A 57,233-nucleotide genomic window follows, 5' to 3' on the forward strand; every position below is an offset into this window, starting at 1 on the left:
CACCCGTCCGCCGCTAGGATCAGTACCGAAGCACATCACCCCGCTCGACTTGCATGTGTTAAGCCTGCCGCCAGCGTTCAATCTGAGCCATGATCAAACTCTTCAGTTAAAATCATTTTGCACCTTATTAAAGACAAGGTGCCAATTCTGGCTCATCAATTACTGACTTATATATTCGCTCAAATAAACTTCGAGAAATTTAAACCAATTAATCAATGAAATATTTTCGATCGATCAACCAGTAAAAATCCACACAAGTTGTTCTTCTATTCTCTTAATGATCTTCTCGATGATTCGTCATCATCAAGCTAGGTCGGCTATGTTACCCTAAATCTCTTTAAAGTCAACCATCAATTTTAACTTTAATTTTAAACCACTTTAAACACTTGATTTAAAACAACTTTCAATCAACAGCACCGCCGATGGAGTCGCATTATAGATCATTCTAAATACCTTGCAACCCCTTTCTTTAAATTATTGCAACAACTGCCTACTTCTTGCACAAAAAGGGCTGAAAATGTGGAATTTGATCCATTATTTGTTCAGTTTTACTTTTTTCCTGCCAATGCAAGGGACGACAGTCCACATATTCACAATAGCCAGAACCCTCATATTTTTCATTTTTCCAGAGCAATTGGTAGTTGAAGCTTCCCACATAACCCGCAGCCAAGCCAAATTTATAGTCCCCTCGGCTTTGTGCCTGTAGATGAAAAATAACTTCATCATTTTCCTGATACTGCCAAATAAATTCTCTGGGCAAATACATTTCCCGACCATTCGGTGTCTGAATTTTAGGATAGACTCGCATTACATCAAAAATGACCTGTTTCTCATAAAGTCGTGTTTGCTGTCCCGCAGACTGAATCTCAATTCTTGAAAAAACGATGTTGTTCCATTGATTCCTTAACTCTGAGAGTACGATTTGTAAGTCTGGAGTCACCTGAATAATTTGATAAGTAAAAAAATGAAAGGCTATGAAAGGTAAATAAATTGCCCTGGCATGTTTTAAGATACCCTGCGCCTCAATTTGGTATTTCTGCTGTTTGTAGGTGATTTCACCCTCACATTGGCATCTTGCATACCAATAGTCCGCCACACCCCATTGCAAGGCTGAATGATTTTCTATTTCCGCATGGGTATTTACTTTAAGCTGACAACTTAATTCGTCATCAATACGCTTAAAGTAATAATTGGGGAATTCTGCCTGAATATGGTCAACATCTAAAAATTGATAACGGTCCATTTCAAACTGACACTGTTCTTTGGCACTATAGCTTTTAAGGTGCCCTACAGTGGCAACACTACTACTGACCAGAACGGTTGCGGTATCAATAGCCGTAGTCGTAATTGCGCTGGCATTATAACAGACAGGAATTCGTGGTTGCCCAATCAGGCTGATAAAGTTGAGGTAATGAAATGGTTCAGGCAAGTTTGGCAAAATCAAGGCCTGATAGACAATCTTGAACAAGCCTTTTGGGGGATAAAAAGTTAAAGCATCTGTCTTATTCAGGTTCAGCAGCTTTAATTGATTGTTATTCATCAATATTGGCATACTGAACCTCCATTTTTTAGGTTGTTATTTTTGAATCATTCTTTTTAGCAAGTAAAGTGGTGATGAAACCCGAAAGGATATAGAGAATAGATACAATCAGGATTCCTACTGGAATGTTGTACGTGATTGCGGCAAAAATCAAGACCACTGGCAACATCACAACAAAAGGTACACGTTTTCGATCCATTTGTTTAAATGAGTAGTATTTGATATTTGAAATCATCAACAAGCCAATACTGACCATGACAATACAGTTAACAACCTGAACCACGATATCTTTTAAGTCGAATACAAATGGAAAATCCCGTCCAACCCAGACCATTGAGATCACCGTCACCGCTGCAAGCGGGCTGGCAATTCCAATAAAGTAACGCTTGTCCACCACGCCAATCTGCACATTAAAACGTGCTAAACGGAATGCGGCACAGGCCGTATAGATAAAGCAACATGCCAAACCAATACGGCCAAGGTCATGTAAACTCCAGCTATACATCAGAATTGCTGGCGCAACACCAAATGCCAATAGGTCAGACAGTGAATCGTATTGTTCACCAAATGCACTTTGCGCACCAATTGCCCGTGCAACACGACCATCCAGACCATCCAGCAATGCCGCCAGAAAAATGGCATAAATCGCCTGGTTAAAGTTTCCATTCATGCTTGCGATGATGGAATAGAAACCCGAAAGAAGTGCAGCAGTGGTAATCAGGTTAGGCCACAGATAGATGCCACGGCGTTTTACTTTCTGCCCCTCATGCGTCTGCTCTTCTTCTTCCACTTCAAATGTGATGCCATCGAAAGAATGGTCTCTATTATTTAAATCAGAATCTGGTTTAGGAGAATTTGTCATTATTTTCAATTCCTCGAGAATATCTTGACGGTGATGGGCTTATTCACCCACCAACCAACGCACCGCAGCGTGACCACCATTTTCACTCATGCGCAAATGTGGGAACAGCCATTGTAGGGCCTGGTCCGCATCTTCTGAGAATTTCCAGGGTGGGTTGATCACCAACAAACCACAGCCATTTAACCCGACTGGTGTGTCATCTGGCCATACACAGATTTCACACACCAACTGACGGCGAATCCCTGTCTTGAACATTTTCTTTTCAAAACGTTCGATCATGGCACGGTCTTTAATTGGATACCAAACCGCAAATACACCTGTAGGCCATTTTTTATAGGCAGTCTGCAACAGCTCAACCAGTTGTGGGAAATCTTTACGCTCAATCTCATAGGGTGGGTCAATCATGACCAAACCACGTTTTTCTTTAGGTGGAATAACACCCAACAAGCCCTCATAAGCATCACGCTCATGCAAGCCCATACGTTTATCACGGATGTTGTGGCGTAATTGCTGGAATACATCACGCTGCATTTCAAACACAGTCGCTTTATCAATTTCACGCATCGCCTGCAAGGCAAACCACGGCGAACCAGGATAGCTGCCTTTGCCCTCTTCAGTACGCAGGCTTTCCACCAGTTTCAGGTATTCCTGAATGGCTTCAGGTGCCTGGCGTTTTTCCATTTCACCCAACTGTACCAGACGATGAATCCCTGTTAAGAATTCGCCAGATTTTTGCGCTGGCGCAAGTGATAGATCATACTTGCCCGCCCCGCCATGAGTATCAATATATCGATAAGGTTTATCTTTGGCATTTAAACGAGTGAGCAGTTGAAGCAAAAGTACATGCTTCATAACATCGGCAAAGTTACCCGCATGGAAATGGTGACGGTAATTCATGTTGACAATTATTCCTCAATTCAAAGGATAGTTTAACATGAAAATAGAGGCTATTCTTTAGCATTGATGTGATCACCACAAATTGCCCTATAAACGATTAAGCGTGAACTGGAACTATATGCAATCTTCCTCTCTCCCAAGCTACTGGAATCTGGACAAGATTCTGGATGATTTAAATGCGTCTGGATTTGCCCTGATCGATGAGGTATATCCAAATGAATATGTACAAGCACTGGTACATGAATGTAGTTCACATTTGGAACAGTTCAGGGCGGCAAGTGTACAGAATGGTGTGGTGAGTCACATTCGTAGCGATCATATTTTATGGATTGATGGTCAACTTCCGATTGCGCAGCAACATATCCAGACCTTGGAACATTTATCCCAAGTTTTGAATCAGGCTTTTTATCTGGGTATTAAAGAGGTTGAGGCACATTTTGCCTGTTATCACGCAGGTGAGTTTTATGCCTTACATCGGGACAATCCACAACAGAAAAATGACCGTATGATTTCAACCGTGTTCTATCTGCATGAAAACTGGCAGGAGGATTGGGGTGGTCAATTACGTTTGCAGGATAAGAATGATCAGTGGCATATCATCCAGCCCCTACCCAATCGCCTTGCGATCTTTCAAAGTGATTTATTACATGAAGTGCTGTTATCGAAACAACAGCGTTTATCCATCACCGCATGGCTACGAAGTGGAAACTCTATATGGAATGGTTAAATCCTTTAAATTACGAAAAACAGCCCGATATAACTCGGTATAGCTGACGATTCTGGATCAATAAATGTCAAATGAAACCAAACAGGTGATTGCACGGATTGGTGAAACCGACCAACTTTATTTAAATGGCAATACCCCTGAACTGGCTTTGGAGCGGGCTGAATTGCGTTTGCAACTGGTCTTGCTGAGCCATGTTCGTCAGGAACAGTTGCATTTTTTGCAGGAAGCCATCGTTCTGCTTGAACAGGCACGGATTGAATATGAAGAAATGCCGCTTAGTCTCTATCTAAACCTATCCCTACAACTTGCCAAAGCCTACATGATCTACTTTGAACTGACCAAAGAACAGCGTTTTGCTTTGATCACCCAGCAGATTTTAAAGCCCTTGGCACACCACAACCATCTGGATATTTACTTCTTTCTGGCCTATGCCTCAGCAGCGAAAAAGGAACAGGCATTAACCCAACATTGGCTGAAAAAGTATGTGTCCTGTTTAGACCATGATCTGGAACTGTTACAGGTTCACCCTGCATTTAGCCTTGCCCGTAAGGAAGAATGGTTTAAAACCCTGATTCGAACTAAAGCTCACTGATGTGAGCTTTATTTTTATATGTGCTTATCGAGTGCTATCTAAATGCAGTTGCTGGTTAAGCTCATCAATCACAATGGCCCAATCGTCATCTTTATCCCAATGGCTTTTTAGGAAGTCACGTTGGCCAGCACTCCAGAACTCAGCCTCATGTAGTTTTTGATCAGCCCCAAGCTGGTGTGTTTTTACAAAACTTTCAATTGAGGCATCATCCGCCTCAAGTCCCAGCTGTTCAAATAAAAGCTCAAGTGTTGGTTGTTGTTCAAACATTGTTATTCTCCACATCATTATCCCGATCGAAATAATCTAACAGCAAATACTGATTGCATGGATATGTATGTCTATATTTTCTTGTAGTTTTTTGTTTTTTATCGCAACAAAAAAAGCACTCTCCAAGAGAGTGCTTTCAATTTATCAAAAAGATAAATTATTTTAGCATGTCAGCAATTGCCGCACGTTCTTCTTCAAGTTCCTGAAGTGTCTTGTCCATACGCTCACGGCTGAACTCGTCAATTTCAAGGCCTTCAACACGGGTATACTCGCCATTTTCACAAGTCACTGGCACACCGTACATTACGCCTTCAGGGATACCGTAAGAACCGTCAGATGGAATACCCATAGTTACCCATTTGCCGTTTGTACCCAACGCCCAGTCACGCATGTGGTCGATTGCAGCATTGGCAGCTGAAGCAGCTGAAGACAAACCACGCGCTTCGATAATCGCAGCACCACGTTTACCAACAGTTGGAAGGAATACATCTTTATTCCATTCCGCATCGTTGATCTTGTCTTTCAAGCTTTCGCCATTTGCAGTTGCAAAACGGTAGTCAGCATACATTGTTGGAGAGTGGTTACCCCAAACTGTCAATTTCTCGATGTCAGCAACCGCAACACCTGCTTTCTGAGCAATCTGGGTCAACGCACGGTTGTGGTCAAGACGCAACATTGCGGTGAAGTTTTTCGCTGGAAGGTCTGGAGCAGATTTCATTGCGATATAAGCGTTGGTGTTTGCAGGGTTACCTACAACCAATACCTTAACGTCACGGCTGGCAACTTCGTTTAAAGCCTGGCCTTGACCGATGAAGATTTCGCCATTCACTTTCAACAGGTCAGCACGTTCCATACCAGGACCACGTGGACGAGAACCCACCAACAACGCATAGTCTGCATCTTTAAATGCAACCTTTGGATCATCAGTCCCGATCATGCCCGCCAATAATGGGAAAGCACAGTCATCAAGTTCCATCATTACGCCTTTAAGCGCTTGTTGAGCTTTTTCAACAGGAACTTCCAGCAATTGTAGAATGACTGGTTGATCTTTACCTAACATTTCACCGCTTGCAATACGGAATAGTAAGCTATAACCAATTTGACCAGCAGCGCCTGTAACGGCAACACGAACGGGTTGCTTCATGTGATATTCTCCAGTGAGATGCGTTAGCACGATTGAATTTTCTTGTTATTCAACCGAATTATCATAAACGGCAAAGATTGTACTCTAAAGCGAACGTAGATGCATGTAAAAGAGAATGGATTTCAACAAAAGTCTGATAGAAAATACAAATTAAGCCAGAAAAAATGCCTAATAGCTGCCCTTGATGGTAAATTCATTTGGACAGCCCGTGACAATATGGCTTGCACATTGTTTGTATTGCCCATTTTTCTGGTAACACACGCGAATTTCAGTCAGGATGGAATCGAATCTGGAAGCCTGACAGCTAAAACGAATTCCATTTGGTGGCAGGGATGGATTGAGCTTGGTAAATTGCTGACGCAGATTTTCCTTTTGTACCTCAATGGTATTTGGACTGGTCAGGTCAGCAGGAATTTTCAGGCGCTCAGCAAAGTTGATGACCGTCCTGAAATACTGACTGGCATTCATGGGGACACAGCCGCCAACATTTTGCCAAAGTTGAACCCGTGCGTTTTCATCAGGCATAACCCGTGCGACCACCTTTGCCTGCAATGGGCTTAATTTTGCTGAGGTCTTGGTTTCACAGTTTTTATTGACAGGCACTTCTGGCAGCAGACTTGAGATGGTTAGTGAATAACCCTCAAGGCATTTGCGCTGTTTCTGCTTCGATGTATCCAATGCACAAGCCGCAGGCGTCATTTGTATATGCATGACATAACCAACCAGATCGTTACTATCTGCTGCATATAATGGCGCACTGAATGATAGAACCAAGTAACAGAACAAGCTCTGCAAGGTTCCCAACATTGATCGCTTGAATATTTTTTTCAATTTCATCAAATACAAAAACTTCATTGTTTCAAATTAAACATCTCGTGTTCTAGGGTTCATTGCGCACAGGAATGATACTCATGCGTTTCTCCAGGGATTGCGCACCCTGCCCTAGTACCACGCCATAATGTGTTGCATTGGTCATGACATGCTTGACGTAATCACGTGTTTCCAATAATGGAATGGTTTCTGTGTACTGGTCTGCCGCCATGGTCTGGAAATCTGGTTGCCAACGCCTTGCCCGATTTGGACCAGCGTTATAACCCGCTGTTGCCAGTACCGCATTGCCACTGAGCTGGCTCTGAATCATGGACAAGTAATAGGTGCCATAGCGAATATTGGTATTCATTTCGCTCAGTGCGGCTGGGTTATAGGTTTCCCCCATTTGGCGGGCAACCAACTTGGCCGTGTTTGGCATGATCTGCATCAGGCCACCCGCTCCAACATTGGAACGTGCTGTTGTTACAAATCGGCTTTCCTGACGCATTAAACCATACGCCCATGCAGGATCAATACCAGCATTGTAACTATGGCTGGTGACATTGCTACGGTGCGGTGTTGCATAGCGGTAAGTGTCGTTATGCTTGTTCATGGTACGGTCAGCGGCGTAAATCGCGCGATCATACCAGCCCATGTCATGTGCACGTTTTGCCGCGGCCAGCAACATTCCATCATCCTGCTGCAAGTAGGCCTGACGAACCGCCCAGTTCCATTCCCTGTTGGTGTAGTTTGCTGGCGCATTCACATCGCGAAGTGCAAATGCACGTCTAAAATGGATGTTTTGATTTAAACGCTGTATATCCTGTGAACTCGGCTGCTCATCATAGGGTTGATGGTTATAACGCTCGCCCAAACGGTCCTTGGCAAGCAAGTTGTGATAGTCATCACCACTTTGCGCCAGTCTGCGATAAATCTGCTGTGCCGCCTGTTTGGAAGCAGCATCTGCACGTTGCTCAGAGGCACGCGCCAGCCAATATTGCCAACGGTCTTCCTGTTTCTGGGTGACTGACATCGCATCAATGGCACGAATCAAGCTTTCCCATGCACTGAAACGAATGGCCTGACGCGCGTAAATTTCGGCTTCCTCTGGACTCAGCGGATAGCCATAACTTTGGTCGTAGGCATTGAGCACTTCACGATTAAAACCATTTTTCATCACTGTGGTGCCACCGACATACCCAATGGTACGGTACAAATATTTTTGTACAGGCGGTGGTGTATCCTGAGCCGCGCGCTGGATATTTGCCAGGGCATTGGTTAAATCACTGTCAGCCACACGCCCCAGAGCAAAAATCAGATAGGCATAATCCGCATCATTGGTTTTTGGCGCACTCCATAAATACCCCAATGGGTTTTCCTGAATCTGATTCAACTGGGCGAGCGAAAGATTCAGCCCCATGGTTTGTGCAGTTGCAATAGCCTGTCCCGACTGTCCTGCGCGCAACTGTCCCCACAACCGCTGCTGACGGTCCTGGGCAGTCATAAGTGGGCTGGAAAGCATCATTCGCCCCAACCCCGTACATGAGTCAGGCTGGGCATTGGTGGCTAACCAGACATCTTTATATTCCGCATAAACCAGACTATCACCTGTCTGTGCCCTGACCTGCGCAACAGCGCAACTTTCGGCCTGGTCTGGATTGGTCACATAGCTTAAAACGGGTTTTGCTTCGCTAAAATTCGCTTGTTTGACTTTTTCTTCTACATAATCCGCCGCCAGCTTCTCAGCCATTGCAGATTGTGGGTAGCGCTGGGCAAAGCTGATAATTGAGGATGCAGGCTGAAAACCGAGGTTGGTGTTAAGTTTCCAATATTCAGGATAATAGCCCAACACATCATTCTGCATGGCATCTTGATATTGGTCGAGCAAGGCGGTGTTGCTGGCATTGGCCGCACGCAGGGCATCGTTAAACTGTTCATCCAGCGCATAGACAGAAGAGCACGCAATCATTCCACCAACCACCACAATACGGCGGAAGTTTTTCTTGTTATTCAGTTTATTGGTCACGGTTGTTATAAAATCATGTTGCTTATTCATCTTCATCAATACATTTGCCCAGTTTTGCCCTGCCATTATAGTGTAATAAGTCTGGCTCCCCACTATTGTTGTGTTATGTAACTTGCTGATTCATATTCATTAAAATTCACGTAATTTCATCCACAATGTGTCCATTTTTGTCAGTTTTTTATTCTCTGCGCACATCGAAAAATGCTGCTATAATCCGCGGTTTGTTTAAATCCACCTTGTTTAGGAGCCTGCATGACGGTTCAAACATTCATTCCCAGTGCTGTAAAAGCTGCCTCAGAAAACACTGTTACCCAGCCAATGCACACCGCTGATGTTTCAATAAAGAAGCTGTATATTGAAACTCAAGGGTGTCAGATGAATGAGTATGACAGTCATCGTATGGCAGACTTGCTGGGTGATTCACATGGATATGTGCTCACCGACAATCCAAATGAAGCAGACATTCTGCTCATGAACACCTGCTCGATTCGTGAAAAAGCACAGGAGAAAGTATTTAGTGGCCTAGGCCGCTGGCGTAAGCTGAAAGAACAGAATCCTGATCTGGTGATTGGCGTGGGTGGTTGTGTTGCCTCTCAGGAAGGCGACAACATCCAGAAACGTGCGCCATATGTGGATATGGTCTTTGGTCCGCAAACCCTGCACCGTTTGCCACAGATGCTTGATCAGCATCAGGCACAGGTGGAAAAGCCAAAGAAAGAGAAAATCAAGCTGGTTGATATTTCTTTCCCTGACATTGAAAAGTTCGACTTCCTGCCTGAACCACGTGTTGAAGGATTTAAAGCCTTTGTCTCGATTATGGAAGGTTGTTCAAAATATTGCTCATTCTGCGTGGTTCCTTATACCCGTGGTGAAGAGGTTTCTCGCCCACTGGATGATGTGTTGGCAGAAATTGCAGGGCTGGCTGAAAAAGGCGTACGCGAGATCAGCCTACTTGGACAAAATGTGAATGGTTATCGTGGTGAAACCTTTGATGGTGAAATCTGTACTTTCCCCGAATTACTGCGTTTAGTGGCTGAAATTCCAGGCATTGGGCGCTTGCGTTATACCACCTCCCACCCGCTTGAATTTTCAGATGACCTAATTCAATGCTACCGTGACCTGCCACAGATGGTGTCGCATTTGCATCTGCCTGTACAAAGTGGTTCCAACGATGTGTTACAGGCAATGAAACGTAACCACACCATTGATGTCTATATCGATAAGATCGCGAAATTGCGTAAAGTCCGCCCAGATATGCATTTATCCAGCGACTTTATTATTGGTTTCCCAGGTGAAACCGATGCACACTTTGCTGAAACCCTACAGTTCATTAAGGATCTGGATTTCGACCATTCCTATAGCTTTGTCTACTCAAAACGTCCTGGTACGCCCGCGTCAGACCTGCCAGACGATACCCCTGAACAGGTGAAAAAAGACCGTTTAGCTCAGGTTCAGCAAGTGATTAAGCAATCAAGTATTGATAAGACCGATGCCATGCTGGGTAAAATTGAACGTGTCCTGATTGAAAAGGTATCTGACAAGGACCCGAATGTTTTAATTGGCACAGCGGACAATACCCGTCTCGTGACCTTTATCGGTGACGCCGCGTGGATTGGGCGTTTCGCGGAGATTGAGATCACTGAAATTAAAACTTTAAATTTAGTTTATGGTGAACTCTTGAATCTTGAACCTGACGTGGCGTAATGTAAGGGTATTCCTACACGTGAGCTAAAAGGGTTTCTCTTGACTTCAGCGATTAAACGTACTGTAACGTTCCCTGAAATTTCCATGGAACATTTAAAACGAATGCTCGGTGCATACAACGGGCATTTAAAGCAAATCGAACAACGTTTAGATGTCAAAATTACTCACCGAGGCGATGCCTTTTATCTAGACGGTGATATAGAAACAGTCGAAAGGGCCGAGGCACTGTTGCAACGGCTCTATCAAGAATCAGAAATTTCCTCCCAAATCAGTGCCGATGTCCTGCATTTGATGATTCAGGGTTCACAGACTGACCGTGAACTGATGGATGATTCAGATCAGGAACATACAAGACTGGATAGCGTTTGGTTGCAGACCCGCAAAGGGCGAATCAACCCACGTGGTGCCAATCAGAAACGCTATGTACAGCGCATTTTACAAAGTGACATTTCATTCGGAATTGGCCCTGCGGGTACAGGTAAAACCTATCTCGCGGTTGCTGCCGCAGTGGACATGCTGGAACGCAATGAAATCCAGCGCATCCTGCTGGTTCGTCCTGCGGTTGAAGCGGGTGAAAAGCTGGGTTTCCTGCCAGGTGACCTCACCCAGAAAATTGACCCTTATTTACGCCCACTTTACGATGCCCTCTATGAAATGCTGGGCTTTGAAAAAGTGGCCAAACTGATTGAACGTCAGGTGATTGAGGTGGCTCCCCTTGCCTATATGCGTGGACGAACCCTCAATCACTCTTTTGTCATTTTAGATGAAGCACAGAACACCACACCTGAACAGATGAAGATGTTCCTTACCCGTTTAGGTTTTGGTTCGCGTGCCGTGATTACAGGTGACGTGACTCAGGTGGACTTACCTCGTGGACAGCAATCTGGTTTGGCTCATGCCTTACGGGTGCTTGAAAATGTCCATGAAATTCATATCACCCGTTTCCATTCCCGTGATGTGGTGCGTCATCAACTGGTACAAAAAATTGTTGAGGCTTACGAAGGCTGGGACAGCGAACAACAACGCCTGTCTGCTGAAGCCCGTGCCGAACGCAAAGCTCGACAAGAGGCATTGATTGCAGAAAATGATTCTGCGGCAGATGCGCAACACTCTTAGAAAAATCTCCAATCCCCCTTTTGTTGCGATGCTTTAGTCGCATCTCAGGGGGACGATTTTAAGGATCTATTTTGAAAATCAATTTAAGTCTGCAACAAGACTTTCAAGCTGCCGAACTACCACTTAAACGTGGTCAAATCAAAAAAAATATCGAAACCACCCTGCGTCATGTTGGTTTCAATACGGACTTTGAAATTGGTATTGCCTGTGTTGATCTGGCAGAAAGCCACGAGCTAAATTTGCAATACCGTGAAAAAGATAAACCCACCAATGTACTGTCTTTTCCAAGTGACATTCCAGAAGAAGTGCTTAGCTTACTGGATGCAGAACCTTTGGGTGACTTGGTGATTTGTATTCCCGTAGTTTTAGAAGAAGCGGCAGAACAGCAAAAAACACCAACTGATCATTTCACGCATTTATTGGTTCACGGCATCCTGCATTTGCTTGGCTATGACCATGAAACCAGTGAATCTGATGCCGAAGAAATGGAAGCATTGGAAATTGAGATTCTTAAAAAGCTTGGTGTTGCAAATCCATATCAGGCAGATGAAATCTAGAACAGCATCCCATGTATATCGTTATTTTTAAAGCCACTGTCAAAGAACTAGATTCAACCTACTCAGAAATGGCACAAAAGCTGAGGAATAAGGCATTGAGTCAATATCACTGCATAAAGTTTGAGGCTTGCAATGAGAATGGTTTTGAAATTGCCTTGTCTTATTGGAATAGTCTTGAAGATATTAAACGTTGGCAGCAAGATGTAGAGCATCTGGTTGCCCAGCATTTAGGTAAAGAAAAATGGTATCAAGATTTTAGCGTTGAAATTTGCAAAGTAGAACGCGCCTATTCAAGTCAAAATGGATTGTGAATAACCTCGGACTTATCCACAACCCCAATAAAAAACGGCTTAATCAAGCCGTTTTTTATTGTTCGCTGCAATTAGAATTGATAGCGTAAAGTTAAAGTTGCGTTACGTGGTGTTCCCCATGTGGTTTGACCATATGCAGGGAAGATTCCATAATATTCCTTATCAAATAGATTATTAATATTCAATTGTGCAGAAAAATCTTTGGTTAATTGATAACGAGCCATTAGATTCACCAATGCATAAGCATCTTGCTCAACTTTTTCTGACACTCCTAAAGGATTGCCTGCCATGACATAAGTACTACTTTGCCAGTTAACACCACCACCAACAGTAAGTGCATTTAATTTGCCTGGTAACTGGTATGTTGTAAAGGTCTGTACTAATTTACGTGGTAACTCAGAATTTACATCATCACCATTTACATCAGTCGCCTTAAACTGGCTATAGCCTGCGGTCACTTTCCAGCTAGGTAAAATCTCACCAGTTAACTCAACTTCAAAACCTTTACTTTCAGTCCCTTTCGCAGCACGATAATAAACTTCCTTATTCTCATGAATACCAGCCTGTTGGGCTAAATTATCCTGCTGAATTTGGAATAACGCCAAGGTTCCATTTAACTTGCCATCAAACCAACCAGATTTTATACCTATCTCTGTACTATTCCCCTCAATTGGATCAAGCACCGTACCATTCACATCTTTTTCAGCTTGCGGTTGAAAAATATTTGTATAACTTGCATAAGCTGAAATAGACTTGTTAATGTCATATACAACACCAACATAAGGTGTAAATTCATTGTTATATTTAAGCTGATATGAGCCAGGTGTATAAACGACTGCACCAGTTTTTTCAAAATCAGTGAGGCGACCACCTAAAATGAATTTTAATGGGTCAATAATAGTCCAGCGTGTTGCCACATAAGCCGCATTCTGCTTGCTATTACTTGTTTCATAGAAGCTTGTTGCACTCCATGTTGGGGTTGGATAATTCCCATTCCAACGATTGAAATTGTCCACACTAGGCACACATCCACATCCAAAATCAGCAGTACGGCTATCCGCATTGAAATCCTGTTTAGAATAGAGATATCCCAATGTTAATTCATGCTGCTGTCCCCAAAGACCAAACTTACCATTGACTTGTAAACTCACGTCATCCTGAGTAGTGTTGACTTTATATGAGCCTGCAAACGCACCCGATCCCAATCCAGTATTTGAGTCTGGATAACCGCTCAAAAACAATAATTTTGAATCACCATTACGGTCACCACGACTATAAGATAATTTAGCATTCCAGTTATCATTAAAACTGTGGGTTACATCTGCAAATAAATTGGTGTAATCACTATCCCATTGTGCCCAATTCGCACTCGTTGTTTTGCTACGATCCCATTTTGTACGAGTACCATCACTATACCAAACAGGTAAACCACCCCACATTGGACTATCAGTTTTATTTTCCTGATAGCTTACACCTGCCGACAATACGGTATTTTCTGCAATATCAGCCTCTCCTGTCACCAAAGTAGTCAAAGCCTGTTTCTTCAACAAGTCAATATAGCTATCACCCTGCTCGTACTGAGCAACTGCACGTCCACGCAATGCCCCTGATTCATTCAGACTATTGGCAATATCACCCATGACACGATAATTATTCCAGCTACCGCCACTGACTTCTAAATTAGCTGTCGGTACTTTACTTGTTGCACGCTTGCGAATCATATTAATGGCTGCTGATGGATTTCCAGGTCCAGTCATAAGCCCTGTTGCTCCACGCACCACATCAACTCGATCAAATAAAGCTGTACTTGTTACAGTTTCACCAGAACTCCATGGCTGGTCATAACGTGTTGGAACACCATCAATTTGGTAATTATCAATCTGGAAACCACGTGCATGTAAACTGCTACGGTTAGTTTCATAACGTTGAACATTGATACCCGTTACATTATCGGCAACATCAATAAGGCTTGTAAGCCCTTGGTCTTTCATTCTTTGTTCAGTAACCACCGAAACTGACTGAGGTGTTTCCTTAACAGATAAGCCCAAGGGTACGGCAGTTGTCGTTTTTTTAACGGTATAAGCTTTCTTCTCTTGGTTTTCATCTGCCGCCTTGACTGTAATTGTCGGCAACTGTGCATTTTCATTTGTCTCAGCATAAACAAATGATGGCAGCAACATCGCCATGGCAAGCATAAGTGGATGAGCCTTGAAAGCTCCTGTTGGATAGTGATGCATAAGGCAGGTCCTTATAAAAGGTATGGAGCATTTGAACAATATTCCCTCTCACTCCCCCTAAAACCAGTATTTAAAGTGAGAGACGAATTTATTCAAAAGGAGAGTTCAATAAAAACATAGCAAATGATAATTATTTTTATTATCAATTCAAGAAAATTCTAATAAATTTAGTTCATTGTTTTTATTTCACTTAAAATAATATTTAAAAAATTACAACTATTAAAATTATGATTTATATATAAAAATATTTATTATTTTTAGAATAATAATTTTCTATAAACCCTAAAATACTGACTTAATGGACCTCAAATTCAGCATCGACAGGGTCAAAACGCCAGGTACGCACAATTCGCAACTCAGAAATATCTTTCATATTGGCATCAAAAGCTCCAAATGGTGCACCACGGCGTACAGAGGCTTTTGCCGCCTCATCCAGAATTGCATGTCCTGAACTTTCAATGAGGCGAATGGCACGGATACCCCCCTGCGCATTCAGGATGACCATTAGACGCACTTCACCCGACAGGCGCTGTTGTTTTGCTTCATCTGGATAGTAACGGTTGCCATACAACTCAACTTTTTGACGGAACTTATCCAGATAAGCTGCCGAAGCATCCTGCTTTGCCTGAATGCCATCAACCGTTTTAATACGCTGTTTGCGGCTAAAGTTTTGCTGGCGTTTCAGGTACTGGGCCTCAAGGCTTGCCACCATTGCAGCTTTCGCCTGAAACTGGCTTTGCAATTCATCCAGTGCCTTTTTCCGTTCACTCTGCTCAGCCTGTTTCTGCCAGCTAAGTACGGTCATCAAGACTTTTTCCTCAAATTTTAATTCCCGTTTTTGCTGAACCTTTTCCAGACTTTCCAGTTCTGACTCACCTGTCGTTGCATCTGCCTGCATTGGTGAGGGCATGTCACTCGACATCAGGTGTGCCTCGCGGAATTCACCTGAACCCTTTTGGTCAGCCTGTGCCAAAAAGTCGGCATCTTTCACCTGCTCCTTGCTGGGATGAACCGTGACCGCGATTTCCTTGGTTGAGGTATCGGTAGGTGATGGCATCGCAAACTGAATGGTCAAGACAACACCATGCAACAGCATCGCCAAAGCCACTGCTGCAATAAAGACTGGATCTTGCCACCAATAAGGAGACAGTTCAGAACGAAAATTTATTTTCTTCCACATGCGATTCAAGCGACAAAAATGTCTCATCCCCAACGGTGGTTACCGTATAAAAACCTAACCGATATTCAAAATTTTACAAAAATGTGATCCACTTATAGCTACAGTGTTTCCATACCATCATTTTATGAAAATGTAGCAATTAATTTTGCTACACTGCAAGTTAGAAATTTATTTTTATTTTTTAGTTATTACAAAGATCGTGGCATTGCATTAAAAACAATTCACTTTCTGGAACAACTTTTATGCAAACGCTAATTTCATCCGTTGTTAAACGTCTACGTAAAGTTTACCAAAAAGCCGAAGAATTCATCGAAGAAGAAAGAGAGTTTTCGTTATCGCAGGTGTTTGTGAATGCGACAATGGAACGTTATGTCACCGAGAAAGTGGAGATCATCAAGGACCTGCATGCAGACCTTTATGATGGCTGGCTACGCCTTTATGCAACACTTGATGTCAAGGGAATACACACCACGCTTTCCGTGGACCTGAAACTGATTCAGATGGAAATGAATAAAGATGTGCAATTGATGGTATTTGAACAGATCAGCAACACCCAGGTGATTGAGGCAAGGTTTAAAAACATTTTCCTGAAATGGGGTTTTCACACCGCAATCTGGTATTACCAGAAATTTCGTGAGGAAGACCCACTGGGTAAAATTCTGGAGCATTTTGACATTGTCTCGGTCAAGGACGACTTGCTTTATCTGGATTTAAACCAGTGGTTTAGCAAGAAGCCGAGCATCATCGAAACGCTAGGCAAGGTGCATGTGAACCGTGCCAGAGTACGCCCCGCTGAATTGATTGTCTGGGGCAATGTCAATCTGGCTGCAATCCTGTATCCATCCAACGAAGATGACTTTGATGAGGATGGGCTGGACGAGACTGAAGTTACCTCTATCCAGCAAAAAGATACCAGAAGATAAGGAAATCGCATGCATGGGGCGTGTCATAAAATCGTTCACGCCTCAAAACTATACATCTTCATGTTTTATACGAAAAATTAACAAGCGCTTAGTAAAAAACCTGATCTTTTCTTCATAATCTACAGGCATAATAACCATAAATCGTAATGATAAATGAGTGTTCTACTTTACGATACACTCAAAGGAAACCGTGTTATGACAAAGAAATTATCGAAAGTTCTTGGTTTTACGACAGTAACCTCAGCTGCAATCCTATGTGCAGGCTTATCGAGCCATGCATTGGCAATGGCCCCTTTTCAGGCGAGTTATCAGTTCAGCTACAACAACAAGAATCTCGGTTCTGCGACACGTACCCTTTCGCAACAAGGCAACAACTGGACCTATGTATTCAATGCAAAGGCAGGTGGTATTGCATCCGCAACTGAAACCAGTCAGTTTAGTCTTGCGGATAATAAAATCACCTCACAAAAATTTAGCCGCAGCAGTAAAGTCCTGATCCACAACAACACCATGAGCATCAACTTTAATCCAGCCAGCAAGGTGATCAACACCAAAAAGGATGACAAAACCCGTTCATTCGCCTGGCAGGCAGGTGCACTGGATGAGTTGAACGCCGAACTCCAGTTGCGTGAAGACCTGAAGAATGGCAACACACTCCAGACGCGCTATTTGATTGCTGATGACAAGGCGGTGGATGAACGTCGTTTTGTGAAACAGGGTAACGAAACCATCAAGACCAATTATGGTACTTTTAACACAATTAAGGTGGTGCTCCAGCATGACAAACCTGAACGCAACACTGTTTTCTGGCTGGCGCCAAAGCTCGACTATCTGCCAGTAAAAGTGACCCATAATGATGGCAAATCATCCTATGGCCTTTTATTGACAGGCTATTCAGGGAAAACCAACTAAGTTCTAAAACAAGACGCGGCTTCGGGTTCAGTGTGTAAATAGGGTTGAAAACTGCATCAACCCGATAATTTTGGCTTGCAATTTTTTGGATGCTTTTTAAAATATGCCTTTGCTTGAAAAAGCATCCGTTTAGAGGATTCTCCCGTGTACGCTTTAGAACAGAAAATCTTAAATGAAGGTATCGTTCTATCTGACCAAGTTTTGAAAGTTGACGCTTTCTTGAACCACCAAATCGACCCTGTACTGATGCAGTTGATTGGTAAGGAATTTGCCGCTCGTTTTAAAGATGCGGGAATTACCAAAATCATCACCATTGAAGCATCGGGGATTGCGCCAGCCATCATGGCGGGTCTGGAACTTGGTGTTCCTGTGATTTTTGCCCGTAAATATCAGTCCTTAACACTTAAGGATGATCTTTACCGCTCTAAAGTGTTCTCATTCACCAAGCAAACTGAAAGCACCATTGCCATTTCAAACAAGCATCTCAGTTCAACAGACAAGGCGCTGGTGATTGATGACTTTCTGGCAAATGGTCAGGCCGCACTGGGCCTCATCGACCTGATTCATCAGGCCAATGCGGAAGTTGTGGGGGTCGGGATTGTGATTGAAAAGTCATTCCAGCCAGGCCGTGACGTCTTACTTGAGAAAGGCTACCGTGTCGAGTCGTTGGCACGTGTAAAATCCTTGGCGGATGGTAAAGTTAGCTTTATCACAGAATAAGCTTGACCGCTGACGAAAGAGCGCCTTGAGCGCTCTTTTTTATATTGGAAAATGAAAAAATACTACACATCGCAAGTGTCATGCCAAGCGCAATCAAGGTATCATGACAACAATTTTGCTGTTCCATATTCATTGGTTTCAACATCTATCTTGATTAACCACAGAATGTTTTAGAGAAAGTTATGCGTACATATTTAGACCTTTTACAACATATCCTCGACAATGGCGGTGACAAGGGTGACCGCACTGGAACGGGTACACGTTCAGTATTTGGTCATCAGATGCGCTTTGACCTTTCCAAAGGCTTTCCGCTATTAACCACAAAGAAAGTTCACTTTCGTTCCATTGTGATTGAGCTACTTTGGTTCCTGAAAGGTGACACCAACGTTCAATATCTCAAGGACAACAAAGTCACCATTTGGGATGAGTGGGCAACTGCGGAACAAACCGCCCGCTTTGGCCGTCCAGAAGGTGAGCTTGGTCCAGTTTATGGCCATCAGTGGCGCAACTTTGGCGCAACACAAAATCAGGATGGCAGCTACCAGCAAAATGGTTTTGACCAAATCCAATGGCTGGTCAATGAAATCAAAACCAATCCCAATTCACGCCGTTTGATTGTGTCAGGTTGGAATCCAAACGAGGCTGGGAAAGTGGCTTTGCCGCCCTGTCATACCCTGTTCCAGTTTTTTGTTCAGGATAACAAACTGTCATGCCAGCTTTACCAGCGCAGTGCGGACGTGTTTTTAGGCGTGCCATTCAATATTGCCAGCTATGCCCTGCTTACGCATATGATTGCGCAGGTATGCGGTTTAGAGGTAGGTGACTTTGTCTGGACAGGCGGTGATACGCATTTATATGCCAACCATTTTGAGCAGGCCCAGTTACAGCTTACGCGTGCACCCTTACCGTTGTGCCAGTTAAAGCTTAACCCAGACATCAAGGATATTTTCGATTTTAAATTTGAAGATATTGAAATTGTGGGTTATGAATCACACCCTGCGATCAAGGCACCTGTGGCAGTTTAAAATCAGATTAGGGAGACGATCAAATGGCATGGCAAGGTATAGAAGTTGTTCACGTGGTGGCAATGGATAAAAACAACTGCATCGGCAAGGGCAATGCCCTGCCTTGGCATATTTCTGCTGACCTCAAGCATTTCAAGGCCATCACCCAGGGCGGTGTGGTGATCATGGGCCGTAAAACCCTGGAATCAATGGGACGTGCCCTGCCAAACCGTGTGAACTGGGTGATTACCCGTGATCCGTCATGGCAGTATGAGGATGTGAAGGTGGCGCACAGCATCGAAGAGGCACTTGATGGTGCACTTACAGACGTACAACACGCTGAAAAGTCATCCTTATTTATTATAGGTGGAGGAGAGATCTTCAACCAAACACTTGCGATTGCCGATCGCCTTGAACTAACCCATGTGGATCTGGATGTTCAGGGAGACGCACATTATCCAGAACTCTCTGAGGATTTTCATAAAGTAAACTCAGAACATCATACTGATGAAAAAACCAATATAGCGTTCGAGTTTGCAACCTACCAAAAATAAAAAATGGATTGCGGATGCTCATGCATAACATTGGATCACGAGAGTTCTTTATTGCACTAGGGATTGGTTTCCTACACAGCCTTTTTGCCCTGTTCGTGATCCTCTCCAGTATCTGGTTATGCCTTGCCTTATGGATTCAACAGCCCCTCGGAACGGTGCTCAGCCGTGTGGTCATCGTCATCTGGGGCTTATTTGCCCTAAGCCTGATTGGCTTTTATGTCAGTGGGCATTTATTTAGCCGCCGTACCGACATCATCATCTACTGTCTGGTGTTTGCCTGTTCACTTGGCTGGTATTTTTCTTTGGATGCAAGACAGGACCGAGACTGGAATCCTGAAGTTGCTGAACAGTTGAGCTACGAAAAACAAGGTGACCTTGTAACCTTGCATAAAGTTCGCAATTTTGACTGGCATAAAGATGGCAGCTACGATATTCGTTGGGAAGACCGTCAGATTGACCTGAATAAAATCACGGGCGTGAATGTGATTACCTCCTACTGGATGGGGCCACAAATTGCACATACATTGGTCAGCTTTGATTTCTCTGATCAAAAACCCCTGGTTTTCTCCATTGAAATTCGCAAAGAAAAAGGTGAAGAGTTTTCAGCCATTGGCGGTTTTTTCCGTAAATATGAACTCAGCCTAGTCGCCTCTGACGAAAAAGACATTGTGTATACCCGAAGCAATATCCGCCATGAACAGGTCTACCTATTCCCGATCAAAATGCCTGCCACTGAACGCAAGGCCCTCTTCATCGAGTATCTCGACAAGGCTGATGAATTACGGGCTGAGGCGAAATGGTACAACACGCTGACCAGTAACTGTACCACGCTGGTATTTGATATGGTACAGGCGATTAATCCACAACGACTGCCTAAAGATTACCGTTTATTGGCATCAGGCTATCTACCCAATTATCTCTATGATCTTAAGGCACTGGATCAAAACTACAGCATGAAAGAATGGTATCAGATGGCCCATATCAATACTCGTACCGCAGATTTTGAGCAGCGGTCAGACCAAAGCAGTGAGGCATTTTCCAGGTTGATTCGAACAGGTTTACCAAAGAGTGAATAATTAAGTATAAATTCACGTGAATATTTACCAAAAACTACGTTCATCCTACAAAAACACTTATAAAAACGTGAATCATTTCACATTATATTTTGATGTAATATATCCAGCAAAACAAACAACTGAGTTTATCTTATGGTAAAAAATTTTTTAGCGGCAAGCACTTTAGCTGCAACATTGGCATTTACAGGCTGTGCATCACTTGAATCTTCCCTAAACGCAAACTCTTCAACAGCGATTGTTTTACAGAATACCCCATGGTTTGCAACCGAAGTCAATGGGACAAAAATCCAGTTGGATAACCCGAACCGCCCAACACTGTCTTTTGATACAGACAGTAAACGCTTTGGCGGTGCTGACGGCTGTAACAAGATTCAGGGTAGCTATGAAACCAAGGGCCAACAGCTTAGCCTAGGCCAAATTGCAGGTACATTGATGGCTTGCCATGGCGTACAGGACACGGTTTCCCGTCAGTTTAATGATGCTTTAGCAAAAACAGATCGTTATGAAATTAAAGGCCATGAGCTGAAGTTTCTAGACAAATCAGGTCAAACTTTAGTGAAATTTGTGACGGTTATTCAGCCACTTCCTTTCAAGAACTGATAATGTCCTGAGCCAAAAAGTAAAAGCCCGTTTCAAATACGGGCTTTTACTTTTTAGGCACTTCGTTTACTTTAATAGCATTCTGAAAAATTAGAAAAGGGAAATATATGCAGCAGGCACTGTTTGGTGGTGGATGTTTTTGGTGTGTAGAGGCTGTGTTTTTACAGCTTAAAGGTGTAGAGAAAGTGGTGAGTGGCTATGCGGGGGGTATTGTCCACAACCCAAGTTATGAGCAGGTCTGTCAGGGCAATACACAGCATGCCGAGGTGGTGCTGATTGATTTTGATGAACAGCAGATCAGCTATTCACAACTCCTGAACGTGTTTTTCACCACACATGATCCAACCACATTAAACCGCCAGGGCAATGATATTGGCACACAATACCGCTCCGTCATCTACTATTTCAATGATGAACAGAAACAGCAGGCTGAGCAGGTCATTCAGGGTCTGGAAGATGAAAACCTCAACATTGTCACCGAGTTAAGTCCAGCACCTACATTCTATTCTGCGGAAGAATATCACCAGAATTTCTATGCCCGCAACCCATCACAGGGTTACTGCAACTTTAGCATCCCACCCAAGCTTTCCAAGCTACGCTCCAGGTTTGTAGACTTACTCAAAACTGAGTAGACATAAAAAAAGCAACTCATCATTGAGTTGCTTTTTATCTAGCGAATTGAAAATTTAGTTTTTGCTTACAAAAGCAATATCACTTAAACCTGCTTCACTGGCACGGGACATCACCTGAGCCACGGTATCATACTTGGACTCTTTATCCGCTTCCAGTTGAACTGTTGGCTTTTGCTCGCCCTGCCCTGCCTCCTGCAACCTGGTTTCAAGCTCTGCTAAACCTAGATTTTGCCCGTCCAGGAAAATTTCACCATTGGCTTTAATACTAATGGTCATCGCTTTTGGTGGCGGTGGCTGAATCTCTGCCTGAGTTTGTGGTAAATTTAATGGAATTGATGGGTTAGCAACCGTTGCTGTGACTAAAAAGATAATCATCAATACCAACATAATGTCGATCAGAGGAATGAGGTTCATCTCATTCATGCCACTATCGTGGTCTTCACCCAATTGAAAGCCCATTAAGCCTGACCTCCAACTAAGCTTTGTTGCGTTGTCTTGGTTTCTGGCACTGCCGCTGTTTCCTGTTGCAACATGGTGTCAATCAATAGCTTGTGCGCCTGATCCTGTAAGTCATGTGCCAAACCACGATTGAAACGTACACAGATGTTATAGGTAAGTACCGCAGGAATCGCCACAGCAAGACCAAGACCAGTCATGATCAGGGCTTCACCGACTGGAGTTGCCACCTGAGCCAGGCCTACCTGTCCACTATTACCCACTGCGACCAGTGCATGGAAAATTCCCCACACCGTACCAAACAAACCCACAAATGGTGCAAGTGAGGCAATCGTCCCAAGAACAGAGACACCTTTTTCCGCCTGTGACTTTTCGGCAGAAATCTGGCGAAGCAATGCCTGTTCCGCAACCGCCTTACGCTGTTCAAAGGTTAAAGGCTGTAGCTTAGACTTCAGCGTAGCCAAGGCCTGAGCGAGCTGGGCATAGGCCTGTTGCTTCAACTGGCGTGTTCCCAATAGGCGTAGAATGAAAATAGTCCATGTCGCAATCGACATTGCTAAAAGGATGAAATACAGTGTTTTACTTACTGCATCTGCATGTTGCCAATAAACTGAAAAGTTCATATACGAACTCCTGATTTTATCTGTCGCGAGGACTCAAATTGATTAAGGACTAAGATCAAACGGTTGCTCTGCTCGAATTGGGTAAGCAACACCATTTTCCATATAAGGTTTAAATTTCGCACTTCTGACAGCACGTAAAATCTTTTCATCCAGACTTGGCAAACCACTACTGCGCGTAATGCGGGCATTGGTAATTTTACCTTTCTCATCTGCTTCGATGAGCACCATTGCTGAACGCGGCTGGTTTTCCAGATCTTTTGCGGACACTGACAGTTTTGGTGAACGGCTCCACTGCACGCCTGAACCACCAATTGAAACACGTTTTGGAGATGGATCCGCTGGCGGTGCTGCGAGTTTAGGCGCTTCGACAACAGGCTGAGGTTTCTCAATCACTTTTTCTGTGACAGTCGTGTTCACCACAACAGATTCAACCTTTGGCTCAACTGTCTCAACCACAGGTTTTGGCGTTTCTGCTTTTTTAACCTGCTGAATCTTCTTCGGTGGTGGAGGTAATGCCTTTTCAACCACCTTGACCTCTTTCACTTCTTTTTTCGGTTCAGGTGGCTTTGGTTTTTCTTTAGGCTTCGGTGGCTCAGGCTTCGGTGGTTCCTTAATTTTAACGAACTTGACCTTGAGCGGCTGTTTTTCGACTGGTCTTAACTCAATCGTTTTCATGTGGCTCACCGCCCACAGAACTCCCACATGACCAATCACAACCGCCACGAGGGCAGCGATGATTTTTTTCTTCATCGGATGAGGTGTATTCAATATTGCAGGAGATTGACTCATAAGAATCTAAGTACCTAATAGATGGTGACGCTTTAAAAATAAAAAACGATTTCACTCATCGGATAGAACAATGAAAGTGGGCTAATAATAAATGAGAAGTGTTTTCATTTGCAACTATTTTTTCTTGTATAATCATTAGCCATTGAAAAATAGGCATAAAAAAACATGCCTTACAGCATGTTCTTTTTACATAATGCATACACAATAACAGATTAGAACACTACGGTTTTATTGCCATCGACAATGATGCGGTCTTCCAGATGCCATTTGACTGCACGTGCCAATACATTGCGTTCCACGTCCTCGCCCAACTCACGCAATTGCTCAACATTGTAGTCATGGCTGACACGTTCAACATCCTGCTCAATGATTGGCCCCTGATCAAGGTCGGCAGTGACATAATGCGCTGTGGCACCAATCAGCTTCACTCCTTTCTCATAGGCCTGTTTATACGGGTTTGCACCAACGAAAGCAGGCAGGAATGAATGGTGAATGTTGATGATCTTCATTTCCCATTGCGAAACAAACTCTTCGCTCAGGATTTGCATATAACGCGCCAGAATCAATAGGTCGTTGCCTTGCATCATCTCATTGATCTGGGCGTAGGCTTCCACCTTGTTATCCTTGTTGACAGGCACCACATGGAACGGAATGCCAAAATTCTCAACCGCTTCGCGTAAGTCTGGATGGTTGGAAACCACCTGAGTGATTTCGCATGGCAACGAACCACGCGCATGACGCCATAACAGCTCCAGCAAGGCATGATCTACCTTGGAAACCAGAATACCGACTTTCTTCAGTTCACCCACAAACGTCAGTTTCCATTGCATTTCATAGCGATCTGCAACATTGGCCGCAAAGGTTTGCATCAAGGCTTCTTTACGGGACTGTAAATGATCCAGCTCAAACTCAACACGCATAAAGTAACGTCCGCCTTGAGCTTCTGTTGCGTACTGATCAAGTGCGGTAATGTTTGCTCCCTGATGATACAAAAAGCTCGATACAGCTTGCACGATCCCTGGCTTGTCTTCGCAAGTAATCAGTAGTCGTGCCGTATGGGCAGTGGTCGTGTTCATGTGGTTAATATCACTTATTCGAATCAAGTTAAAATCAAGCCGAGCATTCTAGCGCTTTTTTGTCATTGACTAAATAGGTGAAGCCTACTCATCGTCGTCATTTTTAAGATTGGAGAGGCTGGCAAACAATTCTGATGGACCGAGTGAGCGCAGTAACTGCTCGTAGGTCTGACGGCTTTCCCCCATTAAATATGGGCCTTCCAGGAAAACCATTTGACGCAATGCCTGCCAGACCCACTTTTCCTCCAGACGGTTGTTGTCACTGATATGGCCCGACATATACAAAAAGTTGGTCCAGTTGGTCAGTACAATCCAAAGGTTGATGATCAATGCCTCAATTTCCGAGTCCGTCATTTTCATCAGGCCAGCATCCACAAATGCACGGTAAATTTTCTGCCCCTGCTGCATCACCTGACCTGCAAAATGTGGATAAACTTTGCGAAAGTCTTCATTATTTTCGACCAGATGATAGACATCACGATGAATAAAACGATAGGCCCATAACTGGTTGCTCAACACCTGAAAATACCTGATTTTGTCATTGGCATTTAAAGGTCGATCTGTTGGTAATGCCAACATTTCCAAAGTTTCAGCCTGATATTGCTGTGCTAATTCTTTAATAATTTCCTGCTTGTTTCTAAAGTGATAATACAGGTTGCCTGGGCTGATCCCCAGTTCAGCCGCAATGTGGTTGGTTGTGACCGAACGCTCGCCACGCTCATTAAACAGCTGCAAACTGATTTGCAAAATTCGATCTTTGGTTTTGTTCGGTTTAGCATGCGACATTGATTTTAACCATCTATAACATTATCAATAGGTTATAAAACAAACCTATAAAGCGACTTGACACTTTAGAGTATTTACTCTAAAAATTAAAAAATAATAAGCTTTCTTTTGGTCCACTCCTATGAACAGTCAAACAAAAACAACCGCGATGACACCTCGTGTCGATGTGCAACGGTTACATGATTTGCTTGAGCAGCAGCAAGCAGCCTACCAACGCCATCCTGTACCAAGCGCAAAAGAACGTATTGAACGCTTAGCCCGACTTAAAAACATCTTGGTAAAATATCAAGATCAATTTGCGAACGCAATCAGTCAGGATTATGGCAACCGTGCCATTATGGAAACCAAGATTGGTGAAGTTCTTACCTGTTTAGAGCATATCAAGTACTATAGCAAGAACCTGACTGAATGGATGCAGCCCTCTAAGCGCCATATCAGCATGTTACACCAACCTGCAAAAGGCTGGGTACAGTATCAGCCATTAGGCGTGATCGGTATTATTGCACCGTGGAACTATCCATTACTACTTTCAGTTGGTCCACTGATCTGTGCATTGGCTGCGGGTAACCATGCCATGATCAAGATTTCAAGTGCATCATCAAACTTCGGTTATGTGCTTGAAAATGCCCTTTCTGAAGCATTTCCTCAAGAGTTGGTGACCGTGGTCAATGGTGGTGGTGCCATTTCGGATGCGTTCAGCCATCTGCCTTTCGATAAAATGATTTTTACAGGTTCAACCTCTGTCGGTAAAACCGTGATGGCTGCCGCTTCACAGAACCTTGTTCCTGTGATTCTGGAACTAGGTGGCAAGTCTCCAGCACTGGTCCATTCTTCAATGAATATCCGTGATGTGGCGCAACGTGTTGCTGTAGGCAAGCTCTGGAATGCAGGTCAGACCTGTGTTGCGCCTGACTATATGTTCCTGCCTAAAGGCAAGACCGCAGAGTTCACAAAACACTATCAGGATTTTGTGAACACGATGTACCCAACTCTGCGTGACAACAAGGACTATACCTCTATTGTCAATGACAAGCAGTACAACCGTCTGCAAGGTTATCTGGAAGATGCACGTGACCAGGGCGCAAGTATTGTTGAATTAAATAGCAAAAATGAGCCTTTAACTGAGGTTCGTAAAATTGCCCCTACACTCTTGACGGGTGTGACCACCGAAATGGACATCATGAAGAATGAAATCTTCGGCCCTATTCTGCCTATTTTAGAATATGAGCACATTGAAGATGCGATCCAGTTCATCAACAGCCGTCCACGTCCATTGGCGTTCTATTATTTTGACATTGACAGCGCACGTGCGGACTATGTTGCTGGACGCACCCATTCAGGACATTTTGGCATCAACCAGGTACTGACCCATGTGGCACAGGATGACCTGCCATTCGGTGGTATCGGTGCGTCAGGTATGGGTAAATACCACGGTAAGGAAGGCTTCTTCAGCTTCTCGCATGAGCGCTCAATGATGTCCAATCCTGTTAGCCCGAAACTGTACAGCCTCAAATTTATTTTGCCGCCGTACAATAAAGCAGCGCACAAACTGCTTTTGAAAACCCTATTCCGCTAAGCTGATCAAGGCATGATCTATTACACTAGATCATGCCCCGTTTTTACCAAATTCGCTTGTCTTTTAATCGTATTTTTGGTATAAAACGCCCCTTGAATGATTTCATCCGTTTACTTGAATGGCTAGTTGCACGAAACAGTGCTGTATAAACTAGCAATGGAGTTCACCATGTCTAAGGTTTGCCAAGTTACCGGCAAGCGTCCAATCGTTGGTAACAACGTATCGCACGCAAACAACAAAACCAAACGCCGGTTCGAGCCGAACCTGCACCACCACCGCTTTTGGTTAGAAAGCGAAAAACGTTTTGTACGTCTTCGCTTAACCACTAAAGGTATGCGTATTATTGATAAATTGGGTATCGAGAAAGTTGTTGCTGATCTCCGTGCTCAAGGTCAAAAGATCTAAGGAGTCTGAGCAATGCGTGATAAGATTCGTCTCGTTTCTACAGCTGGTACTGGTTATTTCTATACCACAACTAAAAATAAACGTACTATGCCGGAAAAAATGGAAATCAAAAAATTTGATCCAAAAATCCGTCAACACGTGATTTTCAAAGAAGCTAAAATTAAATAATTTTAGTTCCTTAAAAAAACGGCTTCTCTTGAAGCCGTTTTTTTATTGCCTAAAAAATGCTATTAATAGTAAGAAATGAGTTACATGATTTTTTTTGATCATTAAAAAAATTGTCATCAACAAATTCGATTTTACTTGTTACAATTTATTCGCTGTTTTCTTGGCATGTTTTATGCTCATTTATTTCTACCTTAACCGCAACGATTAAGGAACTACAATGCCACATGATGTTGATTTGATTATATTACTTGCTGTCGGTTTTGGTATGGCCCTTATTTTTGGCTATATCGCAGCACGTCTACGCCTACCTCCCTTAATCGGTTATTTAGTTGCAGGCATTATTATTAGTCCAAATACGCCTGGTGTGGTGGGTGATATTCAGCTCGCCAACCAGCTTGCCGAACTTGGAGTGATGTTCCTGATGTTTGGCGTGGGCATGCATTTTTCCCTCAATGATTTACTTCAGGTCCGCCGTATTGCCCTACCTGGCGCGATTCTGCAAATTGCGGTTGCCACCTTGCTTGGTATCGGTGTTTCCATGTTATGGGGCTGGAGCTTTGGTTCAGCGCTCATCTTTGGTTTAAGCCTATCCTGTGCCAGTACCGTGGTCTTGCTCAAGGCACTGGGTGATCGTGGGCTACTCGACTCGGTTAATGGAAAAATTGCAGTGGGCTGGCTGTTGGTTGAAGACCTTGTCATGGTTCTCGCGCTGGTTCTTTTACCTGCAACCGCCGTGTTACTGGGCGGACACGCCTTGCCTGGTACAGACACCTCACAAAGTATCTGGCTGACGATTGGCATTACCCTACTCAAAGTCACAGGCTTTATTGCATTTATGCTGATTATTGGCAAACGCCTTGTGCCAATGATAATGCAGTTTGTCGCTCGTTTAGGTTCACGCGAATTATTTACCTTAACTGTAGTTGCAGCGGCGGTTTCGATTGCCTACGGTTCCTATGCTGTTTTTGGTGTTTCAATGGCACTTGGCGCTTTCTTCGCGGGTATGGTGGTGAAAGAGTCCGACTTTAGCCATCGTGCAGAAGAGGAAACCCTACCATTACGTGAAATCTTCTCAATTTTATTCTTTGTCTCAGTCGGAATGCTGTTCGATCCAAGTATCCTGATTGAAGAGCCTTTGCGTATTCTGGCGGTCATCGCCATTATTATGGTGGGTAAAACTTTGGCCGCGATGGCATTGGTTTTATTCTTCCGCTATCCGATCAATACCGCTTTAACAGTCGGTGCCAGTTTGGCGCAAATCGGTGAGTTTTCGTTTATCCTTGCGACACTTGGGCTATCACTGGGTTTACTCACTCCTGATGCACAGAACCTGATTCTGGCAGGTGCACTGTTCTCAATTACCCTCAACTCATTTGTGTTTTCTGCCATTGAACCTGTACAACGCTGGATTCGTGAGCGCTCGCATTTGGCACGTTTGTTGGAACGTAGTGGTGACCCACTGGCTATGCTTCCAGATGAGGTGGATCAGGCCTATTTACGCGATCAGGTGGTGATTATTGGCTATGGTGGCGTAGGTCGCCGTATCAGTGAAAACCTGATACAGCAAAACATCAAGGTGGTGATTGCTGAGGAAAACCGTGAGATTGTGGAAAAACTGCGTTCTCAAGGCATTGCCGCGGTCAGCGGTGAGGCAACTGAACCCAATGTGCTGATTCAGGCCCATATCCAACATGCACGCCTGCTGGTCATTTCCCCAATGGATATTCTGGATATTCACCGTATTGTTGATATTTCCAAACAGCTTAACCCTGAAATTCAGGTACTGGTCTGTGCTGAGAGCAAGGAAGAGGCTGCGGTGATTCGGGAGGAGCACTTGGGTGAAGTATTCTATGCCAAGGAAGAAATGGCGAAGAATATGAGTCATCATATTTTGAACCAGATTGAACTCGCACACCAATCCCCTGCACATTAAACATTTTCAGGGCAATAAAAAAGCGTACCCAAAGTACGCTTTTTTAACTTTCAGCATTAGCTGAAATGGGTGGGTTGCTCATCCACAATCTCAGCCTGCACCTGATTCATCTGCTTTTCCAGCAGGCCAAACAGGGCCGCCTGAATCATATGCTGTGCAACCATTGGTGTCTGTTCACCTAAAATTGCCTTAACTTCATCACTAAACTGTATCTTCACCAAGGGCTCCTGTTCAGAACCAGCATTACGCAAAGCAAGTTCGCCACCTTCAAGTTGAACCAATTCCAGTATCGCTTCCTGATTACCGAATAACTCTTTTAACTGTTGCATTGACATATATTTTCTCCATGCTTCAACATGGTGGCAAAGTACCCTTGCACTTTGCGATCTCACGTCTTATCTATATAAGTCCTGTTTGCACAGATTTCAAGTCTAAGATCAATTCAGGCTAGAACTCAACCATCTCGTTACGAAAACCATCAATTAAATGGCTTAACTCACGATGCCACTCCCGCAGAATCTTGGCATCTGGCAGCCATGCCTGTGGGCTTTGGGTAACCTTGATAATCAGGTTTGAGGAGGTCTCATTTTCAGGTTCTGGCGCAGTGGGTTCTGGTGCGTATTGACACATGCGGTAAGCACGTTTTAATTCGGCAATAAAACCATCTTTCGCCAGTTGCTGCAACACCAGCACTTCTGGCGACACCTGCCCCTTGTCCGCCATGTGTTCCTCAATGGATTTAAAGGTCGGCTGTAAATCATTTAAGCGGTAGTAACGCACCAGTTCCTGCAAAAAAGCTAGAATCGCGCCATGCAAATGGAAAACCGCAGCTTCACGATAGGCCTGTGCCTGTTGGATATGTTCAGTTTGCTCAGCTTGTTGACATGCGAGTCGGGCAAAATACAGTTTTTGATTGGTGCGATCAGCATGGTAACGGGCAACACGGGACATAACACATTCCTTTCAGTCAAGCATTTACTTGGGTCTATTTCATTTAACAGACCTTAATGTATTGTAGAAGTAATTGTTCTCTTTGAATATGCAAATTTATTCAGATTATAGTTCTTTCATAATCGCATTACGGAGCTTTTCAACCTGTTTTACATCTTCCCCTGCCACCATGGCATATACAAAAGACTGCTGATTTTGATCTACACATTTCACCGCAGCACGGTTATTCTGAAAATTACCATAAACATTAAATTGATTTTGCACAATTTTTGAAAAACCAAGCTTCTGTAATACCTTATATCCCTTATCCGCACATGCTCCCACTGACAGGTTTAATTGTTTATGGTCTGACCAAAGTTGTGGAGGAGAATTAAGAGAGGGTTTTAGCTGCTGTGCTTTAGCCATAATTCTAATACGATTCGGGCTTATTACCTGATAGCTCATATCCAGCTTATTTAGTCCTACTTCTAAAAACTGTAAAAAATTAGAATTTTTTAGGCGAATAGGGGCTGTCTTGTTTTGGTCTACATTTGCATCAAAACTAAAATTGATAGCAAACTCATGCCTAATCAAATGGGTCACAGTTGACACTGAAGCATCTTCAAAATTAAATTGTGATACCTTTTGGTCTTGTAGTTTTTTTCTCATTTCTGCCCGATAGTCAGGCATTGCAAAACTATTTTGTAAAATGAAGAAAAATAATAAACCCATCAAAAGTTTGTACATATTTTTATACCTTGTTATTTATACTTCAATTTTATATAGCTTTCGTTTAGCCATGACCTCAATCGGTTCAGCAAAAGGCCGTACATTACTGATCACCCAGGCAAAATATCCCTCAGCCCAATAGGAGGCGCAGGCAGCCTCCATTTCGTCTGGCTGCCACGGATGCACTGATTCGTCAACCAGCGCCACTGCCAATCCCGCTTCCTCATCACCATCATTCAAAAGGAAGTTTTGATTCTCAACAATAACCAGGTTTTTTAATGGAAAGCTTTCAGGTTGCCATGAGCGAACCTCCAGGGTCTTTAGCCCTTGTACAATCCGCCCACCATTCGGTGTGACAATGGATAAAGCGGTATATTGCTTTAACATCTGGATTTAGGCTTTGTCTTCCGCTATTTTCACACGGATACCAGAACCTTTCACTTTCAAGGTATTTAAGCCTTTAACTGCTTTAACCGCTTCACGTGGATTTGGCATTTCCACAAAACCAAAGCCTTTCGATTTACCTGTTGCAGCATCCTTGACCACCACACAGGATTCAACTGCGCCATAGGCTTTGAATAGGTCGAGCACTTCTGCATCGGTCACGCCACGGTCTAAATTACGAACTAAAATTTTCATGTTAAAACCTAAAAGATGATTCACGCTTAAATAGGCGAATCAAAAAATGAATCTTGCTAGTTTAATCCAAATCAATCCCAAAACCTAAATTGATTGCAGTTGAACGGGAGCGACTGGTTTGAGCATAGGCACATGGAATATCACGATGAATCCGAATATCGACCAAATCCTGAGGTAAATCATTAAGGAAATAGCTTTCTATTTTTCTACCCAGCTCATCATACTGATCATGTGACCATAAATTTAAATTCTGTTTGGTCAAAATCAGCTCATTCTCCGCACGGGTTAAGGCAACATAAAGCACTCGACGTTCCTCCTCCACATCATCAAAGTCACCCTGCGCCCGTGCATGTGGATATTGTGTGGGTGAGACATGCGGCACATAACAGACTTTTTGTTCAGCCCCTTTGGCTGAATGGATGGTAATCAATGTGACCAGGTCCTGATCTGGAGTTTTATCAATTTCTGAAACAGAAATCGGATCAAGTACATATTCCTCGAGGAATTCTCCAAGCGAACTGTGTTTACGTGCCAGTTGCTTGACCAAGTCAAAGTCCTTGACACGACGCGACCAATCTTTAGTTTTATAATTATTTTCCAGTTGTTCATTCAAGGCATCCAGTGCCAAACCAATACAGGCTTCGACATGCTGTTGCAATACATCCAGTTGCATCAAGATTAAAATTGCTTGTTGTGGTACTTTGCCATGTCGTTCCAAGCGCTGACAACGTGCCTCTATATCAGGCAGTTGAATGAGTTCCTGCGCCAATTTACTGGCACCGACATCACCCACCCCATCCCAGAGCGTCAGGAAACGCATCCAGGCCAGATCATCCTGTGGATTGACACTGACACGAAGCAAGCTCAACACGTCTTTGACATGCGCTGATTCAAGCAACTTCACTCCACCAATAAAACGATATGGAATATTCGCCGCAATTAACGCTCCCTCAAGATAACGACCGCTAAATCCTGAACGTAATAACACCATATGTTCAGCCCAAGCAGCACCTTGACTATGTCGCTGATTTAAATCCTGAATAATCCAGTTGGCTTCCTCAAACTCATTACTCAAGATATGCAGTTGTGGTTTTAAACCTTGACCACGATAGGCCTGTAAATGTTTGCCATACTCAATCGGACTTTGTCCCAACAACCAGTTGGATAAATCCAGAATGCCTTGTGTGGAACGATAATTCATTTCCAGCGTCAGCACTTCAGCATCGGGTACACGCTCTTTAAAGTGATGAATATTTTCAAAGTCAGCGCCACGGAAGCCGTAAATGGACTGCGCATCATCCCCAACACAAAACAGTTTCACTTTACCAATCAAAGGTTGTAGTAAGGCCCATTGCAGTGGGTTGGTATCCTGCATTTCATCGACTAACAGTGCCGAACAGAAGCCTGTGACCCAATTCACCAACTCAGGTGAATTCTGTAAATGTACTGCCACAATCGCCAGAATATCATCATAATCCAGAAAATTACGTTCTTGCTTACGCTGTTCGTAGGCTTTCATCAATTCAGCAATTTGTGTTTTATATTCGATGGCTTGGGGTAACTGTTCAACCAAGGCCTCTGATAGTTTGGTCTTGGTATTACGGGCATAGGAATATAGGTCACACAGCTCGGCTGCTTTCGGCAACACATTGCCCTTATCCTTGCCACGCAATAGACGAAACATCAGCAACTGATCATCTCGGTCAATAATGCTGAACTGGGTCAGACCAAATGCTTTTGGATTACGGCGCAGCAGGTACATACAAAAAGTATGGAAAGTGGAAGCGCGTAAACCCTTGGCCTGTGCGCCCATATGCTGTTCAACTCGGGTCACAATTTCACTTGCAGCACGACGGGTAAAGGTCAAAATCTGAATCTGTTGTGCTGGCAAACCTTGGTCAATTAAATACGCTGCCCTTGCCACAATGGTTTTGGTCTTGCCACAACCTGCCCCTGCCAGCACCAGACAGTTTTGTGCAGTCGTGGTGGCAGCCCGTTTTTGTTGTGGATTCAGTTCATCAATTAGCTTGGCAAGCGTCATAAAAGCAGTCAATTAAAAACGAAGTGCTATTTTAACAGACTAAAGCAGGAGAGATATTTTCTGCTACAAAACAAAAAGAGCATGTGTGACACATGCCCTTACTTTTAAATTGAACCATTAAACTGTGGTTGAACTATGGGGTAATTGCTTAATCGCCCCTGCAAAACTCAGATAGTTAATTCCCTGAAATAAAATATCAATCGCAAGGAACATTCCCAATACCCAGAATGGTGAATCAGGTGATGATAAAATCAGGATACCTGTTAACAGGGTGAGTATGCCTGAGAAGAGCACCCATCCCCAGCCTGAAATCGGTCTCAGGATAAATGCGTTTACGCTACGGATAATCCCCGCAATAATTAAGGCAACTGCCAAAAAGCTGGTCAACACAACAGCCGTTATCACAGGTGTGGTAAAGGCAAAGTAACCCGCTACCAAGTACAGCACACCAAACAACGCCCACAACCAGCGTGTACCGCCCTTAAACACCGTAAATGCCGCAACAAAATGCAGGATACCGCCCAACATCATCAATACACCGAACAGCAGTACAGCGGACAATGTTGCAAATGGTAGAGCGGCTAAAAGAACCAAACCGAAAACAACCAACAAGACACCCAATAACAGATACCATTTACGATCAGCGTGTAGCTGATTGCGAACCAGATCATTACCCACCGTTTTCATCATGATTTACTCTTTTATCATCAATGTGCTATGTATATATTGAGCGTGTTGTAGACCTAATTCTGTATAAGGCATGTTGATAATTCATGACAAAATGTTGAAAAACCTGTGTTTTATTCCATAGTTTTTTATTGAACTTGTTGTTTTACAAGATATGGATAAGTCAAAACTTATCCACAATTTACTTGATCCAGCCAATTTCCTGGGCAGTCAGCACACTGATCACGGTTTGTTCCAGGTCATTTGGCATTTTACTTTTATGCTGTGAAAGAGGGATACTCCCCCCCATGATTTCCGCCTCAGTTTGTGGATACAAAGGCTGCTTATCCGCCTGTGCATAACCGATTGGGAAGATAGGTTCACCCGTATTTAAATTATACTTATCAGTTGCGCCAAAGCCATGGAGTAACTCATGTACAAGCACCACATTGTTCTGCTGTGCCTGTTTTTGTGAAGCAAACAAGTTCACAGAGGCAATCCGCCCACGTTCCAAAGCAGTAGAATGTTTTAGCTGTTTGACCTGTTTTGGATCATAATAATTTAAATATAGGGTTAAACTTGGTGAACCATCCACAGTCTGATGTTGTTTCCATGCGTAAAATCGAAATTTTAAACTCCATAAAATATTATTGAATATACTTGGCTGTTCTGACATTTTAGGAGGTACTTGATAGAGTTCACGCCCTAACTGAACCATAAAATAGCTACTCTGACCTCGATATTGCTGGCTATTTTCTTCCAGATAATGTTTTACCTCATAGAAATCATCCAACTGCAATTGCTGGATATATTTTTGGGTAGAAGCTAAGCCATCTGCATTAATCGGATGCAAAAGAATATTAATCGGCTGATTCCAGTCCTGATTTTGGTCACGGTAAGCATTGACTGCCACAATTAACAGCACAGCCAGTAAACATGCAACCCTGATCTTTTTCCACATGAATCAATTTCCCACCAAGCAATCGCTCATAAACGTTGCTTATTTTGATTTTAATTTATACAATGTAGCCACTATCCTACATTACTTAGGAGAAGATAATGACAATACTAACGAGTCGTGATTTTAATCATAATGTCAGTAAAGCTAAATCGATGAGTCGACATGAGCCTGTTTTTATTACAGATCGAGGGACACCCTCTCACGTTTTATTATCTTATCAACAATATGAATTATTGCTTAAAAAAACTCAATCTAATGCGGAACGCCTAGGGATGTGCATTGAGGACTTAACACAAATTGATGATGATTTTGAGTTTGAACGCGCTGTACTAACAGACCGTCAGGTTGAACTTTAATGTATTTACTCGATACCAATATTCTCAGTCAAATTCGTAAAATTCATCATCCACATTGTCCAAACGCGTTTAAACACTGGTTTGAAACGACTGATCTCAGCCTTTGTTATCTTTCAGTGATCACCATTTTTGAGATTGAACAGGGCATTCTAAGAAAAGAACATATTGATCCTATACAAGGACATTTATTAAGGACATGGTTTGAGCAGAAAATCCAGTCTGAATTTAAAGACCGTGTTTTAGAGCTTAATATGACCATTGCACTAAAAACAGCCCAATTGCATGTGCCTAATCCTGCCTCATTAACAGATTCCATGATTGGGGCAACAGCCTTACAGCATAATCTCACCTTGATTACCCGAAATACTAAAGATTTTCAGTCATTCGGAGTGAAGTTGTTTAATCCATTTGAGGCATAATTTTTTAAAATATTAAAAAAACAGCCAATATTCTAGATACTTATGGCATCAATTTAGCAATTTTAGCCATCTCACCATTTTCTGAAAATTCAAGCCAACCGCTGTGAATAGATTTAATGGCTTCTTCATAATCTCTAATATTAAAATCTGACTTTTTCAAGAACTCAACAACACTTTGAATACTTGCCCAACCATTCTTATCGCTATGCTGATTTATTGCTTTTTGTACAAATTTAACAAAAGTACTAAAACTACGCTTTCTTAGATACATCTGGCTCCCTTTCATTTTTATTTCAAATAAGTCTAGAGCTTTTATCAAACTAGATAATTTATCATGCTGGTAATTTCGAGTATCAAAATCAGGCTTCACAGTCGTGATATAGGTTCCAACTGCTCCCAAATAAGCCCAGCCACTATCATCGGCATTATCTTTCACAGCTTTATAAATTAGATTAAGCGTATATTTATCCAATTCTAAAATTGATGATTCTATTTTGCTTTCTTTCTCATCATTTTTCTTTACTTTGTCCTGTTTACTTTCTTCAACAGAAAGATTCTCGACAAAAATAAATTTATCACATGCTTTTCTAAAAGATTCTGGTGTCTGCTTTCGGCCAAAACCATAAACCATGAGTCCACTTTCACGAATCCTCGAGGCAAGTGGTGTGAAATCACTATCACTTGAAACGATACAGAACCCATCTAATGCACCACCATAGAGTAAATCCATTGCATCAATAATGAGGATCATATCTGTTGCATCTTTACCAGTCGTATAGGCAAATTGCTGTACAGGTGTAATAGCATGAGGTAACAAAACATCACGCCATTTTTTTAGAGTATCACTACTCCAATCTCCATAGACTCTTTTGACACTCGCAATACCATATTTAGCGACTTCTTCTAAAACTGATTCTATTGAATTCACAGAGGAATTATCAGCATCTATAAGTACTGCAAGCTTTTTAGGTTTTGAATCCATTTATTTAACTCTGGGTCAAAAATGACTTAACCCTCAACCCATTTTCCATTTTGGAAAACCAGACTCCACTTGGTCTGCTTGCCCTCAGCAGTTTCAGACCCAACATATTGTGCCTGATTCTTACGGCTGAATTTCACCACTGCTGGATTACCCTCAGGATCAACATCTGGTGCTTCCAGTAAAAACTGATACTTCTCATCAAGCTGATCAGCAACACTACGCAGTTCAGCCACTTTCGGTGCGCGAGTCTCACGAATTTTCGGGAATTTACTTGCTGCAAGGAATAAACCAGCCGCGCCATCACGCAAAACAAAGAAATCATCGTGTTTGGTTGAGCGTAGGTGTTCCATTTTGATTGGGTCAACACGCGGTGGTGCAGGCTGGCCACTCTTCAATACTTTACGGGTATTGTCACAGCTTGAGCAGGCGAAATACGGACCAAAGCGACCTGTTTTCAGTTGCATTTCACCATCACACTTATCACATGGAATGGTTGGACCATCATAACCCTTGATCTTGAATTCACCTTCTTCAACTTCGTAGCCATCACAGTCTGGATTATTACCACAAACATGCAGTTTACGACCACCATCCACCACATAGCTGTCCATTGCAGTACCGCATTTAGGACAGCGATGTTTTGACATCAGGTCTGCTGTTTCAGCACCATCATCATCAGACAATGCAGCCAAAGACTCGACAGGCGTTAAGTTGAGTGTCCCTTTACAACGTTCTTTTGGTGGCAGGTTATAGCCAGAACATCCCAAAAATACACCTGTAGTCCCTGTACGAATTTGCATTGGGCGCGAACATTCAGGACATGGTACATCTGCCACTTCCACAGGCTGATTACGGCGCATACCGCTATCGCCCTGCGCATTAGTCAATCGCTTTTTAAAGTCACCATAGAAAGTATCCAGCAATTCTTTCCAGTTACGCTCACCTGTCGCCACACGGTCCAGTTGCCCCTCCAAATCTGCGGTAAATGCATAATTCATCAGGTTATTAAAGCTTTCGTCCAAACGATCAGTAACAATCTCACCCATCTTCTCTGCAAAGAGACGACGGTTTTCAAGTTTCACATAACCACGTTCCTGAATCGTTGAAATAATCGCGGCGTAGGTTGATGGACGACCAATACTGCGTTTTTCCAGCTCTTTAACCAAGGAGGCTTCGGTAAAACGCGCAGGTGGCTTGGTAAAATGCTGGCTTGGGTCAAGTTTTTCCAGCTTGAGCACTTCGCCCACTTTTACCGCAGGCAATAAAATATCATCATCAGATTTATTGGCCCCACGAACGCGGGTAAAGCCATCAAATACCAAAGTACGGCCTTTTGCCTTTAACTCAACATTTGCCGCTTCAACAGTTAAAGTTGAAGATAGATATTCTGCTGGTGTCATCTGACAGGCAACAAACTGACGCCAGATCAAGTCATACAGACGTTGTGCATCACGCTCCACGCCCGCAAGTTTATCCCCAGTCAATCCAACATCCGATGGACGGATTGCTTCATGCGCCTCTTGCGCACCCGCCTTGTTACCATAACGGTTTGGTTTGGCTGGGATATATTTTTCACCAAAATTTTGCTGGATATGGTTACGCACCATATTCACCGCGTCATCACTCAAAAAGGTTGAGTCAGTACGCATATAGGTAATAAAACCACCCTCATACAAACGCTGCGCCAGCATCATGGTTTTCTTCACCGAAAAACCTAAACGTGTACTAGCCGCCTGTTGTAAGGTTGAGGTGATATATGGCGCACTTGGATTGACCTTGGTCGGTTTATCCTCACGCAGTGCCACCTTATATTCGGCATCTTTTAATACGCTGAGTAAAGCATCAGTTTCTGCTTTATTCTTGAGTTTAAGGGGCTTACCTGCCTGCTTAACCGCTTCAAGGCGAATGTCATCTTTCTTTGATAGCGTGTCTGCAAAAACTTGCCAATATTCTTCTGGGATAAAAGCACGGATTTCACGCTCACGCTCCACCACCAGTTTTACCGCAACCGATTGAACACGACCTGCCGATAGTCCACGGGCAATTTTTTCCCACAGCAACGGCGACACCATAAAACCCACTACGCGGTCAAGGAAACGACGTGCCTGTTGTGCATTGACACGGTTCAAGTCCAGACGTGTTGGCTGTTTAAACGCTTCCTGAATGGCATTCTTGGTGATCTCGTTAAACACGACACGATGGTAACGGCTGTCATCGCCACCGATCACTTCCCGTAAATGCCAGGCAATCGCCTCTCCTTCCCTATCCAAGTCCGTTGCGAGATAGATGGCATCGGCATCCTTGGCAAGCTTCTTGAGTTCAGCAACCACATGTTCCTTGCCAGGCAACACCTCATAATGTGCAATCCAATCATGTTCTGGATCGACACCCATACGGTTGATCAGTGCCGATTGAGCCTTTTCAGCTTTTTGTTCTTCGGTTAACTTGGTACGGGTTGCAGGCTTCTTTTCAGTCGATTTTGCACCACCACCTGTAGGCAGGTCACGTACATGACCCACTGATGACTTGACAACAAATTGTGAACCTAAATATTTATTAATGGTTTTCGCTTTTGCAGGCGACTCCACAATCACCAAGGCACGTTTTTTTGCAGCAGATGTGGGAGCTGCTGTGCTTTCTGAAGCAGAGCGTGGAGTATTCGCCATAATAAATCGTTTTTCCTATAATCAATCAATGAATTAGCGTTGTGCCAATTCATGTAAATAAGCTTTCATATCATCGAGTTGTGTGGCTCTTAGGTCAGTTTCCTCATCCCAGTACAGTCCGACACAGTTCGCTTGCATATCAATAGCATAAACTCCTTTTAATGCAATGGTTAAATCATTAAATTTCTGATCACCCTGCACCACCTGAAGCTTTCCATCCACCACTCTGGCCCGCATGAGTGCCAAACGCGCATCTGGAATCAGTACACTATAATAAGCCACCATGCTGGCACGTTTTTCCGATGCCATTGGAATTTTTGTCCATTCTGGTGCCACAATCAAACGTGGATGCAGCCCCATCTTACGGGCCTGCTCACGCATCATGCCAAGCGCCTTTTCCCGTGGACTGACACGTAAGCCAAAAATAGAGCCAAGTACAAACAGTACAATCGCAACCGTGATCCAAATTCCAATATTACTCATAAAGCCGCCTAAAACTTCCTTTTATTAGCGTTACATAAGTTGAATCAAAAAGGCAAGTTTTCCTTACATTCTATATTCAACATAATCAGTTAAGATTCAAACTTAAATAGATAACATTATATTTAAAGGTATTATTTTAAAGTTTAAAAGAGTATTGATGCCGTAAACACACAAACAATAATATCAGAGCGCTTTTAACAGTAATAAAGTCATTACCTAACCTTAAAACAATTAATAATGCGGCGGTTTATTACTCATGGGATCAAAAGGGGCTATTCCATCAGACAAATCGGATGCCTCAACACGCTGGTACAACAACTGCATCTGTTTTTTTAAATCAGCAATTTCCCGCGTCTGAATGGCGAGCTGTTGATTCAATTGCTCAACTAAATCATCCAAAAATGCAATTCGCACTTGCAAATCTTCAATGGGTGCGGAAAATGACGCGTGATCATCAAAATTTTTTGGTTTAGTCATTTCAGACCTCATCTGAGCTTTTAGGAAACATTATGGCCTATATTACTTTAAGGGATGTCCATCTCGCATTTGGCGGACCTGCCCTACTCGACGGCGCGAACTTTAATCTGGAGCGTGGCGAACGAGTCTGTTTAATCGGTCGTAATGGCGAGGGTAAGTCTACTTTATTAAAACTGATTGAGGGAAGCCTATTACCCGATACAGGTGAAGTTTCGATTCAAAATGGTTTAACCGTTTCCATGCTGGCCCAGGATGTGCCAATGGATTCAGGTAAGGTGGCCGACATTGTTGCCGATGGCGCAGGCGAAGCAGCAAGCGTATTAAAAGAATATCATGAGGCAAGCGATGCCTGTGTTCTGGGCGATATGGAAGCCTGTGACCGTATGGGCATGCTCCAGCACAAACTTGACCAACTGGATGGCTGGGCACTGGAAAACAAGGTCAACACCATTTTGGGTAAAATGGGACTTGATCCAAACGCCGATCTGGCTGACTTGTCTGGTGGACGTAAGCGTCGTGTGTTGCTTGCCCGTGCACTACTGACCCAGCCTGATGTGTTATTGCTGGACGAACCAACCAACCATCTGGATGTTGAAAGCATCGAATGGCTGGAGAAATTCCTACTCGACCAGAATAATCTTACTTTACTATTTATCTCGCATGACCGCTCCTTTGTTGACAGCATTGCAACACGTATTGTTGAGCTTGATCGTGGTGTTTTGCGTGGTTATGAGGGCAATTATTCACGTTACCTCGACCTCAAAGCACAGCAAATGGAGGCAGAGGAAAAACAAAATGCCTTATTTGACAAAAAGCTTGCTGAGGAAGAAGCCTGGATTCGTCAAGGCATCAAGGCACGTCGTACCCGTAACGAGGGACGTGTCCGCGCCCTAAAAGCGTTACGTGAAGAATCAAAAGCACGTCGTTCACAACAGGGCAAAGTCAGCATGGCAACTCAGGAAGCCAATCGCTCAGGCAAGCTGGTGTTTGAAATTGAACATCTACGTGTTAGCTATAATGAACAGCCACTGATTAAGGACTTCTCCGCAATCGTGTTGCGTGGAGACCGTATTGGTCTCGTTGGTGACAATGGCGTGGGTAAAACCACCTTGATCAAGGCCATTTTAGGTGAAATCGAACATGGTGGTTCAGTCAAGACTGGAACACAACTCGAAATTGCCTATTTTGACCAGTTACGCAATGCGCTGGACCTTGAAAAAACGGTAATGGCAAACGTTTCAGAGGGTTCTGACTTTGTTGATGTCAATGGTAACCGCCGTCATATCTATAGCTATTTGCAAGACTTCTTATTTTCACCAGAACGTGCCCGTACCCCTGTAAAGGCACTGTCTGGTGGGGAACGCAACCGTATCCTATTGGCAAAACTATTGCTCAAACCGTCAAACCTGATCGTGATGGATGAGCCGACCAACGACCTGGATATGGTAACGCTTGAATTGCTGGAAGAAATGCTGTCTGAGTATAAAGGCACCCTGTTGCTGATCTCGCATGACCGTGCCTTTATGGACAATGTCGTGACCTCAACCTGGGTCTTTGATGGCAAAGGCAATATTGATGAATACATCGGTGGCTATCAAGACTATCTGGAACAACGTCCTGACCAGAAAGTGGTTGATCAAAAAAGCGATGTGAAAAAGGCTCAGGCCAAAGCAGAGGCAGCAGCATTGACTGCGGCTACACCGAAAAAAGTCAAACTTAGTTATAAAGATCAGCGTGAGCTTGAACAGCTTCCTGCTGAAATTGAAAAACTGGAAAAGGAACAGGCTGAACTTTCTTCAAAACTTGCTGATGGTTCGTGGTTTGTAAAAGATGCGGAAGCAGCCACCAAAGCCAGCCAGCGTTTAGCCGAAATTGAGGAAGTCATGCTGGAAAAACTGGAACGTTGGGATACGTTGGAGAACCTGTCTAAAGGGAATTAAAGAAAAGTACCATTTCTAAATAGGGTACTCATTCATTTTGTATGACGATGGCAATCGCACCACTTTAATTAATCAATTAATTGGTATGATTGCCATCCCACTTTCTATTTAAATTATCTCAATATCTTGCGATAAAAAATCAGCTTTAATTTCCTGATAGATTTTAAGGTTCTCATCATCAAAACAGACAAAAATCACCTCCTGTACTGACTGCCCCTTGTTTAGTTCCTCACATATCGTTCTTAAGGCAACCTGCGCCGCAGCCTGTTTTGGAAACCGATACACGCCAGTTGAAATGTTGGGAAAGGCAACTGTCTTTAACTGTAAGCTCTCAGCCAGTTTAAAGCTGTTGCGATAAGCATTTTCCAGCAAAATCGCTTCATTATTTTCACCTTTGCGCCATGTTGGCCCAACGGTATGAATGACATATTGAGCAGGCAGATTTCCAGCAGTGGTAACCACAGCTTCTCCCACCCCACAGCCTCCTTGCTTGGCGCGTATCTTTTGACATTCCGCCAGAATTTCAGCCCCGCCTTTGCGATGAATTGCGCCATCCACACCACCACCACCTAAAAGCGAGGTGTTTGCCGCATTAACAATCGCATCTACAGCAACTTGGGTAATATCACCCTTGATAATTCTTATGGTTTTCAAAATATGCTCCTGTTCTGATGATCACCCATCAATGTCTTAATATAAAACAGTCTGGGTTTAAAGCCATATTTAAAGTTGCAAAACCAAGTTCATGCTACACTGCTGCAAAATTCAATGTCATTCATATTTCTAAGTTTATGAGTCAACAGCAGTCTTATATACCTGGCGAATTTCAATGGGAATTCCTATTACCCAAATACTGGAAAATCTGGATCGCCATCAGCTTTCTCATGCTACTGGCAATCCTGCCTTGGGCAATTCAATGGCGGCTCGCACATGGCCTGGCTGCCTTATGCTGGCATTTACTCAAGTCACGCCGTAAAACCACGCTTAGGAATCTGGAATTATGTTTTCCTGAATGGTCACCAGCCGAGGTTGAGGCACAGGCGAAGCAGGTGTTTGTGGATATGATGCTGGGTGTGTTTGAGACACTGAATGCCTGGTACTGTCCGAAATGGTTTAAGGGTCGTCATAGCATTGACGGTCTGGAACACATTACCCATGCCAAAGCACAGGGTAAAGGCATCTTATTGCTTGGCACACATAGTACCCTGCTGGATGCAGGCGGTTATATCTGTGCTCAATACTTTGAGCCCGATGTGGTTTATCGTCCACAAAACAATCCCATGCTGGATATGCTGATTTATCGTTGCCGCGCCACCATTTACCAGCACCAGATTGACCACGATGATATGCGTGGCCTGATTCGCAGGCTCAAGGATGGCGGTGCAATCTGGTATAGTCCCGATCAGGATTTTGGTTTAAAGCAAGGGGTGATGGCTCCTTTCTTTGGTGTTCCTGCCGCAACGGTGACTGCACATCGTCGCCTGTTAAAAATTTCCAAATCTGTTGCCATTCCCCTTTATTTCTACCGTTATGGTGATATCCGCAATCCTCAGTACAAAGTGCTGATTGAGCCAATGGTTGAAAATATGCCAAGTGAGGATGAAATGGATGATGCTGTTCGCGTGAACAAGATTATTGAAGCCCAGCTTAGAATCGCCCCAACACAATGGATGTGGTTTCACCGCCGTTTTAAAACGCGACCTGAAGGTTATGACAAAATCTATTAACCATAAAAAAATCTGTGCCTGAAAGCACAGATTTTTTTCACCGCATCCTGAATGGTTTATTTAGGAAAAACCACACCTGTTGCCAGGTCATAATTTTGAGGTGAGTTGGTATACACCATACCCAATCGTGTTGCAAAGAACCAGCCCAGCTTACCCTGATCCTGAATACGGTTTTCAACGCCATATGGGCTTTCCAGACCATCTGCCGCATCTTCTGAATAGACCTTGTATTCAACCGCGCCTGTGTTTTCGCTATCTTTCTCAAACAAATATCCTTTGGTGTTAATTCCAAAACCAATACTGTTATCCTTGTCAATCAGACGGTAACCCTCTGCGGCCTGCTCTTTTAATAGTTTTTCCAGCTTCGCCACATCTTCGGCATTAAATGGAATATTACGTTCAACCTGGAAATAACGGTAGTTATAGGTACCATGATGCGTGCTGCTGTTTACACAGGTGGTCACATAGAATGTGCCGTTACTTGTACCATTATTGGTATAGGTAGATCCTGCATCAATTAATTTACAGCCTTTTGCGCCCATGTCATTAAACGCAGCCAGAATATTGGCTCTGGTCGTATCTGTTATAAAACGATTTTCATAACTATAGGTCGCTGGTTTTTGGTCATTTTTTACAAATAAATATTTGCGGGTATTATTCGAGGTTTCTCCAAAAGATAGCTTGTAGAGATAGCCCAAGGCACCCTGCTTTTTCAGTTCATCAAACCAAAGTGTATAACGGCTGGCAACAATATTGGTGCTTACATCAGCTGTGGTATAGGTGTAGGTATCCTGTGAGGCGTTATTTTTCACATATAAGTTTTTGTAGATGCTGTTGCTTCCCTCTGGATTTTTCAATGCAACTGACGGTGTAATGAGTGCATAGCCTTGGCGACCTTGGTCATTCAACTGGTTCAGAACATCTGCCCATGCCGTTTGATTGTCGCCGAAACGATAACTTGCGGTTGCAACAAGCTGCTGTGGCTTTTGCTGGCTTAAAGAGGGAGCGCTACGGGTATAACAGGTATTCACCCGACTAAAATCAACCTGTTGTAGATAGGCATGGATGTCATTCGGCTGATCTGTGGACACAAGACAGAACTGATCCGCATTTTTAAAGCCCAAAACCGCAGGCTGTTTGCTACCCAGTTTACCAGCAACCTCAAGTTGCCATTGTGCCTGATTAAAGCTGGAGCTTTGTACCGTCTGTGCTGCCCCAATTTCAGTCACCAAACTAAATTCACTTGGCTGTTTGTAGCTTGGGGAAAGTTCACCCGTACAGTCTTTTGCATTCGCATATTTTACCGTTTCGCTGACAAAACGGATGCTATTGTCCGCCATCTTGACAATATTCATTTTTAAGCCAGAACCATTGATACAGGCCCCCTGCCCAGCCATCCATGTTCCCACAAAACGGTCCGCAACGGTAGTTGGAGTCGGTGTGGGAGTTGGCGTGGGGGTTGGAGTCGGCGTGGGGGTGTTATTCGAAGATGAGCTTCCACCACATCCCACCAAAGCCGCGCATGTCATGCCAATCGCAAGTTGAGTCAATATATTTTTCATCATGTTGCCCTCTGTGTGAAATTTTCACATATATTGTCTGTGAAAATTTAACACTTTTCTGCTTGAGTGCAAATATTTTTATGCTTAAATTTAGGGTCTGTTGATATTTCAGCCATGCATTGCGTTATAGGCTAAACAACTCAAACAAGGCATGAGACGTAGGTAAGGGCATTCCCTTACCAAGTTTCATAACGAAGTTTGAGGTAGTTTTAGCCATAACCCTGCGGGACAGGGACATTTTTTGCCGCTACTGCGTTATGTCTTGCTTACTTAGAATCACTAAGTTACGCAAAACATGCCTTGTACCGTCTAAAAAATGTCCTCTGTCGCAATGAGAGCTGAAAGCTCGCAAGGTGAAATGTCAACAGCCCCTAGACAAAAGGTCAAATCATTGTATTGATAGGTCAAAAGCTATGGATGCTCAGCAAAACTTAATAAGACAATTCAATGCATTACCAGAGGAATGGCGTGCATGGCTGGAAGAAAACTTTGAACGTGGCTGCAACCCTGTGGAGCTTGCCAATATTTTGCTGCGTGAGGGCCTGATTACACTTGAGGCAGATGAAACTTTTACTGGACCGCAGGAGTCATTGACTGGGATAGCACGTCCTGCTGAGTCCACCGTCCATTTCAGTATCGAACAAAAAAAATGGCTGGCTCAGGCGGTTCTTGAAAAAAAACCTCAAATAGATATTTATCAAACACTTCAGGCTCAGGGCCTCAGTGAAAAATCCATTTCTCAAGAGCTGGTACAGCTTAAACAGGACCCCTATTTTCAGATTGCCCAGCAACAGCACTTTTTAGTCAAAAAGAGAAATTGGCTATTGGATACCTTAGACCGCTTTGCACGACTCAACCCTGAATACCAACAGATTGCACGTATCCAAGTACCTTCTTTTGATTTTTTTATTCAGCATTATTACAGCAGAAATTTACCCGTTATCCTGACGCATGCGATTGATCACTGGTCAGCGCTGAAAAGCTGGTCACCCGCGTATTTTCAGCAGGTGGTGGGTGATCAGGAGATTGAGGTCCAGTTTAACCGTGAACAGGACCCACTCTTTGAAAGAAACTCCATCCGACACAAAACCAAAATGACCATGCGTGACTATGTTGACCTCGTCACCCAAACCGATCATTCCAATAATTTTTACATGACGGCGAATAATGCCAAAGCGAGCCAATCCAGTCTGGCCAAGCTATTTAGGGATATTGGGCATTTTCATGGCTATACCGACCACACACAGATGACAGATCGCAGCTTTATCTGGTTTGGCCCCAAGGGTGCATTTACCCCCCTGCACCATGACTTAACCAATAACGTTCTGGTTCAGGTCTATGGCAGGAAAAAGGTCACCCTCATTCCAGCCCTACAAGTCGCCCATTTGTACAATGATGTTGCGGTGTTCAGTAAAATTGCTGATCCCCATGCAGCAAATCTCGTAGAATCCTTTCCTGAATTTGCACAGAGCAGCAGAATTGAATGTGTGCTGAATGAGGGAGAGGCCCTGTTCATTCCATTGGGTTGGTGGCACTGTGTGGAAAGTTTAGATGTGTCCATCAGTGTCTCTTTTACTCATTTTAATATTGACAATGCTGGTGCCGAGACATTCCCATCCTCTGTTTAGCAGTTGGGATCAGACACTTGCCTGCTTCAGTGCATCAACCGCTTAGGGTATTTTGATATGGAAAAACCAGCCGACCAAATGACCGCCGCTATAGAGCAATCCTCTGCCAATACACAAGGCGTGATTCCCCAGGACGCAGAAACCACGTTGGAAAGCATTGTGCCAATGATGCAGCATATTGCGCATTGGCTCATTCATTCAGGGGTGGGTTATACCGACTTTGTGGCTGCCCTGAAACCTGTTTTCTACGAACAGGCCCTGGCTGAGCTGGGAAGGATCAAGCAGAATAAAACTGACTCTGCCGTCAGCCTACTCTCTGGCCTGCACCGCAAGGATGTCAGTGCCTTTCGGCAACAGGCCACCCAGCTCACTGAAACAGCCAAGGCAACCTATGCCATTAGTGTTCCCGCACGTGTGATTGCACGCTGGATTGCCCTTGAATTGCCACACCAGATTCCAGTCTCAGGTGAGGAAAACAGTTTTGAGGCGCTGGTCAGACATATCTCAACCGAGAAACATCCCCGTTCAATTTTGTTTGAACTACAACGTTTGGGTGTGGTGCAACAGGTCGGGCAGGAGGTGGTGCTGCAACAGAATAGCTTTACACCAGACAACCAGATGCAGGAAAGCAAGGCACTGTTCTCCGCAAACTTAAGCGATCATCTTGCAGCGGGTATTGACAACTTCATTAGTGACAAAAGTTTTACCCATCTGGAACAGGCCGTACTGGCGGAAAAACTCACCATGTCATCGATTGAAGCGCTACGCCAACTTAGCCTTGAACTATGGCAGGACATGGCAAAACAGTTACTCAACGCCGCCATTCACTACTGCGAACAAGACCAGGAAAAACAGAATGCGGACTATCAGTTTCGTTTCGGGGTCTATCAGTACGATAGAAAAATAAATCTACAAGTACCTTATATTTATAAGGGTGGATAAAATGAATTCAGGTAAAAATTTAGGTCTAGTGCTTTTATTCTGTAGTTTGGCCAGTGCCATGACCGCCTGTGGCGATGATTACCATTATCTGGCGGCCAATGTCAGTCTGGGTGGCAGTGGTTCAGGCACGCAAAAACCCCGACCTGGAGGCAGTGATGCAACAGGCAATGGTAAAGGTGATGAAGATAGCTATGAATATTATATGACCATCCCTGATGCAGTTGTAGATGAATGTCTTGGCATACAACGCTCCATGCAATTTATCTATGGTGATAGCAAGCAACCCATCCCGTCAGGCACTGTACAGGAGCTTGCGGCAACACCATTACAGATTGAGCTGAGAAATACCACACCAAACTATATATTTGAGCAGGTACCACAATGCCAACAGGTCGAATTATGGTCGGAACTGGGCAATGTACATATTCAGTCAGACCAATATTTAAGATGTGCAGCAGAACAAGACAGTATTCAGGTGCTACGCCCTTATGAAACCCGCATCTACGAATTTGATGCCAAACTACCGTCAGATGCTGACCGTTGGAAAATCAAATATACAGCAGCCAATTATAGTATCCAGTCATCAAGCAACGATTTACGCTGGACACGCTGTCAGCCTTTGGAGATCACACTTCCAGTAGACAAGATTTTCAAACCAAAGAAAGTCATGGACCCAGAGGATGCTGCCAGACCAGATGAAGCTGGGGACTCAATGGGTGAAGAGGAAATACCTGTAACCGAACAGGAAGATGAAACAGCACCGCCAGAACAGCCAACAGCTGGAAAACCAATGCAAAAAATGAAAATGGCTCAATAGAAAATTAAAACCCGAGTTTCGCATCCTGTAAAACTCGGGCAAATGAGGTTGTGCTTTCACAATATTTTTATTATCTTGCTTCCATAGCATGCATCATATCCATGATGCTTTTTCCATCTCAGCGTCGCTATCCTTAATCGGAAATCCTTTCCTGCGTCCCTGTGCTGATGTATTTAGAATAAATCTTTTAAGCGGCCAAGACTATTCGCTGTGGACCTAAATCACTGTACGATAATGCTTACATGAGAGTTTAGTGATTATTCTTAATGATTGCACTTTTATGAGTCTGGGCAAGTTCATCCACCACCACTTTTTCCTCCTGTTCCGCTTTCGCTATGCCCTCCTGAATCGCCTGCTGCGCCTCGTCCTCATCACTTTCTGTCTGCTCCAGCTCTTCCTGCTTTTGTTCAAATATCTTTCCCGTTTGCAGCACCACATAGATTGGAAAATGGTCTGAACCAATATGGGGCAAACGCTTCATTTCAACCAGACCAAAGTCCGTACTGTGGAAAATATGGTCCAGCGACCAACGTAACAGTGGATAATCCGCATGAAAGGTATTCATAAAATAACGTCCCACACGCGGGTCAAGCAAACCACTGATCCGCTGGAACAGGCGGGTGGTTCTTGACCATGCCACATCATTCAGGTCACCCATCACAATACAGCTCTCATCAATATCCTTGATCTGGTCGCCCACAATCAGGAGTTCAGCATCCCTTAAGGTGGAATCCTTTGCCTCTGTGGGACTTGGCGGCTTTGGATGCAGACAATACAACTGCACACTTAGCCCCGAACGCAGGCGTATTGTTGCATGGATGGATGGGGTTTCATCACTCAGGATAAATTTCACTTCGGTATCCGCTAACGGCAAGCGACTATATAGATGCATTCCATACAAATTATCCTGAGGCACTGCAACACGGTAAGGATAATCCGCTTCAATCGGTTTTAATGCCTCCTGCCAAACCTGGTCTGTTTCCAGTGTCAGCACCACATCAGGCTGCAAATGGTCAATCTGTTCCAGCAACAGATGATATTTATGGTTCGGGGTCAGCACATTGGCGACCAGCAATGAGATTTGCTGCTCAACATTCAGTTGATCCCGACGCACATGCAAAACCTGCTTTTTCCAGACAGGTGTATAAGGCAGCACCATCTTAAGTTGGTAGGCAACCGCCGCAATCACACCCAAAAGCAGCAACTCCCTAATGGATGTCCACTCGGCATCAATAAAAAGCAGGCCCGCAAGCGCAACCAATCCCACGAACAGAATTTGTAATCTTGGAAAATCAGCCCCCCGAAACCACCACTCATCCCGTCGAATCAATGACCATCCACTCAACCAGATCGCCAGCACCGCACAAACCTCAATTACTATCATTTTGCCCTACTCTTATTACACTTCATTGCTGATGTTGTGGATTTCTGAATCATGTTATGGTCTTATCAATTTTCTATCTAATATAAACAAGTTATTCCACTCAAGAAAATTATGGTTTTATTTAGGTAAAGCTTGCAGTTGCGGGCACTTTTGATACACTCAAACCCCTTAAAAGTTTTTTACATACCGAGGCACAATGACATGAAAGTAGGTCTGGTCGGTTGGCGTGGGATGGTTGGTTCTGTCCTGATGCAACGTATGGTTGAAGAGAATGATTTCGCTCACATTGAGCCATTCTATTTTTCTACCAGTAATGCAGGTGGTGAAGCGCCTGCATTTGGTGGTAAGACTGCCCCAGCACTTATGGATGCATCAGACATTAACAGCCTGAAGCAAATGGATGTCATTTTAACCTGTCAGGGCGGTGACTATACCTCTGAAGTCTTCCCAAAGCTTAAGGCTGAGGGCTGGGATGGTTACTGGATTGATGCCGCATCCACCCTGCGTATGGCGGATGATGCCATCATTGTGCTTGATCCAGTCAACCTGAACGTGATCAAGGATGGTTTGGTGAATGGTACTAAAACATTCGTTGGTGGCAACTGTACCGTTTCCCTAATGCTGATGGGCCTAGGTTCACTGTTCCAGAACAATTTGGTGGAATGGGCAACTTCAATGACCTATCAGGCTGCTTCTGGTGCAGGTGCGCAAAACATGCGTGAACTGATCACAGGTATGGGCTATTTATACAACAATACCAAAGACTTACTGGATGATCCAAAATCTGCAATTCTGGATATTGACCATCAAATTGCTGAGCTGCAACGTGGCGAAGGTTTTCCTAAAGCCAACTTTGGTGTGCCACTGGCTGGCTCGCTGATTCCTTATATTGACAAGCAACTTGAAAGTGGCCAGTCAAAAGAGGAATGGAAAGGTCAGGTTGAAACCAACAAGATTCTGGGCAATCAACAAATTGTTCCAATTGATGGTCACTGTGTTCGTATTGGTGCAATGCGTTGTCATTCTCAAGCCATTACTTTGAAATTAAAGAAAGATGTACCGCTTGACGAGATTGAGGACATGATCCGCAATTCAAGCCAGTGGGCAAAAGTGGTTCCAAATACCCGCGAAGCCTCCATGACTGACCTGACCCCTGTTGCGGTTACAGGTACTTTAACTGTTCCAGTAGGCCGTCTGCGCAAGCTGAATATGGGTAAAGAATATCTGGGCGCGTTTACAGTGGGTGACCAACTGCTCTGGGGTGCAGCAGAACCGTTACGCCGTATGTTACGCATCTTGGTGGAATACAAGAACGCCTAAGCAAAAAATAGATGAAAATCAAAAGCCGATCACAGTTGATCGGCTTTTTTCTTATGATTGCCGATGAAGATTTTACAATTCATTTACATCACGGTAATGTATACTTTTGAATTGACTAAAACATCACTGTTTCATGGATCGAGATGACTATTTATAACAAATTAAAAATTGCCATTTTAACCATATTATCCTCGCAACATCTTTATGCAATCACACTTGATCCATTGCAAATCCAGTCCGCACCAGGCGAGTTGCTTTATGCAGAAATGAGCTTTCATCAGGCAGATGCCAATTCAAAACTGGATGTTAGCCTTGCAACGCCAGAAGACCTGATGATGCTCGGTGCAACACACCAGCCACCCGCCGCCCTTAATTTTTTTACACGTCGTAACAACAAGGGTGAAGGGGTGATTGTCATTACCTCTTCAAGACCAATGACCGACGCCGAGCTGAACATTATTGTTAAAATTCAGGAAAATGGTGCAGCACACCTAAAACATATCAGACAGCCAATACGCCAAAAAACCCAGATTGCGGCGGCTAAAAGCAGCAATGAAAAAACGCTGGCGCCTAAATACATTGTCAGTGAAAAAGATATTGCACTGAACCTACCAGAAAGTACACGTTACAACGCAAATGCAGCAACAAATTCAAAAGAAACAAACCTAAAGCAGGAGAAACTCCTAAACGCACCCTTTGCTCTTCCTCCTGCATTAAATGTTCCAGAGAGCAAAGCGCCTGTTGTCACAGCCAGCTCGGTTGCACCTCCAGCTAAAGCAGAACAGACGACCACTATTCAGGCAGGCAGCAATACACAAGCAACGACAGCTAAAACAGCGGTGACTGAGCAAAAGCCAGCCACTCCAACAATCAAGCAGGAGGTTCAACAGGCGGCTATTGTTCAGGCAGCAAGCAATCCAGCACCACCTCCCGTGTCCAATACAGCAGTGGCTGAGCAAAAACCAGTAGTTCCTACGCCAACAATCAAGCAGGAAGTTCAGCAGGCTGCTGTTGTTCAGGCAGCAAATGCCCAGCCAGCCAATGAAAATATTCCTGCAGAGAAACCAATCCAAAATACTGAAAATAAACTTGTGGAAAAAAAGCAGGATACCGTGGCTGAATATCTGGCAAAAAATAAAGAGCAGCCAATTAAACAGCCATCCCCATCCGCAGCATCAGCTGAAAATAGTCAACAGCAGCATGTGGTTCGACGTAATGAGTCGCTATGGAGCATTGCACAAAGAATTGCGGGGCAAACCCAACAACCTGTGTACAAAGTCATGAACCAGATCAAGACCCAAAATGAACATGCTTTTATTGGTGGCAATGCCAATCGGTTAAGACAGGGTGCTCATTTAAATTTCAATCTGGGCACTGTCCCAAGCCACCAAAACCCAAATGCAAATCAAATTGCAGCCCAAACACCACATGGTGCACCAGCAGGAAAAGCCAAATATCGCTTACAACAGGCGGAAATGACCCTGCTTGCTGAAAGTAATCAAGATTCCAGTACTGGAAGTGCGAAAAAAGACACACTACAGCAGAAAACCAGTGCAGATTTATCATTAAAAGTTATGACAGCACGCGAAAAAACCGTTACATTACAGAGAAACGTAACACAGTTAGAATTGGCATTACGTGGTAAGGAACAACGGATTCAGCTACTGAATGCTCGGCTTGCAGAGCTACAGGAACAACTGAAAGCGCAACAGGAAACTAAAAAGCCAACACGCTAGGTTACGGGAAAATTCTCATAAATTTGCACAAAAGCGGCTCTATCTTCAAGGGGTATGGATCATGTCAACTATAATAATTGTACTGCTAGTCGTTGTACTGGTTGTTGCAGTCGTTTTAAAAAAACGGGGGGACAATCAAGGCAATACAGCATCCAAAAAGGGTGCCAACAAGACAGCTAAAACAGCAGCTACAAAAAAAGTTTCACGTACGACACTGGCACGTGAAGAACAGGAAGCCGCCCCACAATCCACGAACCCGATTCCAGACAGTCTCCGCCAGAAACTTGAACAGCAAATTCAAAGTGGCAACTACCAGACTGCTGAAGCACAAATCAATCAGGCCTTAAAACAGGATAATACCCAGCATGAGCTGTACCTGTTCCTGCTTGATATTCATTTGGCACAAAAAGATGATTTTGCCGCTGATCAGTTGATCAAGCATGTCCATGCCTTAAAACTGGAAGAGATTGCGCAAGCCGCTGAAGCCAAACACCGTGAGTATGAAAGAAACAGACAGCCTGACTCAATTGAGTTTAGCCCAAGTAATTTTCAACAACCGCATACACCTGCTGCAACCCCTGTTCAGAACAATACCGCTGATTTTGATGCACTGGTTCAAACCCCAGCAACACAGTCTTTTGATGATTTACAGTCTGAATACACCACACCCGCTGAACAGGAAAAACCTGCTGAACAAGTTCCTGAAGTTCAACCCCTGGATTTCAACTTTTCTTTTGAACAGAAAGAAAGTGCTGAGCCTAGTCCTGTAGCTGAACCCGTTGAGACAAAAGAACAACAGCAGCCACTTGAGTTCTCATTCAATTTAGAACCAAGTACCACTTCTCCAGCAGTTGAAGAAACAAAAACTGTAGAGAGCAAGCCAGAATTAAACTTTGACTTATCCAGTCTGGAAGTCGGTTCAAACCAGACTGAAACCAAGTCAGAGGATATTCCAGCTCCAAGCCTGGATTTTAATTTTGAACCATCTGAGAATAAACTAGAGACGCCACCTGCGGCTGAAAAAACCGAGTTCACCTTTGATGTTACAGAGACAGTTACCCAGACTGAACCTAAAACAGCATTTATTGAACCAGCACCGCAAGCACCCGCAACTGGCAATGATCCTTTGGCCCAATCATTCCCTGATCTGCAACAGCTTGATGAAGCACAGCTTAACCTTGAACTGGCTGAACAATATATTGAGCTCGGTGCCTATGAGTCAGCACGGGAACTGTTAAAGAACAGCCAAGCTCTTCTAAATGCGGAGCAACAACAACGTTCAGAAAAGTTACTCAATAAAATAGCTTCCTGAATTTGATCCGTCTAATATAAGCAGTCTTATAGACTGCTTTTTTTTATACCAAAAATTCTGATTATGCAAAAAATCGCTTTGATTTATATGGGTGGTACATTTGGCTGTATTGGCGAACCACTTATGCCAATGCCTGAGGAAGCCTTTTTACCTTTGCTGGAAAAGATTATCCCCCCCCATTTACAGGTTCAATGTTTCGCAGCTCCCAGCATTAAGGACAGTAGCGCATGCACGGCAATGGACTGGCTGCAACTGATACAACAGGTTCAGCAGTTACAGCACAACAATTACCAGCATTTCGTGATTATTCACGGTACAGACACACTGAGTTATGCTGCGGCAACACTTGCCCGTTTTCTGGGAGATTCATGCCATGCAATCATTACAGGAAGCCAGTATCCGCTACTGAATATTGAGGGAAATGACACACGGGAATTTACCGATGCGCTTGGAAACCTGTATCTGGCACTGGAACAGGTGTTGAAACTCCCTATGGGTGTATACCTTGCTTTCCATCAACAGGTTTTTCATGCCCAAACCACATTGAAAGTACACACAACCGAACTGGATGCTTTTACAGGAATCCCTGCTACCCAGCAATGCCAGACATCTGCCAATCAGTTTATTGTACAGGATGAACACATTACACAAGCGGCACAACTGTGTGTGCTTAACCTCATGCTACAGCCAATACCGCAACAACAACTGATCTTACAACTCAAAAACATTCTGGCTGCACCCCCACAGTTTTTGGTGCTGCAAGGTTTTGGAACAGGCAATATCGCTGTCAACGATGAGATTTTGGCCTTGTTTGAAGATCTCTATCATCAAAAGTGCCTGACCATTGTCAGCAGTCAGGTTACCTTTGGTCAGCTTGACCAGCGTTATGCAGTCAGTTCATGGATGCAATCTGCCAGGATTTTAATCAATGATTGCCACAGTCATGCCGATTTATATGCAAAAACATTGCAAATGTATTTAAAATACCCGACCCATGATCAACGCTTTGAACATTGGCATCATCATTAGCACTGAGGTTTAAATATGCAACGTTATGCAATTGGTATTGAATTTTGTGGTACTCAATACCGTGGCTGGCAAACCCAACAGGCAGGCGTTGCAAGTGTTCAGGAAACCATTGAGAAAGTTCTCAGTAAAATTGCCAATGCACCTATCCTATTACATGGTGCTGGACGCACCGATGCAGGCGTGCATGCCACCAATATGGTTGCCCATTTTGACACTGAAGCAATCCGTCCTGAACGTGGATGGCTGATGGGTGCGAACAGCCAGCTTCCAAAGGATATTTCAAT

General features: G+C 43.7%; 59 protein-coding genes and 1 rRNA gene (1 of these 60 running past the window's edge). 30 read left to right on the top strand and 30 right to left on the bottom strand.

Annotated features, from left to right (window positions below):
• The 4 genes from QTA56_RS11545 to QTA56_RS11560 all read right to left on the bottom strand — a co-directional run.
• Positions 1-109: ribosomal RNA gene (locus QTA56_RS11545) — 16S ribosomal RNA — on the bottom strand; the annotation flags it as partial.
• A gap of 381 nt (positions 110-490) precedes the next feature.
• Complete coding sequence (locus tag QTA56_RS11550) at positions 491-1,552, bottom strand: DUF6670 family protein (RefSeq protein ID WP_267981095.1); 1,062 nt, start codon at positions 1,550-1,552, stop codon at positions 491-493.
• Between the two features lie 16 nt (positions 1,553-1,568).
• Complete coding sequence (pssA, locus tag QTA56_RS11555) at positions 1,569-2,402, bottom strand: CDP-diacylglycerol--serine O-phosphatidyltransferase (protein WP_267981096.1); 834 nt, start codon at positions 2,400-2,402, stop codon at positions 1,569-1,571.
• 39 nt (positions 2,403-2,441) lie between these two features.
• On the bottom strand, positions 2,442-3,299 hold the full coding sequence (locus QTA56_RS11560; RefSeq protein ID WP_267981097.1) for a 23S rRNA (adenine(2030)-N(6))-methyltransferase RlmJ: 858 nt from the start codon (positions 3,297-3,299) through the stop codon (positions 2,442-2,444).
• A gap of 118 nt (positions 3,300-3,417) precedes the next feature.
• Between QTA56_RS11560 and QTA56_RS11565 the strand changes: the two genes are divergently transcribed.
• Positions 3,418-4,026 carry a 2OG-Fe(II) oxygenase gene (locus tag QTA56_RS11565; protein ID WP_267981098.1) on the top strand — a complete coding sequence of 203 codons (609 nt, stop codon included), beginning with the start codon at positions 3,418-3,420 and terminating at the stop codon, positions 4,024-4,026.
• A gap of 64 nt (positions 4,027-4,090) precedes the next feature.
• On the top strand, positions 4,091-4,618 hold the full coding sequence (locus QTA56_RS11570; protein ID WP_267981099.1) for a hypothetical protein: 528 nt from the start codon (positions 4,091-4,093) through the stop codon (positions 4,616-4,618).
• A gap of 24 nt (positions 4,619-4,642) precedes the next feature.
• Here QTA56_RS11570 and QTA56_RS11575 read toward each other — a convergent pair whose 3' ends face one another.
• From QTA56_RS11575 to QTA56_RS11590, 4 genes are all read right to left on the bottom strand, one after another.
• Positions 4,643-4,885 carry a DUF2789 family protein gene (locus QTA56_RS11575; RefSeq protein WP_267981100.1) on the bottom strand — a complete coding sequence of 81 codons (243 nt, stop codon included), beginning with the start codon at positions 4,883-4,885 and terminating at the stop codon, positions 4,643-4,645.
• A 157-nt stretch (positions 4,886-5,042) separates the two neighbouring features.
• A complete protein-coding gene (locus tag QTA56_RS11580) occupies positions 5,043-6,029 on the bottom strand; it encodes a malate dehydrogenase (RefSeq protein ID WP_267981101.1) in 987 nt (328 codons plus the stop codon).
• Positions 6,030-6,197: 168 nt separating this feature from the next.
• Positions 6,198-6,836 carry a ribonuclease T2 family protein gene (locus QTA56_RS11585; RefSeq protein WP_267981102.1) on the bottom strand — a complete coding sequence of 213 codons (639 nt, stop codon included), beginning with the start codon at positions 6,834-6,836 and terminating at the stop codon, positions 6,198-6,200.
• A gap of 73 nt (positions 6,837-6,909) precedes the next feature.
• On the bottom strand, positions 6,910-8,808 hold the full coding sequence (locus QTA56_RS11590) for a lytic transglycosylase domain-containing protein (RefSeq protein WP_267981256.1): 1,899 nt from the start codon (positions 8,806-8,808) through the stop codon (positions 6,910-6,912).
• A 309-nt stretch (positions 8,809-9,117) separates the two neighbouring features.
• On the opposite strand from QTA56_RS11590, the gene miaB reads away from it, so the two are divergent.
• The 4 genes from miaB to QTA56_RS11610 all read left to right on the top strand — a co-directional run bounded on the left by miaB (position 9,118) and on the right by QTA56_RS11610 (position 12,553).
• A complete protein-coding gene (gene miaB / locus QTA56_RS11595) occupies positions 9,118-10,569 on the top strand; it encodes a tRNA (N6-isopentenyl adenosine(37)-C2)-methylthiotransferase MiaB (RefSeq protein ID WP_267981103.1) in 1,452 nt (483 codons plus the stop codon).
• Between the two features lie 39 nt (positions 10,570-10,608).
• On the top strand, positions 10,609-11,685 hold the full coding sequence (locus QTA56_RS11600) for a PhoH family protein (protein ID WP_267981104.1): 1,077 nt from the start codon (positions 10,609-10,611) through the stop codon (positions 11,683-11,685).
• A gap of 71 nt (positions 11,686-11,756) precedes the next feature.
• Complete coding sequence (gene ybeY, locus QTA56_RS11605) at positions 11,757-12,242, top strand: rRNA maturation RNase YbeY (RefSeq protein ID WP_267981105.1); 486 nt, start codon at positions 11,757-11,759, stop codon at positions 12,240-12,242.
• 11 nt (positions 12,243-12,253) lie between these two features.
• Positions 12,254-12,553, top strand: a complete 300-nt coding sequence (locus tag QTA56_RS11610) for an antibiotic biosynthesis monooxygenase family protein (RefSeq protein WP_267981106.1) — start codon at positions 12,254-12,256, stop codon at positions 12,551-12,553.
• A gap of 71 nt (positions 12,554-12,624) precedes the next feature.
• Here the strand turns inward: QTA56_RS11610 and fhuE are convergent, their stop codons facing one another.
• Both fhuE and QTA56_RS11620 read right to left on the bottom strand, forming a co-directional pair.
• Positions 12,625-14,790 carry a ferric-rhodotorulic acid/ferric-coprogen receptor FhuE gene (fhuE, locus tag QTA56_RS11615; RefSeq protein ID WP_267981107.1) on the bottom strand — a complete coding sequence of 722 codons (2,166 nt, stop codon included), beginning with the start codon at positions 14,788-14,790 and terminating at the stop codon, positions 12,625-12,627.
• A 295-nt stretch (positions 14,791-15,085) separates the two neighbouring features.
• Positions 15,086-15,970, bottom strand: a complete 885-nt coding sequence (locus QTA56_RS11620) for an energy transducer TonB (protein WP_267981108.1) — start codon at positions 15,968-15,970, stop codon at positions 15,086-15,088.
• Positions 15,971-16,212: 242 nt separating this feature from the next.
• On the opposite strand from QTA56_RS11620, the gene QTA56_RS11625 reads away from it, so the two are divergent.
• The 8 genes from QTA56_RS11625 to msrA all read left to right on the top strand — a co-directional run bounded on the left by QTA56_RS11625 (position 16,213) and on the right by msrA (position 22,391).
• Positions 16,213-16,893, top strand: coding sequence for a hypothetical protein (locus QTA56_RS11625; protein ID WP_267981109.1), 681 nt, complete (start codon positions 16,213-16,215; stop codon positions 16,891-16,893).
• 195 nt (positions 16,894-17,088) lie between these two features.
• The gene (locus tag QTA56_RS11630) at positions 17,089-17,805 is read left to right on the top strand and encodes a DUF3108 domain-containing protein (protein WP_267981110.1); all 717 of its coding nucleotides are present in this window, start codon (positions 17,089-17,091) and stop codon (positions 17,803-17,805) included.
• A gap of 144 nt (positions 17,806-17,949) precedes the next feature.
• Positions 17,950-18,525 (top strand): xanthine phosphoribosyltransferase, encoded by a 576-nt coding sequence (locus QTA56_RS11635; RefSeq protein ID WP_004674619.1) that lies wholly within the window; start codon positions 17,950-17,952, stop codon positions 18,523-18,525.
• Between the two features lie 182 nt (positions 18,526-18,707).
• Entirely contained in the window at positions 18,708-19,550 is an 843-nt protein-coding gene (gene thyA, locus QTA56_RS11640; protein ID WP_267981111.1) for a thymidylate synthase, read from the top strand.
• A 23-nt stretch (positions 19,551-19,573) separates the two neighbouring features.
• On the top strand, positions 19,574-20,083 hold the full coding sequence (locus tag QTA56_RS11645) for a dihydrofolate reductase (RefSeq protein ID WP_267981112.1): 510 nt from the start codon (positions 19,574-19,576) through the stop codon (positions 20,081-20,083).
• A 20-nt stretch (positions 20,084-20,103) separates the two neighbouring features.
• On the top strand, positions 20,104-21,159 hold the full coding sequence (locus QTA56_RS11650) for an Lnb N-terminal periplasmic domain-containing protein (RefSeq protein ID WP_267981113.1): 1,056 nt from the start codon (positions 20,104-20,106) through the stop codon (positions 21,157-21,159).
• A gap of 132 nt (positions 21,160-21,291) precedes the next feature.
• Complete coding sequence (locus tag QTA56_RS11655; RefSeq protein ID WP_267981114.1) at positions 21,292-21,759, top strand: META domain-containing protein; 468 nt, start codon at positions 21,292-21,294, stop codon at positions 21,757-21,759.
• 107 nt (positions 21,760-21,866) lie between these two features.
• Positions 21,867-22,391 carry a peptide-methionine (S)-S-oxide reductase MsrA gene (gene msrA / locus QTA56_RS11660; RefSeq protein ID WP_267981115.1) on the top strand — a complete coding sequence of 175 codons (525 nt, stop codon included), beginning with the start codon at positions 21,867-21,869 and terminating at the stop codon, positions 22,389-22,391.
• 54 nt (positions 22,392-22,445) lie between these two features.
• Here the strand turns inward: msrA and QTA56_RS11665 are convergent, their stop codons facing one another.
• From QTA56_RS11665 to QTA56_RS11685, 5 genes are all read right to left on the bottom strand, one after another.
• Positions 22,446-22,850 (bottom strand): ExbD/TolR family protein, encoded by a 405-nt coding sequence (locus tag QTA56_RS11665; protein ID WP_267981116.1) that lies wholly within the window; start codon positions 22,848-22,850, stop codon positions 22,446-22,448.
• Complete coding sequence (locus tag QTA56_RS11670) at positions 22,850-23,470, bottom strand: MotA/TolQ/ExbB proton channel family protein (RefSeq protein WP_267981117.1); 621 nt, start codon at positions 23,468-23,470, stop codon at positions 22,850-22,852. The genes QTA56_RS11665 and QTA56_RS11670 overlap by 1 nt, the downstream gene beginning before the upstream one ends.
• Before the next feature lie 42 nt (positions 23,471-23,512).
• Positions 23,513-24,259, bottom strand: coding sequence for a TonB family protein (locus tag QTA56_RS11675; RefSeq protein ID WP_267981118.1), 747 nt, complete (start codon positions 24,257-24,259; stop codon positions 23,513-23,515).
• Positions 24,260-24,471: 212 nt separating this feature from the next.
• Positions 24,472-25,335 (bottom strand): formyltetrahydrofolate deformylase, encoded by an 864-nt coding sequence (gene purU / locus QTA56_RS11680; RefSeq protein ID WP_267981119.1) that lies wholly within the window; start codon positions 25,333-25,335, stop codon positions 24,472-24,474.
• A gap of 84 nt (positions 25,336-25,419) precedes the next feature.
• Positions 25,420-26,121 carry a TetR/AcrR family transcriptional regulator gene (locus tag QTA56_RS11685; RefSeq protein ID WP_267981120.1) on the bottom strand — a complete coding sequence of 234 codons (702 nt, stop codon included), beginning with the start codon at positions 26,119-26,121 and terminating at the stop codon, positions 25,420-25,422.
• 121 nt (positions 26,122-26,242) lie between these two features.
• Here QTA56_RS11685 and QTA56_RS11690 point away from each other — a divergent pair, with 121 nt between their 5' ends.
• From QTA56_RS11690 to QTA56_RS11705, 4 genes are all read left to right on the top strand, one after another.
• Positions 26,243-27,697, top strand: coding sequence for a coniferyl aldehyde dehydrogenase (locus QTA56_RS11690; RefSeq protein ID WP_267981121.1), 1,455 nt, complete (start codon positions 26,243-26,245; stop codon positions 27,695-27,697).
• 168 nt (positions 27,698-27,865) lie between these two features.
• A complete protein-coding gene (gene rpmB / locus QTA56_RS11695; RefSeq protein ID WP_004649871.1) occupies positions 27,866-28,102 on the top strand; it encodes a 50S ribosomal protein L28 in 237 nt (78 codons plus the stop codon).
• 12 nt (positions 28,103-28,114) lie between these two features.
• On the top strand, positions 28,115-28,270 hold the full coding sequence (gene rpmG, locus QTA56_RS11700) for a 50S ribosomal protein L33 (protein WP_003654787.1): 156 nt from the start codon (positions 28,115-28,117) through the stop codon (positions 28,268-28,270).
• A 217-nt stretch (positions 28,271-28,487) separates the two neighbouring features.
• Complete coding sequence (locus QTA56_RS11705; protein WP_267981122.1) at positions 28,488-30,203, top strand: cation:proton antiporter; 1,716 nt, start codon at positions 28,488-28,490, stop codon at positions 30,201-30,203.
• Positions 30,204-30,259: 56 nt separating this feature from the next.
• Here QTA56_RS11705 and QTA56_RS11710 read toward each other — a convergent pair whose 3' ends face one another.
• From QTA56_RS11710 to QTA56_RS11745, 8 genes are all read right to left on the bottom strand, one after another.
• A complete protein-coding gene (locus QTA56_RS11710) occupies positions 30,260-30,538 on the bottom strand; it encodes a hypothetical protein (protein ID WP_267981123.1) in 279 nt (92 codons plus the stop codon).
• Positions 30,539-30,650: 112 nt separating this feature from the next.
• Positions 30,651-31,154 carry a DUF6586 family protein gene (locus QTA56_RS11715; RefSeq protein ID WP_004674592.1) on the bottom strand — a complete coding sequence of 168 codons (504 nt, stop codon included), beginning with the start codon at positions 31,152-31,154 and terminating at the stop codon, positions 30,651-30,653.
• Between the two features lie 105 nt (positions 31,155-31,259).
• Positions 31,260-31,880, bottom strand: a complete 621-nt coding sequence (locus QTA56_RS11720; protein WP_267981124.1) for a hypothetical protein — start codon at positions 31,878-31,880, stop codon at positions 31,260-31,262.
• Positions 31,881-31,898: 18 nt separating this feature from the next.
• Positions 31,899-32,249 (bottom strand): ASCH domain-containing protein, encoded by a 351-nt coding sequence (locus QTA56_RS11725; RefSeq protein ID WP_267981125.1) that lies wholly within the window; start codon positions 32,247-32,249, stop codon positions 31,899-31,901.
• 6 nt (positions 32,250-32,255) lie between these two features.
• Positions 32,256-32,501, bottom strand: coding sequence for an RNA recognition motif domain-containing protein (locus QTA56_RS11730; RefSeq protein WP_267981126.1), 246 nt, complete (start codon positions 32,499-32,501; stop codon positions 32,256-32,258).
• 61 nt (positions 32,502-32,562) lie between these two features.
• The gene (locus QTA56_RS11735; protein WP_267981127.1) at positions 32,563-34,542 is read right to left on the bottom strand and encodes an ATP-dependent helicase; all 1,980 of its coding nucleotides are present in this window, start codon (positions 34,540-34,542) and stop codon (positions 32,563-32,565) included.
• A 117-nt stretch (positions 34,543-34,659) separates the two neighbouring features.
• Positions 34,660-35,232: an HdeD family acid-resistance protein gene (locus QTA56_RS11740; protein WP_267981128.1), complete on the bottom strand. Its 573-nt coding sequence runs from the start codon at positions 35,230-35,232 to the stop codon at positions 34,660-34,662.
• 178 nt (positions 35,233-35,410) lie between these two features.
• Complete coding sequence (locus tag QTA56_RS11745) at positions 35,411-36,169, bottom strand: hypothetical protein (protein ID WP_267981129.1); 759 nt, start codon at positions 36,167-36,169, stop codon at positions 35,411-35,413.
• 98 nt (positions 36,170-36,267) lie between these two features.
• Between QTA56_RS11745 and QTA56_RS11750 the strand changes: the two genes are divergently transcribed.
• The gene (locus QTA56_RS11750; protein ID WP_267981130.1) at positions 36,268-36,525 is read left to right on the top strand and encodes a type II toxin-antitoxin system Phd/YefM family antitoxin; all 258 of its coding nucleotides are present in this window, start codon (positions 36,268-36,270) and stop codon (positions 36,523-36,525) included.
• Positions 36,525-36,944 carry a type II toxin-antitoxin system VapC family toxin gene (locus QTA56_RS11755; protein WP_267981131.1) on the top strand — a complete coding sequence of 140 codons (420 nt, stop codon included), beginning with the start codon at positions 36,525-36,527 and terminating at the stop codon, positions 36,942-36,944. Before QTA56_RS11750 ends, QTA56_RS11755 begins: the two co-directional genes overlap by 1 nt.
• A gap of 40 nt (positions 36,945-36,984) precedes the next feature.
• Here the strand turns inward: QTA56_RS11755 and QTA56_RS11760 are convergent, their stop codons facing one another.
• The 4 genes from QTA56_RS11760 to QTA56_RS11775 all read right to left on the bottom strand — a co-directional run bounded on the left by QTA56_RS11760 (position 36,985) and on the right by QTA56_RS11775 (position 41,552).
• Positions 36,985-37,926 (bottom strand): NYN domain-containing protein, encoded by a 942-nt coding sequence (locus tag QTA56_RS11760; protein WP_267981132.1) that lies wholly within the window; start codon positions 37,924-37,926, stop codon positions 36,985-36,987.
• Between the two features lie 26 nt (positions 37,927-37,952).
• Positions 37,953-40,592 (bottom strand): type I DNA topoisomerase, encoded by a 2,640-nt coding sequence (gene topA, locus QTA56_RS11765; RefSeq protein WP_267981133.1) that lies wholly within the window; start codon positions 40,590-40,592, stop codon positions 37,953-37,955.
• A 33-nt stretch (positions 40,593-40,625) separates the two neighbouring features.
• Positions 40,626-41,075, bottom strand: a complete 450-nt coding sequence (locus QTA56_RS11770; RefSeq protein WP_267981134.1) for an ammonium transporter — start codon at positions 41,073-41,075, stop codon at positions 40,626-40,628.
• 231 nt (positions 41,076-41,306) lie between these two features.
• Complete coding sequence (locus tag QTA56_RS11775) at positions 41,307-41,552, bottom strand: SlyX family protein (RefSeq protein WP_267981135.1); 246 nt, start codon at positions 41,550-41,552, stop codon at positions 41,307-41,309.
• 32 nt (positions 41,553-41,584) lie between these two features.
• On the opposite strand from QTA56_RS11775, the gene QTA56_RS11780 reads away from it, so the two are divergent.
• Entirely contained in the window at positions 41,585-43,492 is a 1,908-nt protein-coding gene (locus tag QTA56_RS11780) for an ATP-binding cassette domain-containing protein (protein WP_267981136.1), read from the top strand.
• A 108-nt stretch (positions 43,493-43,600) separates the two neighbouring features.
• Here the strand turns inward: QTA56_RS11780 and QTA56_RS11785 are convergent, their stop codons facing one another.
• Positions 43,601-44,146, bottom strand: a complete 546-nt coding sequence (locus tag QTA56_RS11785) for an O-acetyl-ADP-ribose deacetylase (RefSeq protein WP_267981137.1) — start codon at positions 44,144-44,146, stop codon at positions 43,601-43,603.
• Between the two features lie 137 nt (positions 44,147-44,283).
• On the opposite strand from QTA56_RS11785, the gene QTA56_RS11790 reads away from it, so the two are divergent.
• Positions 44,284-45,219 carry an LpxL/LpxP family acyltransferase gene (locus tag QTA56_RS11790; protein WP_267981138.1) on the top strand — a complete coding sequence of 312 codons (936 nt, stop codon included), beginning with the start codon at positions 44,284-44,286 and terminating at the stop codon, positions 45,217-45,219.
• Positions 45,220-45,275: 56 nt separating this feature from the next.
• Here QTA56_RS11790 and QTA56_RS11795 read toward each other — a convergent pair whose 3' ends face one another.
• On the bottom strand, positions 45,276-46,784 hold the full coding sequence (locus QTA56_RS11795; RefSeq protein ID WP_411956102.1) for a PT dipeptide repeat lipoprotein: 1,509 nt from the start codon (positions 46,782-46,784) through the stop codon (positions 45,276-45,278).
• A 410-nt stretch (positions 46,785-47,194) separates the two neighbouring features.
• Between QTA56_RS11795 and QTA56_RS11800 the strand changes: the two genes are divergently transcribed.
• From QTA56_RS11800 to QTA56_RS11810, 3 genes are read left to right on the top strand one after another with little or no spacing between them, the layout of a single operon-like run.
• On the top strand, positions 47,195-48,409 hold the full coding sequence (locus QTA56_RS11800; protein ID WP_267981140.1) for a cupin-like domain-containing protein: 1,215 nt from the start codon (positions 47,195-47,197) through the stop codon (positions 48,407-48,409).
• Positions 48,410-48,466: 57 nt separating this feature from the next.
• Complete coding sequence (locus tag QTA56_RS11805; RefSeq protein WP_267981141.1) at positions 48,467-49,351, top strand: DUF6502 family protein; 885 nt, start codon at positions 48,467-48,469, stop codon at positions 49,349-49,351.
• A 1-nt stretch (position 49,352) separates the two neighbouring features.
• Entirely contained in the window at positions 49,353-50,168 is an 816-nt protein-coding gene (locus QTA56_RS11810) for a hypothetical protein (protein ID WP_267981142.1), read from the top strand.
• A 250-nt stretch (positions 50,169-50,418) separates the two neighbouring features.
• Here QTA56_RS11810 and QTA56_RS11815 read toward each other — a convergent pair whose 3' ends face one another.
• On the bottom strand, positions 50,419-51,552 hold the full coding sequence (locus tag QTA56_RS11815; protein ID WP_267981143.1) for an endonuclease/exonuclease/phosphatase family protein: 1,134 nt from the start codon (positions 51,550-51,552) through the stop codon (positions 50,419-50,421).
• 201 nt (positions 51,553-51,753) lie between these two features.
• Between QTA56_RS11815 and asd the strand changes: the two genes are divergently transcribed.
• The 5 genes from asd to truA all read left to right on the top strand — a co-directional run.
• Positions 51,754-52,872, top strand: a complete 1,119-nt coding sequence (gene asd / locus QTA56_RS11820; protein WP_267981144.1) for an aspartate-semialdehyde dehydrogenase — start codon at positions 51,754-51,756, stop codon at positions 52,870-52,872.
• 143 nt (positions 52,873-53,015) lie between these two features.
• On the top strand, positions 53,016-54,608 hold the full coding sequence (locus QTA56_RS11825) for a FimV/HubP-related protein (protein ID WP_267981145.1): 1,593 nt from the start codon (positions 53,016-53,018) through the stop codon (positions 54,606-54,608).
• A gap of 61 nt (positions 54,609-54,669) precedes the next feature.
• The gene (fimV, locus tag QTA56_RS11830) at positions 54,670-55,920 is read left to right on the top strand and encodes a T4P machinery localization factor FimV (protein ID WP_267981146.1); all 1,251 of its coding nucleotides are present in this window, start codon (positions 54,670-54,672) and stop codon (positions 55,918-55,920) included.
• Between the two features lie 63 nt (positions 55,921-55,983).
• A complete protein-coding gene (locus tag QTA56_RS11835; RefSeq protein ID WP_267981147.1) occupies positions 55,984-56,949 on the top strand; it encodes an asparaginase domain-containing protein in 966 nt (321 codons plus the stop codon).
• Positions 56,950-56,964: 15 nt separating this feature from the next.
• Positions 56,965-57,233, top strand: the start of a protein-coding gene (truA, locus tag QTA56_RS11840) for a tRNA pseudouridine(38-40) synthase TruA (protein ID WP_267981148.1). Its footprint extends 529 nt past the window's final position; 269 of the gene's 798 nt are visible here — the first part of the coding sequence; the start codon lies at positions 56,965-56,967; its stop codon lies beyond the right edge, outside the window.

It is taken from the genome of Acinetobacter thutiue (genome assembly GCF_030385805.1).
GTDB lineage: Bacteria > Pseudomonadota > Gammaproteobacteria > Pseudomonadales > Moraxellaceae > Acinetobacter > Acinetobacter corruptisaponis.

What these genes read in the sequence shown, in the direction of transcription:
- QTA56_RS11550 (WP_267981095.1), bottom strand. Translation starts at nt 1,552, where the DNA reads ATGCCAATATTGATGAATAACAATCAATTAAAGCTGCTGAACCTGAAT.
- pssA (WP_267981096.1), bottom strand. Translation starts at nt 2,402, where the DNA reads ATGACAAATTCTCCTAAACCAGATTCTGATTTAAATAATAGAGACCAT.
- QTA56_RS11560 (WP_267981097.1), bottom strand. Translation starts at nt 3,299, where the DNA reads ATGAATTACCGTCACCATTTCCATGCGGGTAACTTTGCCGATGTTATG.
- QTA56_RS11565 (WP_267981098.1), top strand. Translation starts at nt 3,418, where the DNA reads ATGCAATCTTCCTCTCTCCCAAGCTACTGGAATCTGGACAAGATTCTG.
- QTA56_RS11570 (WP_267981099.1), top strand. Translation starts at nt 4,091, where the DNA reads ATGTCAAATGAAACCAAACAGGTGATTGCACGGATTGGTGAAACCGAC.
- QTA56_RS11575 (WP_267981100.1), bottom strand. Translation starts at nt 4,885, where the DNA reads ATGTTTGAACAACAACCAACACTTGAGCTTTTATTTGAACAGCTGGGA.
- QTA56_RS11580 (WP_267981101.1), bottom strand. Translation starts at nt 6,029, where the DNA reads ATGAAGCAACCCGTTCGTGTTGCCGTTACAGGCGCTGCTGGTCAAATT.
- QTA56_RS11585 (WP_267981102.1), bottom strand. Translation starts at nt 6,836, where the DNA reads ATGTTGGGAACCTTGCAGAGCTTGTTCTGTTACTTGGTTCTATCATTC.
- QTA56_RS11590 (WP_267981256.1), bottom strand. Translation starts at nt 8,808, where the DNA reads ATGATTGCGTGCTCTTCTGTCTATGCGCTGGATGAACAGTTTAACGAT.
- miaB (WP_267981103.1), top strand. Translation starts at nt 9,118, where the DNA reads ATGACGGTTCAAACATTCATTCCCAGTGCTGTAAAAGCTGCCTCAGAA.
- QTA56_RS11610 (WP_267981106.1), top strand. Translation starts at nt 12,254, where the DNA reads ATGTATATCGTTATTTTTAAAGCCACTGTCAAAGAACTAGATTCAACC.
- fhuE (WP_267981107.1), bottom strand. Translation starts at nt 14,790, where the DNA reads ATGCATCACTATCCAACAGGAGCTTTCAAGGCTCATCCACTTATGCTT.
- QTA56_RS11620 (WP_267981108.1), bottom strand. Translation starts at nt 15,970, where the DNA reads ATGTGGAAGAAAATAAATTTTCGTTCTGAACTGTCTCCTTATTGGTGG.
- QTA56_RS11625 (WP_267981109.1), top strand. Translation starts at nt 16,213, where the DNA reads ATGCAAACGCTAATTTCATCCGTTGTTAAACGTCTACGTAAAGTTTAC.
- QTA56_RS11630 (WP_267981110.1), top strand. Translation starts at nt 17,089, where the DNA reads ATGACAAAGAAATTATCGAAAGTTCTTGGTTTTACGACAGTAACCTCA.
- thyA (WP_267981111.1), top strand. Translation starts at nt 18,708, where the DNA reads ATGCGTACATATTTAGACCTTTTACAACATATCCTCGACAATGGCGGT.
- QTA56_RS11645 (WP_267981112.1), top strand. Translation starts at nt 19,574, where the DNA reads ATGGCATGGCAAGGTATAGAAGTTGTTCACGTGGTGGCAATGGATAAA.
- QTA56_RS11650 (WP_267981113.1), top strand. Translation starts at nt 20,104, where the DNA reads ATGCATAACATTGGATCACGAGAGTTCTTTATTGCACTAGGGATTGGT.
- QTA56_RS11655 (WP_267981114.1), top strand. Translation starts at nt 21,292, where the DNA reads ATGGTAAAAAATTTTTTAGCGGCAAGCACTTTAGCTGCAACATTGGCA.
- msrA (WP_267981115.1), top strand. Translation starts at nt 21,867, where the DNA reads ATGCAGCAGGCACTGTTTGGTGGTGGATGTTTTTGGTGTGTAGAGGCT.
- QTA56_RS11665 (WP_267981116.1), bottom strand. Translation starts at nt 22,850, where the DNA reads ATGGGCTTTCAATTGGGTGAAGACCACGATAGTGGCATGAATGAGATG.
- QTA56_RS11670 (WP_267981117.1), bottom strand. Translation starts at nt 23,470, where the DNA reads ATGAACTTTTCAGTTTATTGGCAACATGCAGATGCAGTAAGTAAAACA.
- QTA56_RS11675 (WP_267981118.1), bottom strand. Translation starts at nt 24,259, where the DNA reads ATGAGTCAATCTCCTGCAATATTGAATACACCTCATCCGATGAAGAAA.
- purU (WP_267981119.1), bottom strand. Translation starts at nt 25,335, where the DNA reads ATGAACACGACCACTGCCCATACGGCACGACTACTGATTACTTGCGAA.
- QTA56_RS11685 (WP_267981120.1), bottom strand. Translation starts at nt 26,121, where the DNA reads ATGTCGCATGCTAAACCGAACAAAACCAAAGATCGAATTTTGCAAATC.
- QTA56_RS11690 (WP_267981121.1), top strand. Translation starts at nt 26,243, where the DNA reads ATGAACAGTCAAACAAAAACAACCGCGATGACACCTCGTGTCGATGTG.
- rpmB (WP_004649871.1), top strand. Translation starts at nt 27,866, where the DNA reads ATGTCTAAGGTTTGCCAAGTTACCGGCAAGCGTCCAATCGTTGGTAAC.
- rpmG (WP_003654787.1), top strand. Translation starts at nt 28,115, where the DNA reads ATGCGTGATAAGATTCGTCTCGTTTCTACAGCTGGTACTGGTTATTTC.
- QTA56_RS11705 (WP_267981122.1), top strand. Translation starts at nt 28,488, where the DNA reads ATGCCACATGATGTTGATTTGATTATATTACTTGCTGTCGGTTTTGGT.
- QTA56_RS11710 (WP_267981123.1), bottom strand. Translation starts at nt 30,538, where the DNA reads ATGTCAATGCAACAGTTAAAAGAGTTATTCGGTAATCAGGAAGCGATA.
- QTA56_RS11715 (WP_004674592.1), bottom strand. Translation starts at nt 31,154, where the DNA reads ATGTCCCGTGTTGCCCGTTACCATGCTGATCGCACCAATCAAAAACTG.
- QTA56_RS11720 (WP_267981124.1), bottom strand. Translation starts at nt 31,880, where the DNA reads ATGTACAAACTTTTGATGGGTTTATTATTTTTCTTCATTTTACAAAAT.
- QTA56_RS11725 (WP_267981125.1), bottom strand. Translation starts at nt 32,249, where the DNA reads ATGTTAAAGCAATATACCGCTTTATCCATTGTCACACCGAATGGTGGG.
- QTA56_RS11730 (WP_267981126.1), bottom strand. Translation starts at nt 32,501, where the DNA reads ATGAAAATTTTAGTTCGTAATTTAGACCGTGGCGTGACCGATGCAGAA.
- QTA56_RS11735 (WP_267981127.1), bottom strand. Translation starts at nt 34,542, where the DNA reads ATGACGCTTGCCAAGCTAATTGATGAACTGAATCCACAACAAAAACGG.
- QTA56_RS11740 (WP_267981128.1), bottom strand. Translation starts at nt 35,232, where the DNA reads ATGATGAAAACGGTGGGTAATGATCTGGTTCGCAATCAGCTACACGCT.
- QTA56_RS11745 (WP_267981129.1), bottom strand. Translation starts at nt 36,169, where the DNA reads ATGTGGAAAAAGATCAGGGTTGCATGTTTACTGGCTGTGCTGTTAATT.
- QTA56_RS11750 (WP_267981130.1), top strand. Translation starts at nt 36,268, where the DNA reads ATGACAATACTAACGAGTCGTGATTTTAATCATAATGTCAGTAAAGCT.
- QTA56_RS11755 (WP_267981131.1), top strand. Translation starts at nt 36,525, where the DNA reads ATGTATTTACTCGATACCAATATTCTCAGTCAAATTCGTAAAATTCAT.
- QTA56_RS11760 (WP_267981132.1), bottom strand. Translation starts at nt 37,926, where the DNA reads ATGGATTCAAAACCTAAAAAGCTTGCAGTACTTATAGATGCTGATAAT.
- topA (WP_267981133.1), bottom strand. Translation starts at nt 40,592, where the DNA reads ATGGCGAATACTCCACGCTCTGCTTCAGAAAGCACAGCAGCTCCCACA.
- QTA56_RS11770 (WP_267981134.1), bottom strand. Translation starts at nt 41,075, where the DNA reads ATGAGTAATATTGGAATTTGGATCACGGTTGCGATTGTACTGTTTGTA.
- QTA56_RS11775 (WP_267981135.1), bottom strand. Translation starts at nt 41,552, where the DNA reads ATGACTAAACCAAAAAATTTTGATGATCACGCGTCATTTTCCGCACCC.
- QTA56_RS11780 (WP_267981136.1), top strand. Translation starts at nt 41,585, where the DNA reads ATGGCCTATATTACTTTAAGGGATGTCCATCTCGCATTTGGCGGACCT.
- QTA56_RS11790 (WP_267981138.1), top strand. Translation starts at nt 44,284, where the DNA reads ATGAGTCAACAGCAGTCTTATATACCTGGCGAATTTCAATGGGAATTC.
- QTA56_RS11795 (WP_411956102.1), bottom strand. Translation starts at nt 46,784, where the DNA reads ATGATGAAAAATATATTGACTCAACTTGCGATTGGCATGACATGCGCG.
- QTA56_RS11800 (WP_267981140.1), top strand. Translation starts at nt 47,195, where the DNA reads ATGGATGCTCAGCAAAACTTAATAAGACAATTCAATGCATTACCAGAG.
- QTA56_RS11805 (WP_267981141.1), top strand. Translation starts at nt 48,467, where the DNA reads ATGGAAAAACCAGCCGACCAAATGACCGCCGCTATAGAGCAATCCTCT.
- QTA56_RS11810 (WP_267981142.1), top strand. Translation starts at nt 49,353, where the DNA reads ATGAATTCAGGTAAAAATTTAGGTCTAGTGCTTTTATTCTGTAGTTTG.
- QTA56_RS11815 (WP_267981143.1), bottom strand. Translation starts at nt 51,552, where the DNA reads ATGATAGTAATTGAGGTTTGTGCGGTGCTGGCGATCTGGTTGAGTGGA.
- asd (WP_267981144.1), top strand. Translation starts at nt 51,754, where the DNA reads ATGAAAGTAGGTCTGGTCGGTTGGCGTGGGATGGTTGGTTCTGTCCTG.
- QTA56_RS11825 (WP_267981145.1), top strand. Translation starts at nt 53,016, where the DNA reads ATGACTATTTATAACAAATTAAAAATTGCCATTTTAACCATATTATCC.
- fimV (WP_267981146.1), top strand. Translation starts at nt 54,670, where the DNA reads ATGTCAACTATAATAATTGTACTGCTAGTCGTTGTACTGGTTGTTGCA.
- QTA56_RS11835 (WP_267981147.1), top strand. Translation starts at nt 55,984, where the DNA reads ATGCAAAAAATCGCTTTGATTTATATGGGTGGTACATTTGGCTGTATT.